Genomic DNA, 52428 nt, shown 5'->3' on the forward strand with positions numbered 1-52428 from the left:
GCCAAGGTGCGTTCGGCCAGCGAGATCGGCAATCCGGGCCGCCTGATCGGCGCCATCCTGCCGGACGGGCGCCAGATCAACCTGCGCCCGACCGCCACCGAGCGCGACGTCGAACTATCCTATTCCACCCTGTTCGGCAAGAGCGGACGGGTGGGCAAGGTGACTGGCGCCGTCATGTGGCGGGTCAACCCCGGCCACGACGCCAGCGCCCCGCCGGACTGGCTGATGGGTGTGCGCTATTCAAAAGGTTTTTAAGCTTAACCCTTGGCGCCCGGCCTGGTCATGTCCAGCGGTACGATCCACTGCCCGAACTGCTCGGCCGTCACATAGCCCAGCGCCAGCGCCGCTTCCTGCAGCGTGGTCCCTTCGTGCTGCGCCTTCTTGGCAATCTGCGCCGCCTTGTCGTAGCCGATGTGCGGCGCCAGCGCCGTTACCAGCATCAGCGAGCGCTGCATCAGTTCCGCGATGCGGCCGTGGTTGGGTTCTATGCCGCGCGCGCAGTGTTCTTCGAAGCTCAGCATGCCGTCCGCCAGCAGGCGCGCGCTTTGCAGGAAGTTGTGGGCGATCAGCGGCTTGAACACGTTCAGCTCGAAGTTGCCGGAAGCGCCCCCGATGTTGATGGCAACGTCGTTGCCCATCACCTGGGCGCCCAGCATGGTGACCGCTTCGCACTGGGTGGGATTGACCTTGCCCGGCATGATGGAACTGCCCGGCTCGTTTTCCGGGATGGTGATCTCGCCCAGGCCGGAACGCGGTCCGGACGCCATCCAGCGCACGTCGTTGGCGATCTTGACCAGCGCCGCCGCCAGGGTTTTCAGGGCGCCGTGGGCCGACAGCAGGGCGTCATGCCCGGCCAGGGCGGCGAACTTGTTGTCGGCGCTGCGGAACGGCAGGCCCAGGGCTTTTTCCAGCTCGGCGGCGATGCGGGTCGCGTATTCCGGATGGGCGTTGAGGCCGGTGCCGACGGCGGTGCCGCCAGCCGCCAGCTGCTGCACGCCGGGCAGGGCCGAGGTGATGGCGTGCTCGGCGAAGTCCAGGTGGGCCACATAACCCGAGAATTCCTGGCCCAGGGTCAGCGGGGTGGCGTCCTGCAGGTGGGTGCGGCCTATCTTGACGATGCCGGCAAAGGCCTCGGCCTTGGCCTGCAGGGTGGCGCGCAGCTGGCGCAGGGCCGGCAGCACGCGCCCGGACAGGGCCTGGGCCGCCGCCACGTGGATGGCGGTGGGGAAGATGTCGTTCGAGGACTGGCCCTTGTTGACGTCGTCATTGGGGTGCAGCAGGCGCGCTTCGCCGCGCACGCCGCCCATGAGCTCGGAGCCACGGTTGGCCAGCACCTCGTTCATGTTCATGTTGGACTGGGTGCCGGAGCCGGTCTGCCACACGGCCAGCGGGAATTCGTTGGGATGCTTGCCCGCCAGGACCTCGTCGGCGGCCTGGATGATGGCCACGGCCTTGGGGCCGTCCAGCAGGCCCAGGCTGAGGTTGACATGCGCTGCGGCGCGCTTGACGCTGGCCAGGGCGTAGATCAGTTCCGGCGGCATGCGTTCGGTCGAGATATGGAAGTGGTGCAGGGAACGCTGGGTCTGCGCGCCCCACAGCTGTTCGGCGGGCACCTCGATAGGACCAAAACTGTCTTGCTCGGTTCTGCTGCTCATTTGGTAATCCCTTCGTGAAGAATGGAAGAATAGTGTAGCGCAGCGGGGAAAAATTAACCGAGGGCTACAAAATCCCGGATTTCAGCCGTTATAGTATTCACCTTTCCAAACTGCATCATTCGGACATGCCGCTGCCACGCCTGATCATTTCCAGCACCGTTGCCAGCACTGCCGCGCTGGCCCTGCTGCTTGCCGCAGCCGGCCAGGCGGCCGAGCTGGGCGACGTGCAGCCGCGCTCCTACATCGGGCAGCCGCTGGCGGCCGATATCGAGCTGGTGCAGGTGGCGCCGGACGAGCTGGCCACGCTGCAGGCGCGGCTGGCCCAGCCGGATGTGTTCCGTGGCGCCAGCATCAGCATGCATCCGGCCCTGGCCGGGGCCCGCTTCACGGTGCAGCGGCGCGACCAGAAGCTGTTCCTGCACGTGAGCACCCAGCAGCCCATCAATGCCGAGTATGTGCACCTGTTCATCGAGCTGGGCGGACCGGCGCGGCATGAGGTGAGGGCGGCCACGGTGTGGCTGCAGAAGGATCCGAATCCGGCGCCGCCACCGGCGCCGCCAGCGCAGGTGGCGGCGGCTCCCGCAGCCGAAGCGCCCGCCGGACCATCCGAGGCCGCGCTGCTGGCGGCCAGGTTGCGGGCGGGACAGCCCGCGCCCGCCGCAGCACGCCAGGCCGCCGCGCCAGCATCGGCCCCGGCGCCCACGCCTGCTGCACCGGAACGGCCCAGCCGCGCTCCCGCGCCGCTGCCGGCGGATACAGAAACCGGGCGCGCCGTGCCCGGCCAGCAGACCTTGCTAGCCACGCGCCGGGCCGAGGCCGCCGCCGCCCGCGCCGCTGGCGGACATGCACCAACCGCGCCAACGGCAGCCGCGCAGGCGGGGGCTGGGCTAGCCACCGGCTCCAGCCTTGCCCAGCCTGCTGCCCGGGCTGGCGCGCCGGCTCCGACGCCTGCCGAGGTGCACGCGCATGGGGCGGGGGGCAACGCCGTGCCGCTGCCGGTGGCGCAGGCGCTGCTGCCGTTGTCGCCCTTGCCGTTGCCACCCGCCGCCAAGCGCCAGGCCGCGCCCGCCGCCTGCACGCCCAAGGCCGCCATGACGGCCAAGGAATGCCAGGCGCTGGACAGCCATGGACAGGTGCTGACCAGCAAACTCGCCGAACTGGAAGGAAAGCTGCAACGCCTGCAGTCGCAACTGGGGTCGAGCGGGGCGCCGCAAGCCGCCGCGGGCGCCGCAGCCTCAGCCGCCGCACCCACATCCGCTGCAGCGGCTGCGCCAGTGCATGCGGCTGGGACTGCTGCGTCCAAGGCTGCCACGGCGCCGGCCCACGCGCCCGCTCCGGCTGCGGCACACGGATCGGCCTCGGCATCGGCATCGACCAGCGAAGCCAAGGCGGCCGAGGTGGTTGCCGCCGGAGCGCCGCACGGGACTGGGCAGGAAACTCAGGATAAGGGCAAGGACGGCCACGAGACGCTATCGGCTGGCGCTGCCGCCCACGGCGCGGCAGCGGAAACAACGGAGGGCATCCATGGGGAGGCGCCAGCCACAGCAGCCGCCGGCGAGGCGGCGGCGTCGCCCAAACCGACCATGCGGGTATTACCAAAACTGAAATACAATAAGGAAAAGCACGAGAAGCCACCCGAAACCGGTCTGGGCGCAGCGGCCTGGACCGGGATCGCGGCGGGCGTGCTGGCGCTGGCGGGCGGCGGCTTCTATTTGTGGCGCAAGAAGCGCTCTGGCAAATCCAGCGATCCCTTGAAAATCTGGCAAGGCTGGCGCAAGAAAAAGCCCGTCGTGGTGGATCCTGGCGAAGATTTCCAGCCTGTGCTGCAGCCGGAAACACAGGGGTAAGGCCCAGGCATAAAAATGCAGACATAAAAAAAGCGCCTCACCGGAGGCGCTCTCATTTTGCGGCAGCGCAGCTTACTGCGCCAGGCCGGGCACCTGGTTCAGCCATGGTTCGGTCACGTCGCGGATGGCGCGGTCGTTGGCCAGGATTTGCTTGAGCAGGGCTATCTTGCGCTGGCGCGCTTCGCCGGCCAGGGCTGCCACGCCGCTGTCGGTGGCGCGTGCCGCCACGGCGCACTGGCCTTCCAGCCGGCCCAGGCGCTCGAAGTCGCCGCCGCGCGCGGCCGCAGCCATTTGCGTGCTCAGGCCGGCAATATTTTCGTACATGGCGAGGACTTCGGTGGCGTTCATGAGCGTACCTTGAAAAGTGGATGGATTACCGCTTGTCTGGATTTACGTCATGAACTCGGCAAACTTTAGGGCTGTCTTGAAAAAAATCCGATTTTTTTGGGCCCAGCCATAAAAAAAGCCGCTATTGCTAGCGGCTGGCCGGGGAACCTTGTATTTTTTACTTCACCAGCTCTTCCAGGCCGGCGCTCAGTTCATCGGGCGGCGGCATGTCGTCGGTCAGGGCGCCCTCGTCCAGGCCCAGTGCCTCGGCCAGGTCGGCCGGGTAGCAGGCCGCGATTTCTTCTTCGCTCAGCTTGTTCTGTTCGACGCGGGCGCGCCACGCGGCCAGGTGGACCACGGCGGCCAGGCGGTTCAGCTCGCCATTCTTGCGCGGTTCGGGGAAGGCGGCGATGGTGTCCTGGAAGGCCGTCGGGAATTTCCAGCGCTTGGCCAGCTCTGCGCCGACGTCGGCGTAGGTGAAGCCCAGCGAGGCCTGTTCGGCGTCCAGGCGGCGCGGGTCCAGCGGGCCGGTCACCTTGTCCAGTGCCATGGCCTGCTCGGCGGCGGCCGAGTGGATGACCAGCTGGCCGATGGCGTGCATCATGCCGATGGTGAAGGCCAGGTCGGTGTTTTCCCTGGTTTTCTTGGCGATCCATTTCGCGGACACGGCGGCGTGCAGGCTGTAGCGCCAGAATTGTTTCAGGTCCAGTCCGGGCACGGTCTTGAAGCCGCTCACCAGGCCCGAGCTGATCACCAGCGTGCGCACGGTGACAAAGCCCAGCATCAGCACGGCGTCTTCGACGGTGCCGATGCTGCGCGAGACATGGTAATAGGCCGAGTTGGCCAGGCGCAGCAGCTTGGCGCTCAGCACGGGATCGGTGGACAGTTTCTTGGCGATCTCCTCGGTGGAGACGCTGGCCTTGTCAAAACTGCTGATGAGTTCTTCAACAACTTTGGGCGCGGTCGGCAACGCAGTGGGATTCTGGAAGAGGGCTTCAAGCTTCATTGGGTTCTCCTTGTGGATGTGCGCGTTGCTATGGGCTAACTATATAGCGATTCCTCTCGGGGCAGAAGGGTTTTGATGCTCAAATGTATTTTTTCACGACAGAGATGTCACACTCCGCAAAGTCACGGATGTGTTTGGCGGCGCACAGATCAGCCGGCGAGGCAGGCCTATAGTGAAGTCCATGCACACAGCAATACCGCTGTTTGCCTTTCACCCCAAAAGGAGTTCATCATGAACAAGGATCAAGTCAAAGGTAAAGCCAAGGATATCGCCGGTAAAGTGCAAGAGGAAGCCGGCAAGCTGGTCGGCAGCTCGGAACAGCAAGCCAAGGGCCTGAACAAGCAGGCTGAAGGCAAGCTGCAAAAAGGCTTTGGCGACGCCAAGGAAGCCGTCAAGGATCTGGGCAACCGCAACTAAGCGCAACCAAGCTGCCTTGCCCTGAGTTCAAAACAGCCGCTCGCAGCGGCTGTTTTGCGTTATGCTCGGCGGAATGCATTTCCCCGACCTGGACCTCAACCTGCTGCCCATTTTCGACGCCGTCATGCGCGAGCAGAACCTGACGCGCGCCGCCGGACGGCTGTCCTTGCGCCAGCCCACCATCACGCTCGCGCTCAAGCGCCTGCGCGAGATGCTGGGCGATGAACTGCTGATACGCACCTCGCACGGCGTGCGTCCCACCGCCCGCGCCGAGGAGCTGTGGCCGGCCGTGCAGCTGGCGCTATCGAGCCTGGAATCGGTGATCGCGGCCGATTATCCGGAGGTGGAACCGGATCCCGACACGGTGCGCCTGATGGTGTCCGATTCCATGGCCTCCTTCCTGCTGCCCGACCTGATGGCGCAGATCCAGGAACACCAGCCCGGCTTGAAGCTGGTGGTCAGCCCCCTCATCACGCGCGACCCGCGCAAGCTGCTGCGCCAGAACCAGATCGATATCGCCATCGGCGTATTCCCCGAAGCCGTGGCCGATCTGGACGCGCCCGCTGCGCCCGCCACGCCGCTGCGTCACCAGTGCCTGTACCAGGGCGAGTTGATCTGCATGATGCGCAAGGACCATCCGCTGGCGCGCGGCGAGCTGACCCTGGACGATTATTGCGCCGCGCAGCATGTGCAAATCAGCCTGTCCGGCCGCACCTACTGGACACCTGACGATGTGCTGGAAAGCCTGGGCCGCACGCGCAAGGTGGCGCTGACGGTGAACCAGTTCGTGACGGCGCCGCGGGTGGTGGCCAAGTCGGATTTGCTGTCGCTGGTGCCGCGCGACCTGATCGCCCAGGCCGGCATGACGGAGGTATTGGTGGGCAAGGCGCCGCCGTTCCCCATGCCGGGGCTGCGGGCGGACATGCTGTGGCACGAGCGCGATGCGCGCGCGCCACGGCAGCAGTGGCTGCGCGGGACGCTGGCCGCGATGCAGCCAGCGTCATACGACTGAAGCTTACTGCTCAGGTTTCAAGTTCTTTTTAAAGAAGGCTTCGATATTCCCGTACACATGGCGCTGCGAGGTGCGGCCCGAGATGCCGTGCTTGGCGCCGGGGTAGGTCATCAGCTCGAAGTGCACATTGCGCTTGACCAGCGCGTCTATCATGCGCGTGGTGTTCGTGAACAGCACATTGTCGTCGGCCATGCCGTGCATCAGCAGCAGCGGCGAGGTCAGGCCGTCGATGTGGGCGTACACGCCGCTGTCCGTGTAGCCGGCCGCGTTTTCCTTCGGCGTGCCCATGAACTGCTCGGTGTAGTGGGTGTCGTACAGGGTCCAGTCGGTGACCGGCGCCACCGACACACCCATCGCGATCTTGTCGGACGCCGCCGCCAGCAGGCGCAGGGTCATGTAGCCGCCGTAGCTCCAGCCGAACACGCCGATGCGCCTGGCGTCCACGAAGCTTTGCTGGCCCAGCCACTCGATGCCGGTCAGCTGGTCCTCGATCTCCACCTTGCCCAGCTGGTGGTAATTGGCGTCGGTGAAGGCGCGCTCGCGGCGGAAGGAGCCGCGGTTATCCAGGCGGAATACGACAAAGCCCTGCTGCGCCATGTACTGGTCGAACAGGTTGCCCCATTTGCGCGACACGTGCTGCGAATGCGGGCCGCCGTAGGTGGACAGGTAGACCGGGTATTTTTTCGAGGCCACGAAGCCGCTGGGCTTGACGATGGAGTAGTACAGGGTCTGGCCATCCCTGGCCTTCAGGGTGCCGTATTCGGTGCGCAGGTGGGCGCCCTTGTAGGGCGCGTAGGGATGGTCCTGGTCCAGCGCATTGTGTTCCAGCCAGCTGATCATGGCGCCGTCCGGGCGGCGGATGCTGACCTGCGGCGGCGTATCGGGATCCGAATACGTATCGACGAACACTTCGCCGTTGCGGGCAAAGGCGGAATCGTGCCAGCCGTCCTCCCTGGTGATGCGCTGCGGCTTGTCGGCCGTGCCGCCGTCCAGTTTCAGGACGTAGGTCTGGCGGTCGATCACGGCGTCGCGGTTGGAGGCGACGAACACACGGCCGGCTTTTTCATCCACGGCCAGCAGGCTGTCTATGCCCCATTCGCCGCTGGAGATGGGGTGCAGCAGCTTGCCGTTCATGTCGTACAAGTACAAATGCTTGCGGCCGCTGCGCTCGGACGGCCAGATGAAGCCCTTGCCGTTGGCGAGGAAGCGCAGGTCGTCGAAGATGCTGACCCAGGTCGGCGAGGTTTCCGTGATCAGCACGCGCTGGGCCAGGGTGGCGGCATCGACCGACACCAGCTCCAGTTTTTTCTGGTCGCGGCTCTGGCGCTGGAACAGCAGGGCCTTGGCGTCGGCGCTCCAGTCGGCGCGCACCAGGTAGATATCCTTCTCGGCGCCCAGGTCGACGTCGCGGGTGGCGCCGGTGGCGGGCGAGACGATCTTCAGCTGCACCAGCACGTTGGGATCGCCGGCGGCCGGATAGCGCTGCTCGACCACGTCGGTGCGGTCGGCGAAGATCTCGAAGCGGCGAACCACCGGCACCGGCGCTTCGTCATAGCGCTTGTAGGCGATGGCGGAATCGTCGGGAGCCCAGTAGTAGCCGGTGGTCTGGCCCATTTCTTCCTGCGCCACGAATTCGGCTTCGCCGTTGTGGATGGTGCCGGCGCCGTCGCGGGTCAGCTGGATTTCCTTGCCGCTGGCCAGTTCGATCACGTACAGGTTCTGGTCGCGTACGAAGGACAGGTATTTGCCCTTGGGCGAAATCTTCGGGTCCAGCACATTGCCGCTGGCGACCTTGCGGGCCTGGTCGGGCGTGGCCACATCCACCAAATACAAATCGCCGGCGATGGGCACCAGCAGCTGTTTGCCGTCCGGCGACCAGCTGTAAGTCAGGATGCCTTTCAGGCTGGCCGTGCGTGCGCGTTCGCGGCGCGCCTGCTCGGCGGCCGACAACTGCTCATTGGGCGCCAGGCGCTGCGAATCGACCAGGCGGCGCGTGCTCTTGTCTTTCAGGTTGTATTCCCACAGGTCGAGCTGGAATTGGTTGTCGGGACGGCTGCGCAGGAAAGTCACGCGGGCGCCGTCCGGCGACACCTTGAGGTTGCGTACGCCCGGACCGCTCAGCGCCGGGTCGGCGTGGATGCGGTCCAGGGTCAATTTTGCCGCCGCTGCGGGCGCGCTCGCGGTAACGCCGGCCATCATGGCGAGGAAGCAGAAGATAAAACGCATGGGGTTTCTTCCAGGTTGGTGGTAAAAATCGCTGGGCAAGACGATACCAGAGTACGCCGGGGAAAACGAGACGGCCGCATATGGTTGTTGCGGCCGAATACCGTGTTTAGTTTGCCACGCCCGCCATCGCCTCGCGCACGCGGCGCAGCGACAGCCGGTGCAGGGCCCAGCTGAGCAGCACGGCCGCTATGGCCAGGCCCAGCACCAGGGCGATCCAGAAGCCGTCGGCCTGCATCGGTTGCGCCGGGCCGAACGGCAGCCAGTCCGGCGCCAGGCCCAGGATGCAGCCCAGCGGCAGGGCGCAGCCCCAGAACGCCAGCAGCTGGATCTGCATGGGCGCGCGCGTGACCTTGTAGCCGCGTATCGCACTGGAGGTGGCGACCTGGGTGGCGTCCGACAGCTGGAACACGGCGGCATACAGCAGCAGGTGGGCGCACAGCGCGCGCACTTCGGGATCGGTGGTGTAGGCGGCCGCGATCTGGTGGCGGAACACGGCGATCAGCACGGCCGACCCCACCGCGAACAGCAGCGACATGCCGACGCCGATCCAGGACGCGAAGCGCGCCCGCGCCGGCTGGCCCTCGCCCATGGCCTGGCCCACGCGCGTGATCAGCCCAATGCCAAAGCTGAGCGGCACCATGAACACCAGGGCCGAGAAATTCAGCGCGATCTGGTGCGCCGACACCTGCACCGCGCCGAAACGCGCGATCAGCAGGCTGACGGCGCCGAAGGCGCTCACTTCGGCGAAGTAGGTCACGCCGATCGGCAGTCCCAGGCGCAGCATGGGCTTGATCTCGGCCCAGCTAGGGCCTTCCCAGTGCCTGAACGGATAGGTCGCGCGGTAGGCCGGGGCCCAGCGTATCCAGGCGATCATGGCGAACAGCATCAGCCACATGCATAGCCCGGTGGCCACCGCGCAGCCCACCCCGCCCAGCGCCGGCAGGCCCCAGTGGCCGAAGATGAACAGCCAGTTGACCAGCACATTGAAGGCCAGTCCCAGCAGGGCGATCACCATCACCGGCTTGGTTTCGTTGATGCTGGTGCTGTAGCCGTACAGCGCGCGGTAGGCGGCGAACGGCGGCATGCCGATGCTGATGATGTGGACGAACAGCGCGGCCTGGGCGTGCACGTGCGGCGTCAGCGACAGGTAATCGAACAGCAGCACGCACAGGTTGGTGGCCAGCGCCGCCAGCAGGCCCACGCCCAGCGCCTTCCATAGCGACTGGCGCACCGCGTGCGGGATGCGTCCCAGCTCGCCGGCGCCGACGTCGTGCGCCACGATGCTGTTAATCGCCATCATGATGCCGTTGACCGTGACCAGGATGATGGACCACACCGAGGTGCCCAGCGCCACCGCCGCCAGCTCGTCGGCGCTGGCGTGGCCGGTCATGGCCACGTCGGCCACGCCCATGCCGATGGTGGCCAGCTGGCCGACCAGCACCGGCCAGGCCAGGCGCCACAGGGCGGCGGCTTCGATGCGGATGTGGGGCAGGGTGAAGGTGGTGCTCATGAGGGGCGCAAAGCGTCGATTTTACTGTGAACGGGCTTTATTCGTTGCAATTGGTTGCAATTATGTGTAGTCGGCGCTATAACGCTGAGCGTTAATGGTTCAATCGCAACTTTCTCCCGCAACCTTGCCCCTTGAATATCATGAAAAAAATCCTATCTACTGCCGTGTTCCTGGGCGCCGCCCTGATCGGCCTGGCGGCGCAGGCTGGTGAAATCGTGCTGTACACGCATGCCAATTTCGGCGGCCCGTCGGTGGTCATTCACGGCACCGAGCCGGATTTGAATCGCCTCGGTTTCAACGACCGCACCTCCAGCGTGATCGTGCAGTCGGGGACGTGGGAGGTATGCGAGCACGCCAATTTCGGCGGCCAGTGCCGCATCCTGCAGCGCGGCGAATACCCGGTGCTCGATGGCTTCAACGACGTGATGTCGTCAGTGCGCGAGGTGCAGGAGCGCGGGCCGGGGCGCGGACCTGGCGGCTATGACCGCGATGACAGGGACGGCCGCGGCGGGCGGGGTGGCTGGAACGGCGGCGGCCGCGACCGCGATGATATCGTGCTGTTTGCGCGCGCCGATTTCGGCGGGCGCCGGGTAGCGTTGGACCATGACGCCCGCACCCTGGACAATTATGATTTCAACGATGCGGCAGGCTCCATCGTCATCAACGAAGGCGTGTGGGAACTGTGCGAACATGCGGACTTCCGTGGCCGCTGCGTGACCCTGCGTCCGGGCCGCTACGACCACCTGGATTACTTGAACAACCGGATTTCGTCGCTGCGCCGGGTGCGCTGAGCGGCGTCCTCAAACGCGCGCAGACCTCCGCCGCTTTGGGGGTAGACTGGCGGAGGCGGCGACAGCGAGGATACTGACTGTGGAATACAAGGACTACTACGCAACCCTGGGCGTCAAGAAAACAGCCACCGACGACGAGATCAAGAAGGCGTACCGCAAGCTGGTGCGCAAATACCATCCCGACGTCAGCAAGGAACCGGACGCGCAAAAGAAAACCCAGGAGCTGAACGAGGCCTACGGCGTGTTGGGCGACGCCGAGAAACGCGCCGCCTACGACGACCTGGGACGGGGCGGCCAGCAGTTCCGCGCTGGCCAGGAGTTCCGCCCGCCGCCGGGCTGGGGCCAGGGCTTCGGGGCCGGTGGCGCTGGTGGTGCGGCCGGCGCCAACCCGTTCGGCGACATGGGCGGCAGCGACTTCTTCTCCGACCTGTTCGCCAACCTGGGCGGCGGACGCCGGCGCGGGCCCGCCAAGGGCGAGGACAGCCACGCCAGCATCACCATCGACGTGGCCGATACCTATGCCGGCGCGATCCGCAGCGTCAGCCTGCACGTGGCCGAGCGCGACGCCCAGGACCGCATCGTCACGCGTCCGCGCAACCTGAGCATCACCATACCGCGCGGCGTCACGGCCGGGCAGCAGCTGCGCCTGGCGGGACAGGGCCAGCCTGGGGCGGCGGGTCCCGGCGACCTGTACCTGGAAATCCAGTTCAAGCCTGATCCGCGCTATCGCGTCGACGGCCGCGATGTGTACCAGAACGTGCCGGTGGCGCCGTGGGAACTGGCGCTGGGCGGCGAGATCGAGGTGCAGACCCCGTCCGGCAAGGTGACGGTGACGGTGCCGCCCGGTTCGCAGAACGGCCGCAAGCTGCGCCTGCGCGGGCGCGGCATTCCGGCGGCCGGCTCGGCCACGGCCGGCGACCTGTATCTGCTGCTGGAGGTAGTGCTTCCGCCCGCCACCAGCGCCAAGGCACGCGAACTGTATCAAGCGATGGCGCGCGATCTGGCCTTCAATCCGCGCGCGGGAGGATAAGCAATGGTGGACACGCATTTGGTGGCCGTCCCGGTGGACGAGGCGGCGCTGACCCTGGAAGAACTTGCGCGCGCCTGCGCCGTGGAGCCGGACTGGGTGGTGCAGCGGGTGCGCACCGGCATCCTGCTGGACGGCGCGCCCGAGGACAGCGGCTATTGGCGCTTCACCAGCGTCGACCTGGTGCGGGCGCGCCGCCTGTGCCAGGTGGAGCGCGACTTCGAGGCCAATGACGACGTGGCCGCGCTGGTGGTGGACCTGTCGGAGGAAATCCGCCGCCTGCGCCGCAAGCTCAGCGCCGCTGGAGTGAAATAGGTGCAACCGGCGTAGGGGCAGCCGGCGCCGGGGCGGCGTGCTTGCGGGCAACCTGCGCAGGCGCGGCTGAAGCTGGAGCAGCCGACGCAGGCGTGGCCGACGCTGGCGCGCCGTGCGCGGCCTCGGACGCCGCTGCCTTCCTGCGGCGCGGCGCGGGGTCGGCCAGCATGCCGTAAGGATGTGCCGGTGCCTCCTCCGGCGGCGGGCGGCGCTCGACCGGCGGCGCGGCGTCCGCGTGCTGCTGGTGCAGCGCCAGGATCTGGCGCATCAGCCACTGTCCGGCCGGTCCCGGTTCATCGTCGCCGCGGTGGATCACGTACAGCGGGAAGCTGAACGACTGCCCCTCGTGGATATCGAGCTGCACCAGGCGGCCGGCCTCGATGTCGTCGCGCACCAGCTCGATCGGCATATTGCCCCATCCTATGCCGCTGCGCAGCAGGTTGTGCTTGGAACTCAGATCGCCCAGGCGCCAGTCGCGCAGGGCCAGCACGCCGAAGTCCTGGCCCCGGGTCAGCTTGCTGCGGTCGGTCAGCACGAGCTGGGTGTGCTCGCGCAGCACGGCGCTGGGTATCCTGCCTTCGATCTGCGCCAGCGCATGCTGGGGCGAGGCCACCGGCACCATGGTGACAAAGCCGCAGGCCTGGCGTTCTATGGTATCGGGCGTGCCCGGCATCCAGCCGCTGATGCCGATGTGGCACACGCCCTCCATCACCAGTTCCGTCACGGCGCCCAGCGCCTCCATGCGCAGCCGCATGGAGACGGTGGGGAACTCGCGCTGGAAGGCATGCAGGATACGCACCAGGGTGCAGGCCGGGAACATCACATCCACCACCAGCGACACTTCGGCCTCCAGCCCGGTCGACAGGGCCTTGGCGCGCGAGCGCATGCTGTCCACCTTGAGCGAGATGGCGCGGGCGTCGGCCAGCAGGGCCTTGCCGGCCTCGGTCAGCACCGGCTTGCGTTTGCTGCGGTCCAGCAGTTCGACGTTGAGCTGCTCCTCCAGGTTGGCGACGGTGTAGCTGATGACGGACTGGGTGCGGTGCAGGGCGCGCGCCGCGTGGGCGAAGCCGCCGTGGTCTATCACTGCGATGAAGACCCGCAGCTGGTCGATGGTGGGGAGGCCGGGATCGCGCATGGTGGTTCTGATATCTAAAAAATCGATGCAATCTATAGAAATTCTCTGGATTCCATCGATACTAAACCCGTTCTATCATGCCTGCAATCCCTCTCCACTCCGAAAGGAAACAAGATCATGGCAAACGTACTCCACATCGATAGCAGCGTCCGCACCACCGGTTCCCTGTCGCGCCAGCTGGGCGCCGAATTCATCGCCAAATGGAAGGCCGCCAACCCGGCCGACACCATCATCACCCGCGACCTGGCCGCCAACCCGGTGCCGCACCTGACGGAGCAAAGCCTGGGCGCCTTCTTCACCCCGGCCGAACAGCGCAACGCCGAGCAGGCCTTCATCGCCAAGGCCTCGGACATCCTGGTGGACGAACTGTTCGCCGCCGACGTGATCGTGATCGGCGCCCCGATGTACAACTTCTCCATTACCTCGGGCCTGAAAGCCTGGATCGACCAGATCGCGCGCGCCGGCCGCACCTTCCAGTACACGGCCAACGGCCCGGAAGGCCTGCTGAAAGGTAAAAAAGTCTACGTGATCGCGGCCACCGGCGGCGTCTACAGCGAAGGCCCGTTTGCTCCTTACGACCACCTGACCACTTACCTGCGCGCGGTGCTGGGCTTCATCGGCCTGACCGACGTCACCTTCATCCGTGCCGAAGGCGTGGCCCTGGGCGAGGAAGCCGTGGCCAGCGCCCTGGCCAAGAGCCGCAGCGAGATCGAGCAAGCAGTCGCCGCGTAATTCCGCTCCCGCTCCACAAGAACACCCGGCCGCTGCTGCGGACCGGGTTTTTTCATTTAACGCGCACCGCGTCGAAAAACGCGCCTTCCCAGTCGAGAACCAGGTGGTCATGATCGCGCACGTAAACGTAGGCGCAACTCAGCTCGACGACTGTAACAGGATCGGGAAGGTGGAGGCGCTTGGCACTCGCATGGGCTTTCTCTCGCAGGTCTTGTTCCGGATCGACGCGTTCAGCCTGAAACCCTGGACTTGAACAGGTCCGAGTGCCAAGTTTCAGCTTTTCCGCGCTGACGGTCATGACCTTCCCGACCAGCCGCTTGGCCTCTCTTTCGTCAATGCACGATATCTCCGCGAAATCAAGGACTGAAACCAGTCTCCATCGTCCGATGACGCTACGGTCTTGGTAATCCTCGGCATGCGCCGCAGGCAGGGCAGAGACAGCGGCCATCGTGGTCGCGATCAGTAAGGTGCGCATGGCGGATCCTCAACGGTTACCGGCGGGTCTTGCCGCCGCTTGAACGGCGTGCTTTCCTCTGCCCGGCGCCCCAAGTGCAGTTACCTTTGTTTTTGCCCATGTCGTTGTAATACCGTAGCACTACTTTTTCACGCGATTGCATCTGGCTGCGTGCCTGAGGGCTCATTTGCATGCTTGCGTTACACGCGCGCGTAGTCGTGGCTTTGGCTTTGGGCTCCATAAGGTTCTCCGCTGGGTGGTAGTAGAGTATTAATTTAGCCATGGCGCATGGCTTCGGATTGATGTGGTGCAAGCTGTGTGAGCGTTGCCAGCTTGCTTTATCATGCAGGGATACCCGCACCGGAGCCACCACCATGACACGCAAGCTGCACCTGCTGGCCATCGATCCGCAGAACGATTTCTGCGACCTGCCGGCCGACTACCTGCCCATCGATCCCGCCAGCGGCCAGCCGCATGCGCCCGCGCTGCCGGTGCCGGGCGCGCACCAGGACATGCTGCGCCTGGCCGACCTGATCGAGCGCGGCGGCGCCGGGCTGGCCGCCATCAGCATCACCCTCGATTCCCATCACCGCTACGACATCGCCCATCCCACCTTCTGGCAGGACGCCGATGGCGGCCCGGTGGCGCCATTCACCGAGATTGCGGCGGCGGACGTCAGGGCCGGGCGCTGGCAGCCGCGCCAGCCGTCGGCCTTGCCGCGCGCGCTGGCCTACCTGGATGCGCTGGAAGCCGCCGGCCGCTACCGCCTGATGGTGTGGCCGGTGCACTGTGAAATCGGCAGCTGGGGCGCCAGTGTCCACCCGGCCGTGCGCGCCGCCTACAACCGCTGGGAGGAGCGCGCGCTGGGCGTGGCCGCCAAGGTATTGAAAGGGTCCAATCCCTGGACCGAGCATTATTCCGCCGTGCAGGCCGAGGTGCCGGATGCGCAGGACCCGGACAGTCAGCTCAACCGCAAGCTGATCGCCAGCCTGGCCGCGTCCGACCAGGTCTATATCGCGGGCGAGGCCGGCAGCCACTGCGTCAAGGCCACCACCGAGCATATCGTCGAGCACATCGGCGCCGAACATGTGGGCAAGCTGGTGCTGCTGACCGATTGCATCAGCCCGGTAGCCGGCTTCGAGGCAGCCTACCGCGATTTCCTCGGTGCGATGCAGGCGCACGGCGTGCGCCTGGCCCAGTCCGCGCAAGTGCTGGCCGAGCTGCAGGCCAATACCTGAGGCGCCGGACTGGCGTAAGATGCGGGCTTGAAGCAATTTGGAGACGACATGAATTCGCCCGTGGTACGCAGCCTGCTGGAAACCGACCTGTATAAATTCTCCATGTGGCAGGCCCTGCTGCATGGACATCCGAACGCCGCCGCCGAATACGAATTCGTGTGCCGCAACACGCCGCAATTCCCGCTGGCCGAACTCAAGGTCCAGGTCGAACGCGAGATCGACCACTTGTGCACCATGTCGTTTGCCGAGGACGAGCTGGAATACCTGCGCTCGCTACGCTACATCAAGAGCGATTTCGTCGATTTCCTGGCCCTGTTCCGCTTCCAGCGCAAGTTCATCGAGGTGCGCGTGGCGGGCGACAGCCTGAGCATTCACGCCGCCGGGCCGCAGGTACATGTGATGGCCTTCGAAATCTTTGTGCTGTACATCGTCAACGAGCTGTATTTCCGCCGGTTCGACCAGGCCGCCGCCCTGGCCGAGGGACGGCGCCGGCTGGAAGCCAAGATTGCCGCCCTGCGAGAATTCGGCCGCGAGCCGCGCTTGCGCCACCCATTCGAGTTTTCCGACTTCGGCCTGCGTCGGCGCTTTTCCGGAGTCTGGCACGACGAAGTGGTGCAGCGCCTGGCGGCCGAGGTGCCGCAGTATTTCAAGGGCACCTCCAATGTTTACCAGGCGCGCCAGATCGGCATGGTCCCGATCGGCACCATGGCGCATGAATACATGCAATCGTTCCAGGCCTTCGGCGTGCGCCTGCGCGATTTCCAGAAGGCGGCCCTGGAGGACTGGGTGCAGGAATACCGGGGCGACCTGGGCGTGGCCCTGACCGACGTGGTCGGCATGGACGCCTTCCTGGACGATTTCGACCTGTATTTCGCCAAGCTGTTCGACGGCCTGCGCCACGACTCGGGCGATCCCATCATCTGGGGCGAAAAGGCGCTGGCCCACTACGCCGCCCTGCGCATCGACGCCAACACCAAACGCCTGGTGTTTTCGGACGGCTTGAACCTGGAAAAAGCCTTCGAGCTCTACCGCCATTTCGCCAACCGCATCATGACCGGCTTCGGCATCGGCACCCACCTGACCAACGACATGGGCCTGACGCCGCTCAACATCGTCATGAAACTGGTGTGCTGCAACGGCCAGTCGGTGGCCAAACTGTCTGACTCACCAGGAAAAACTGTTTGCAAAGACGAAACTTTCCTTGCCTACCTGCGCCAAGTATTTCACCATCCTGCGCGCTAAAGCGCCCCGCGCCCGGCGGAAATCGCTTAATATAGGAACAATAATTATCTGTTTGAAAACTACCAAGGGTTAAGGCGCCTTTGCCGGGGCGATGCGTGGGCCGATGTTTTTGTACCTGACCAATTTCTTCGTATTTGTCATCATGGGCGGCGCCTTGCTGATGGCGGCGCACCGCCATACCAGCCAGGCTTTTGCGCGCGACATGGGCTGGTCCACCATGTTTGCCAGCCTGGTAGCCATGGGCTACATGATCACCGTCCACGCCCGTCCGGAAGACAAGCCGGCCGGCCTGCTGCTGGTGGCGCTGGGCGCCGTGCCCAGCGTGCTGTTCCTGATCTCCGGCGTGGTGCGGCTGGCCGGCCGGCGCCTGCCGCGCCCGCTGGCGGCCTGCATCGCCCTGCTGCTGCTGGCCGTGATGCTGGCGCCGGCGGACGGCACCCGCCTGTTCTACTGGGCCCTGATCAACATGGCCGTGCTGTGCACGGTGGGCGCCCTGGCCACGCATTGGCTGTGGCGCAGCAAGCTGGTGGAATGGCTGGTCGGCCCGCTGCTGATCCTGCTGGGCCTGAACCAGATCGTGCTGCTGACCCAGGGCGCGGACGGGGTGCCGCTCAACCTGTTCGGCGCCATCGTGCTGCGGGTGGCGGTGGCTTGCGTGTTCCTGTTTGCCGCGCTGGACCGTTCGATTGGCCAGCTGGGCCGCCTGTACACCCGTTTCCAGCTGCTGACCGAGCACTCGCTGCAGGGGGTGGTGGTGACCGACGGCCAGCGCATCCTCTATGCCAACCCGGCCGCCCTGGCCATCTACGGCCTGCCGCGCAATGCCGGCATCGAGGCCCTGGCGCACCTGCCCCAGGCCAGCTTCAATACCGACATCCTGCACATGCAGCACAGCCAGCTGCACCAGCACGCGGTGGATGTGGCGCGCTGGGAAGGCAAGCGCATGATGGCTGACGGCCGCGAGCGCGATCTGCGCTTCCAGGCCTGGCGCATCGACTGGGAGGGCACGCCGGCCTCGCAGCTGCTGATCACCGACGATACCGAGCGCAACACCGCCGCGCGCGAGCTGCAGCACCAGGCCACCCACGACGAGCTGACCGGCCTGCCCAACCGCAGCATGCTGGTGCCGCTGCTGAAACAGTATTGCGTGCCGGACGGCTCGCCCTGCACCCTGGTGGTGCTGAACATCGACCGCTTCAAGCTGTTCAACCAGAGCCAGGGCCACGTGGCCGGCGACCACGTGCTGCAAGCCTTCGCCGCCAAGCTGCACGAGGTGCTGGGGCCGCACGCTTCGCTGCTGCGCCTGGGTGGCGACGAGTTCGGCATCATCGAGCCGGATGCGCTGGGCGCGCGCGACCTGTCATGGCGCCTGCACAACGCCTGTTTGCAGCCGCTGGAAGTGCCGGACGGCGAATACTTCATCGACGCGTCCATGGGCATGGCGGTGTTCCCCACCCATGCGCGCAAGCCGGAAGGATTGCTGCGCGCGGCCAACGCCGCCATGTACCAGGCCAAGCGCACGCCCGGCACCTCGATGGTGGTGGCCGAACAGCGCTTCGAGCAGATGTCGGTGCAGGCCCTGGAGCACGAGCAGGCGCTGCGCCGCAGCTTCAAGAGCAGCGAGGTCTATCTCGACTATCAGCCCAAGATCGATGCCACCAGCGGCGAACTGCTGGGCTTTGAAGCGCTGGCGCGCTGGCAGCGTCCCGGCTACGGCTCGGTGAGCCCGGTGGAGTTCATCCAGATCGCCGAGCACACCGGCCTGATCACGGAACTGGGCGGCATGCTGCTGCGCGAAGCCTGCCGCCAGATTGCCGAATGGCTGGCCGCCTATGGCGATTGCCTGCCGGTGGCGGTCAATGTCTCGCCGGTGCAGCTGCTCAATGCCGGCTTCCTGCAGATGGTGGAGGATGCGCTGCAGCGCTACGCCGTGCCGGCGCGCTACCTGACGCTGGAAATCACGGAAAGCGCAGCCGTCAATAACCTGGAGGAAACGCGCTTGCAGCTGCAGCAGCTGCGCGAACTGGGAGTGGTGGTGGCGATGGACGATTTCGGTACCGGTTTCTCGTCGCTCAGCATGCTGCGCCGCCTGCCGCTCAGCATACTCAAGATAGACCGTGGCCTGGTCGAGCCGCTGCCGGCGCCGGACGCGGTGGCGGTGGTGACCGCCATCTGCCAGCTGGCCGATGCGCTCAAGCTGCGCGTGGTGGCGGAAGGTGTGGAGACGGAAGAGCAGGCGGCCGCCGCGCGCGCGGCCGGTTGCCAGGAATTCCAGGGCTTCCTGTATGCGCCGCCGCTGAGCGCGGCCCAGGCCGGCGAACGGCTGCGCCGCACGGTGCGGGCGCGCGGCCCGCTGACCATCGTGCGCAGCGCTTAATTATCCGATTAAGCGTCCACTGCGCCAAAGCGGCGCAGGATGGCGTCGGCCTGTTCGCGCTGTTCGTCATCGTCCACATCGACACTGAGCAGGGCGCCGGCCGCCAGGCGCTCGCGCGTGGCCGCCGCCGCTGCCGGACCGCCCGGCGTGAGCGCATCCATCACATTGCTGACGGCCTGGGTGGCGGCATCCGTGCCGGGGCGGGAGTGCGGATTGACGGTGACGCTGGCGGCCGGAAAGCCGTCCGCCAGCAGGGCGTTGCGGGCGCTTTCGGCGTCGCTGGTTTGCTTGAAATTGCGATGGATGGTATGGGCCATAATCATTCTCCTGTTATAGCCCTATTGTGCACAAGAACGCCGGCCGGCGGCGCACACCTTACTCGGTAAAGCCGGTCACCACGGTGTCGAAGTGCTCGACCTTGGGCGGCTGCGCGAAATACTGGCCGACCAGGGCGCGCCACGCCTGGAAGTCGTCGCTGCCACGGAAGTCCACGGTATGGTTTTCCAGCGTGGCCCAGCCGATCACCAGGTGATAGGTATCGGGCGATTCGATGCCGCGGTCCAGGCGCACCGACAAGCAGCCCTTGGCGCGCTGGAACAGCGGTATGGCCTGGGCCACGCCGGCCTGGAAGGCGTCGTGCGCGTCGGGTTTGATGTACAGCTCGGCGATTTCATAGATCATGGGGAGTCCTCGGGTGACGGATGGGGTGCGGCTATTGTGCCTCAAGCGGCGCTGTTTTGCTGGCGCGGGCCTGGCCCGCTGTCAGGCGCCGCAGCGGCCGTCCCGGCCCGGCGTGCGCAGCATGAACTGCATGGCCTGGCGCGCCAGCTCGCTGACATCGGCGCCGCTGCCGGGCTTGTACCACTGCACCGTCCAGTTCAGCGCGCCGAAGATCAGCAGGCGGTCGAACTGCGAGGGCATGGCCCATTCGCCGGACTGGTGCAGGGCCACGATGGCCTGGTCCCAGACCGCCTCGTAGCGGTCCTTGAGGGCGGCGATGCGCTCGCGCGCCTCGTTTTCCAGCGAGCGCCATTCGTACAGCAGCACGGCGATGAAATGGTGGTCCGGCGCCAGCAGCGCCTGCAAGTGGGTTTCCACCATGCGGTGCAGGCGTTCGCGCGGCGCCAGGCCGAGGGTGGCGATGGCCTCCATCTGCGCCAGGGCGCGCTCCATGCCCTGTTCCATGATGGCGGCCAGGATATCCTGCTTGGTCTTGAAGTGATAGAACCAGCTGCCGGCCTGGATGCCGGTGGCGGCGGCGATGTCGCGCACGGTGGTATTGTCGTAGCCCTTTTCGCGGAACAGCTGGGCCGACTTCTCGATCAGTTCCGCGCGCAGGCCGCCGCCTTCGCCTTTTTGCGGGCGGCCGCGCTTCTTGCTGCGGACAGGCTCGGAGACAGTGGCGGTCATGTTCGTGTCACGGACGGAGTCGATGCGAATCATTTTAATGCAGAGCAGGGCGCACGCGGCAACTGAGCTGAAATTGCAACAGTTATCGCTGACTGTTGATGAGTGGCATGGCCGCACAGGGCGGCGGGTTGGCGCATCACGGCTTGGCGGGGCGGGTCCTCCTGCGGGTTGCGGGCACAGGTTTGATACAGATCAGGCGCCTGAGGCGGCGGGCGCTTAATCTGGTCTGGCCGGCATATGCCGGCGCCTGCTGAGGTTGACAACGCCATGTGGAGCCACGAGGATGAAGCCATGGAACCGCCCGAACAAGCCCGCGGCGGCGTGCTGGTGCGCGCCGTCCACACCCTGGATAGCCTGGCCCTCCGCCTGGACGAGAGCGCGAAGGAAACGCGCGCGCTGCTGCAGGAGGCGCGGCGCGAGACCAGGGACAACTTCAGGGAGGTCCATGCGCGCATCGATGCGCTGGGGACTGAACTGAACCAACGTACCGACGCGGTCAGGAAAGAGGTCACGGCGCGCATCGACGTGATGTCCAGCGAGTTGCGGACCCGTCTCGATACGATGAATAGCGAGCTCACGGCCCGCATCGATGCCGTGAACATGCAGCTCACGGCCCGCATCGATGCACTGAACAGGGAGTTGACGGTCCGTCTCGACGAGCATCGAAAGGAAACCGGAAAGAACTTTGCGGAAGTAAATGCTCGCATCGAAACGATGAACAGGGAAGTGACGTTCCGTCTCGACGAGCATCGGAAGGAAACGGCGAAGAACTTTGCCGAAGTAAATGCCCGTATCGAAGCGGTAAATAGAGAGCTGGTGGTTCGGCTCGATGGGCATAGGATGGAAACGGCGAAGAACATTGCTGAAGTAAATGTCCGCATCGATACGATGAACACTGAACTGGTGGTCCGCCTCGATGAGCATCGCAAGGAAATGGCGAAGAACTTTGCCGAAGTAAATGCCCGTATCGAAGGGGTAAATAGAGAGCTGGTGGTTCGGCTCGATGGGCATAGGATGGAATCGGCGAAGAACATTGCTGAAGTAAATGTCCGCATCGATACGATGAACAGTGAACTGGTGGTCCGCCTCGATGAGCATCGCAAGGAAATGGCGAAGAACTTTGCCGAATCACATGCCCGTATCGAAGCGGTGAACAAGGAAGTGGTGGTCCGCACCGATGCCGTGAGAACGGAGTTGACAGTTCGCACGGAAGCGGTGAGGACCGAGCTGGCGGCCAACTGCGCCGAGATCAACGCCCGCATCGAAGCATTGCGCCGCGAGAGCGAAACGCGGGTCGAGCTCGCGCGCGGCGAACAGCGTTCCGGCTTTCAGGAATTGCGCCAGGAATTTGCAACCCACCGGCGCTGGCTGGCGGGCCTCATGGTCACCAATGCGATCGCGGTGGCGGGCCTGCTGGTGCGTCTGTTTCCCCTTGGCTGAGCACCCGGATTTCCGCATATTCAAGCGCGATTTTATTCTTTTGCCGGCGATCCGCTTTCTCCTATGCTGATGGGGGTTGTTTGAACGATAACCAGGAGAATGCAATGAAACCCGAAACCATCGCCGTGCACGGCGGCTACCGTCCCGATCCCACCACGCGCGCCGTTGCCGTGCCCATCTACCAGACGGCGGCCTATGCCTTCGACGACACCCAGCATGGCGCCGACCTGTTCGATCTCAAGGTCCAGGGCAACATCTACAGCCGTATCATGAATCCCACCAACGACGTGCTGGAGCAGCGCCTGGCCGCGCTGGAGGGCGGCGTAGGTGCGCTGGCGCTGGCGTCCGGCCAGGCGGCCGTGACCTACGCCGTCCTGACCATCGCCGAGGCCGGCGACAACATCGTGTCGGCCTCCACGCTGTACGGCGGCACCTACAACCTGTTCGCCCACACCTTGCCGCAATATGGCATAGGCACACGCTTTGCGGACCCGCGCACACCGGAAGCGTTCGCCGCCCTGATCGACGAGCGCACCAAGGCCGTGTTCATCGAATCGATAGGCAACCCGCTGGGAAATGTGACCGATATCGAGCGCATCGCCGCCATCGCCCACCAGCACGGCGTGCCGCTGATCGTCGACAACACGGTGGCCACGCCCTATCTGCTGCGCCCCTTCGACTACGGGGCCGACATCGTGGTGCACTCGCTGACCAAGTACCTGGGCGGACATGGCAATTCCATCGGCGGCGCGATTGTCGACTCCGGGCGGTTCCCGTGGGCGCAGCACAAGGAGCGCTTCAAGCGCCTGAACGAGCCGGACGTGTCGTACCACGGCGTGGTGTACACGGATGCGCTGGGGCCGGCGGCCTATATCGGCCGGGCGCGCGTGGTGCCGCTGCGCAATACGGGCGCTGCGCTGTCGCCATTCAACGCCTTCCTGATTCTGCAAGGCATAGAAACGCTGGCGCTGCGCCTGGACCGCATCACCGCCAATGCCCGCAAAGTGGCGGAATACCTGAGCGGGCATGCCAAGGTCAAGTGGGTCAACTATGCCGGGCTGGAAGGGCACAGCGACTACGAGCTGGCGCAGAAATACCTGGGCGGGCGTCCCTCGGGTGTGCTGACCTTCGGCGTGCAAGGCGGCGTCGAGGGCGGGGCGCGCTTCCAGGATGCGCTGCAGCTGTTCACGCGGCTGGTGAACATCGGCGACGCCAAGTCGCTGGCCTGCCATCCGGCCTCCACCACGCACCGCCAGCTCAATCCCGAGGAATTGGACAAGGCCGGGGTGACGGTGGACACGGTGCGGCTGTCGATAGGCATAGAACATATCGACGACCTGGTGGCCGACCTGGAGCAGGCGCTGGCCGCCGTGTAGTCGTCGATCAAGGAATATGGTGCCGGTATATTTCCCGACCGCCGGCGCCGGTAGAGCCGTCCCGGAGGACGCTGGAGGGTCGTTCTATGTGAGAACTGGACGCCATCATAGCGGGCAAATGTGACGGGCGTTTGACGTGTTTCCGTGCCAGTGCAAGGCGCGGCGATTTGCGGTAGAATGGAGCTTCCTTCTGCAAGATGGTCAAGTTTCCGGGGTCGACCTGGTTTCGACGTGGGTTGCAAAGCAGAACAGGGCATACCGAGGACTGGTTACCTCGTAAATACATCCAGAACGTAATAACTGCAAACGATAACTCGTACGCACTGGCTGCTTAATTGCAGCTGCCTCCTCACCGCTTCTTCCCTGGGGCGGGCCGTAAAAAGCTGAGGAGTCATTTACAGGGAATCGCGCTACAACGGGTCACTTGAAGTAGCGTTAAATCTAAGGTGAATCGCCTGTCCAAAACGTGCATATCCGTGTTGTACAGGCTAAATTAAATGATAATGCTAAGTATGTAGAACTGTCTGTAGAGTGCTTGCGGACGCGGGTTCGATTCCCGCCGACTCCACCAGTATTTAGTTTAAAATCAAGTACTTGTAAGGTATAGGCTGTCATTAATTGGGTTGTTTTGGGGTTGGTTTGGCTCCTGAATGACAACAAAATGACAGCCTTTTTTACGCCTGTTTTTCCCCTGGTTTTGCCGTCCCGTACAGTTGCTCGGCCCGGCTACCAGCCAGCGTATCCGCGTCAGGCATCCAGCGCCCATATCGACGAGCAATCATCGTCCAATCGCGGTGCCCCATCTGCTTCGCTACCCACATCGGGTGTTCGCCAGCGGAGAGCATCATGCTGGCATACGTGTGCCTGGTCTGGTACGGATATCGGTAACGCACTCCGGCCTTTTTGATAGCCCACTGCCATAGTGTCTTCCTGATCGGCTGATCGCCAGTCCACCGCTCACCAGTCTGAGGGTTCTGGAATATCTCAACCCCCTTCAGGTAGGTATGCTCCTTCTGCGCGAGCAACGCCTCCAGCGCGCCGCCCAGCAATTTGATCTCGCGCCGCCCCGCCGCAGTCTTTGTGGTTTCCGCCTGAGCCGCCTTTTGCGTCATCGCCCTTGAGACCTTCACTACCCCGCGAATGAAGTCCACATCCTTCCAGTCCAGTGCGGTGAGCTCCGAGGTGCGCATGCCCGTCCAGAGAGCGAACTGGATGAGGTTGCGCCCCTGGCCGGTAGATGCAGCGAGGATAGCGGCCTGCTCCTCCCTGGTGAACGGGTCGATCTCATCTTCCTCCTTCGGCGCCTCCGCCCTGGAATAGCACCAGCCCGCCAGAGGATTTATCTCCAGCAACTCATCGACCTCGACTGCTTCTTCCAGCGCCGCGCGCAGCACGCTCTGGATGTTGGCCAGCGTCTTGTTGCTGGCCTTGATTCCCTCCAGTTTGTCACGCACATGCTTTTTCTGCAGCGACCCCAATTTCATTTCGCCGAACCAGGGTATCAGCTTTCCATCGACGATTTTACGGTACCCATCGTACGTACTTGCCTTTAGCTGCAGCTTCTGGCGCGCCAGCCACGCATCGAGGTAGCTCTCGACGCTTTTGACATCGCCAGGCTGGCTGGCGAATTTAGCTGCATTTGATGAGTTAGGGAACGTGGACACATAGTCGAAGCTGTTAGTGGCGATTGCATGCAAAATCGCGGCCCGGTGCTGCTCCGCCCGCCTCAGATTAGCGGCGGTGGGCTTGAGAGGGATGCGCTCCCGGCAGCGGATGCCCCGATACATAAAACTGATTTCGATGCTGCTTTCCGATGCACCTTTAACCCCGCGCCCGTCTCGACCCATTTTTCATATCCTTGTGCGTCTATCAAATTCCGCCCGTCCGGCGCCTTTATCCATACTTTTCCCTCTGGCCAGATCCCGTCACGGATCTTGGTCCGGATGGCGTCCTCGGTGTAGCCGGACTCGGCGGAGAACTTCGCGATAGTGAGGTAGCGTAGCATAGTTGTATTTAATGTATCTATTAGTGATCACGTGATCTGTGGTGCCAGCGTCAATTCGCATGCTGGCACTGCAACCGGGGAGCCTCGCAGGTAGACCATGGTCACAACCTCGGTGCTCGACGCGTCCACATAAAAGCTGTGTATGAAGCAGAATTTCTCCCGATAAACAACTTGCAGGGCCTTATGGGCAGCTCGCAATAGCGCTTGGTCATGCTTGAAGGCTTCGGCGCGCTCAAGCAAATACGGAGAAACATGCTGCTCACTGGCGCCCATGGCGGCTCTCCTTGAAGGTCTTGGTCAGCGCACCGTTGACGGCGCGCCCACGGCGCAGCACGGCGCGCGCCAGCCGGGCCTGGTCAGTGTGGCTGCTGCTGGCTTGGCCGATCAGGCCGAAGTAGCTGTTGGCCACGCACTGCAGGCTGGTGCCGTCGGCGTCAAGAACTCGCTGGATGGCACCCTTGACGACCCGCACCCGGGTGCGCGTGCTCCACGGCCTGATCACCTGGCCCACGAAGTCGATGCCGCGCTCGACGGGCTGCAGTATGGTCTTGCTGTCGTTCAAGCGGGCGTTCAGCCGTGTGGGCAGGAAGGCCTTGATCCGGGCGTGGGCGTTGTTCAGCCAGTCGGCGGACTCGTGCAGCAGCACGAAGTCATCGACGTAGCGGACGTACCGCCGCGCCTGCAGCCGGTGTTTAGCGAACTGGTCCAGCTGGTCCAGGTACACGTTGGCGAAGAACTGGCTGCTCAGGTTCCCGATCGGCAGGCCCAGATGAGGCGGCTGGTTGCTCAGGCGCTTGTGGGGCGGCACGCACTCCAGCAGCACCGGCGCGCCGCGATACTCGACATCCTGGCGCGGATCGTGGAACAGGATCGTTTCCATCAGCGCGCGCCACCACGGCTCAGCGATGCGCGGCGCCAGCAGTTCGTGCAGCACGCGCTTGTCGATGCTGACGAAGAAGTTGGCCAGGTCGCACTTCAGGTAGTAGGCCGGCCGGGACCAGTTCTCCGTGGTGCTGCGCACCTGGCGCTCCAGACGACGCACCGCGTAGAGCGTGCCGCGCCCAGGGATGCAGGCGCAGCTGTCGGCGGTGAACGAGGCGTGGAAGCGCGCGGCGATGCGGTTGTACAGCAGGTGGTGCACGATGCGATCGCGGAACGCCGCGGCCCACACCTCGCGTGCCTTGGGCCGGGTGACCACGAAGCATATGCTGCGCCCGGGCCGGTACTCGCCGCTGACCAAGTCCTCGTGCAGCTGGGTGAGGTTGCGCTCCAGCTGCTCCTCGAAGGCGAGGGCGCTGGGGCTGTTGCGTTTCGTCTCGCGGCAATCCAGGTAGGCGCGCACCAGCTCCAGGAAGGTCGCTGGTGCGGCCACCGCCGACTGATCTGCGGACCGCGCGGACGCGGCCGGCGTACGACTTGTGATCGTTGTTCTGGTTGCCGTTGTTGAAGTTCTGGTTCCAGGCATGGTCAGGGTAGGCCTCGTGCTGCGGTCGTGCGCGCTATCTACGTCGCCGCGCCGAAGGCCTGGGCCGATCAGCGTGGAAACTGCGCAGGACCAGTCCCGGCGCGCGCCGGCGGTATCCTTGATGCGCTTGGCGGTGCCCAGTTCGGGCAGCGGCGCGACCAGATTAGAAAATCGCTCAGGCATGATGGCCTTGACCCTCATGCTGCAGGCGAGCGGCGGGGTGTTTCTTCCATCCATTGGCCTGCTTGCCGATCTGGCTGCACAGCTCCACCGCGCCCGCGTACTGCGGGACGGAGATGAAGCGCTTATCGCGCGCCAGCCGGATCAGGATCTCCGCGACCTGCAGGCGCTCCAGCAGCTCGCCCAGGTGCGGCGCCTTATCGCGGGCGGCATTGGCGCGGGCGATCAGCACGAGGATCTCGATGCACTCCTCGTTGATCTTGCGGCCGAACGATCCCTTGAAGTCGCGCGGCATGTTCTTGACCAGGTCGGCGGCAAGGCCGAGCAGGTCGTAGGCAACTTTGTAGATCGGCAGTTGGGTATGGATGGTCATGGTGCTACCAAATGGTCAGGCGGCTGATCTGCGGACCGCGCGGGCGCGGGCGATGGAATACACGTGATCTCCTCCCTGAAGGCCGTTGAGGAAGTTATGGCCCCAGGCGTGCTCTGGAAAGGTCTCGTGTTGTTCACCGGACCAATACCAGGCCGGTTGGAACGCCTCCTGCAGATTGGCGAACAGCAGGCTCTGCTCGCGGCGCGTCGGCAGCTCGCCGCCGGCCTTCGCCGCCCATTCCTTCGCTTCGTGCCAGGTCAGTTTCTTTCCAGCAGAGCCGGGCAGCAGGAAAATATGCTGGTTCGGCTGGGTGCCCATGCCCAGCAGCAGGCCGGCATACAGCTCGCCGGGCCGCAGGCTTTCGCTCATGAATTGCGTGTCGCTCATGCCAGTCGCTTTCGAATGATCAAATGGTCAAATGGCCAATCTGCGGACCGCGCGGACGCGGCCGGCGTACGACTTGTGATCGTAGAGCTGGTTGCCGAGGCTGAAGTACTGGAGCCAGGCATGGGCAGGGTAGGCCACGTGCTGCTCTCCAGACCAATACCAGCCGGCCTGGAACTCGGACTTCAGGTTGGCGAACAGCAGGCTCTGCTCGCGCCGCGTCGGCAGCTCGCCGCCGGCCTTTGCCGCCCATTCCTTCGCCTGATCCCAGGTCAGCTTTTCGGCCGCGCCGGGGAGCAGGAAAATGTGCTGGTCCGGCTGGCCATCGGCGCCAAGCAGCAGGCCGGCATACAGCTCACCAGGCCGCAGGTTTTCGCTCATGAATTGCGCTTTACTCATGGCAGTCGCTTTCAAATGATCAAATGGTTAAAGGGGCAATCTGCGGACCGCGCGGACGCGGCCGGCGTACGACTTGTGACCGGTGACCTGGAGGCCGTTGCCGAAGTCCTGGCCCCAGGCACGGCCAGGGTAGGCCTCGCGCTGCGTGCTGGACCAGTACCAGGCTGGGATCAGCGCGTCAGGCTCATCCTCGCGCAGCACCTCCACGGTGGTCTGGGCGGGCAGCTCGCCGGTGTAGTGGGCGCCGGCCGGGATGCTGCTGGGGTTTTCGCCCTCGCCGGCCCAGTTGCCGGTGGTGGACGGTTTGAACGCGCGGTACAGGATTTCCAGCTCATCGCGGGCCGGGATATACCAGCCGCTGACGCCGCCGATCTCCAGAGCCTGCACGCGCTGCGCAAGCTTGCTGCCGGCGGCGGCCATGGCCGCGGTGTTGGCCAAGCCGTCAGCACGGCTGGTGGTGCCGGCCACGGAGTCGTTGCTGGCGTTCCAGCGGCCGCTCAGCTCGCCAGCGGCGCCGGCCATGATCAGGGCGTAGGGCTTGCCATCGACCAGGATCTGGCCGGCGTAGTAGCCGCCTTCGAACAGCGCGCCGACGGTAGCCGGGATGGTGCGGGTGTCTTGGTTCATTTTTCGCTTTCAGGGTGGTTGTAATCCGGCCTGAGCCGGGCTGGGGAAATTGCGTGGGCTACCACCAGTTCCAGATCAGGGCCGCCAGAAGCGAGCCTTCGATCAGGATGATGGACAGCCAGGCCTTGCGCGTCGCGGCGGGGTCCTTCTTGACGTCCGCCTCGTAGTCCGGAAACTCAGTCATGGTGGCCGCCCTCCGAGTCGGCCTGGTCGGCCGTCAGCTCGCGGTAGCGCTGCAGGAAGGCTGCGCGAGCGGTGGCGGGCGGCATCGGCCGAATGGTCTGCTGCAGCGGCTGCACTCCCGCCAAGCAACCCCACAGGCCGGCGCCGGGCGGCATCAGGTCGCGCTTCTCGGTGGCCAGCAGCACCATGTCCGCCGCCTTCACGCAGGCAGGCAGCTTGGGCGCCAGGCCGAAGCGCGCCAGCACGGCATGCTCAACCACGCGCTCGATGGCTTTGTAGTCCGGCAGCAGTGCCTTCAGCGGGCTGGCGACGTCGCCAATGAACGCCTCGGCCGCATCGTGCAGCAGGCCGGCCAGCGCATGCTCAGGCGGCACGATCTGGCTGACCAGCACCGAGTGCTGGGCCACCGAGTAGAACTCGCGCACGTGGCCGGAAAAGCGGCACACGTGGGACAGGGCGTGCGCGATATCCTCGATGTGGAACTGCGAGCGCTCCGGTGTCAGGAAATTGAAGTAATGGCCCGAGTGAGTGAAGATGTCGGGACGCATGGTCGCGGTGCTCATGCCTTTGCCTCCCCGCCCATGGCATCAACCACATCGGCCAGCAGCTGCGCCAGCTCGGCCGTCATCAGCATGAAGTCGCCGTCGAAGCGCTCGTCGTCGTTGCGGTTGGTGCCGCGCTCCTGCTCGTTCAGCACATCCAGCGGCTTGACGTTCTTGATCGCCAGGGCATCGGTCAGCACGAACGAGATCTTGCCGTTCCAGGTGAGCGCGAGGCGCTTACACTGCTTGCCGGCCTTGATGTGGCGGCGTACCTCGTCCGGCTCCAGCGAGTGCTTGACGTAGCGCACGGCAGCCTTGCTCTCGCCGGTGGCGCGCAGCTCGGTGTCCATGTCCACGGTAAAGCCGTCGGGCGCATCGTCGTCCTCCAGCCAGTTGGTCATCACCGCCACTGGGGAGCGCTGCACGCGCAGCGATTCCAGCGGCATGCGGTCGACCGCTTTCAGCAGCAGCTTGATGACCTCGTCTGCCTTTGCCGGGCTGCCCGCGTCGACTACCAGCCAACCGTTGACCGGGTCGATCCAGATCGGCGTGTGGTCGATCACCGGGAAGGCGCGCGGCATCAGCTCGTCGGCGACGCGCTCCTTCAGCTCCTTCATCGCCTTTTTTCCGGGCGTGAAGCCCTGGGTGGCTTCCAGCGCAATGGCGCGCTGCTTGGCGACTTGGTTGATCACCTTGGCCGGCAGCAGCTTGCGCTCGCTGGACAGGCGCAGCAGGTACTGGCGGTTGACGACGTGCACGAGGGCGCCGTTCGGGCGCGGCCTGCCCCAGCCCTGGCGCAGCAGCTCATTGCTGCCGGCCGGAGTAATTTCGTGCGGCGCCAGCGCGGCGGCCAGCTGCTCGGCGGTCATCGCCCACGGGGCGGGCAGGCGGTAGACCTGCAAATGGCGGAACCAGGACATTGTGTCTCCTATGGGGTAGTGGTGTTGAGCGCAGCTTCCATGCGCTGCGCTGCAGCTTCCTCGGCAGCCAGGGCCTGGCGCAGGTCGCGCTCGATGGCGCGCTTCTGGTACTGCAGCTGGATCGTGCGCGAAACCGCGTGGCGGAACGTGTAGCGGGCGTGGTGGTAGCGCACGGCGCGCACCAGGGTGCTGAGCGGGGCGATCACGGCAGCACCATCGCGGTGATGCCCATGGCGCCGGCGTCGTACGCGGCGTCGATCAGCAGGCCGAGATCGCCAATGGCGGAGTAGACGCGCATGCCATCGGCGGTGCGGGCGGTGATGAGGTATTTCATGCAGCCTCCGGCGCTGGCGAGGTTGCGGGCGCCATCGGCGGCTGCACGATGCTGTAGATGGCATCGCCCAGCTGGCGGTCGTAGATCGCGACCATGCCCGACAGGGCGGCCACGAAGATTTGGGCGCGGGCGCCGGCGTTTTCCTGGGTGGCGGGCTGGCTACCGAAACCGGCTACCGTCAACTCCAGGGCCTGGCGCAGGGCGGTAAGGGTGAGGGGAGGTGCTTCTGCTGCTGCGTTGGACGTGCTCATGGCGCTCTCCATGGCGTGAGCTGATCACACCCGCGCCAGCGCGGCGCGGGACCGAATTACCGAAGGATTAAATGGGCAATCTGCGGACCGCGCGGACGCGGCCGGCGTACGACTTGCGACCGTAGTTCTGGTGGCCGAAGTCGAAGTCCTGGTCCCAGGCACGGCCAGGGGAGGCCTCGTGCTGCGTGCTGGACCAGTACCAGGATTCGCTGAATGCCTCTGCGCCACCGTCGCGGAAGGCTTCCACGGTGGTCTGCGCAGGCGAGTCGTCGGTGTATTCGGCGCCGGGCGGGATGCTGTTGGCGTTGACGCCATCGCCTTCCCAGTTCTCTTCGTCGGTCGGCTTCAGGTTGCGGTACAGGACTTCCAGCTCGTCGCGGGCCGGGATGTACCAGTCGCTGAAGCCGTTGATGGTGCTGGCCAGGATGCCGGCGGCAATGTCGCTGCCGGCGGCGGCCATGGCGCGGGTGTTGGCCAGGCCGTCAGCCAGGTCCAGGGCGCCGTCGACGCGGGTGAGGCTGCTGTTCCAGGGGGCGCGCTGCTCGCTGGCGCGCGGGGCGACGATCAGGGCGTAGGGTTGGCCGTCGATCTGGATGCGGCCGGCGAAGAAGCCGCCTTCGAAGGCGGTGCCGATCTCGGGCGGGGTGACGGTGGGCGCTGCGGGCGCGACTGCTGCGGGGGTGGCGGGGGCGTTCATTGGTCAGCTCCATCGGTGGTTGATGGAACTGACTATAGCAATTTGCTTTTATGATTGCAATAGCAATTTGCGTTTATGTTTGCGCGCCTTGTGGTGTAAGAGCAACCTCCGCCGGCATCTCGTACTCATCCCACACTGCAGCCAGCCCGTGCGAGAACGGCCCTGTGGCTTCGCCGGTTATGCGTGCGGCAACGTGGTAGCCATTGAAGTAGGCTTTAAGAATTTTTGTTTTGATGTCGCTGGAGGCCTTGAGGTAGGCGGAGCCGAGGCCTTCGGCCGAGATGAACACAGCTACCGGGTCATTTGGAGCTGCGTAGTGGTGTGCTGATCTGGGACGAAGCCCGAGGATTGCTCCGAAGGGAAGCTTTACCGGGACGGGAGTACGCAATGCACAAGGAATGGTCAACAGAGTGGGTTTATATGGCGCCAGAAGTTTATTGATTTTTATAATTCTAAGATTATTTTCAGCTATCTCAAGTTTTCCTTGTGTAGATTCGCTTACTACTCTTGCGTCCGCTACTGCCTTTAACGCTTCAGCTTCAGATATTCGCTTAAATTCTATTTTGAATTTTAAATCGCTTTCTTTTTTTATTTCAGCATAAATACAGTGTCCAAGTAATAATTGATCGCATAGCCATTTGTTTTCGTCTTTTTTTAAAGTTGCTATCTTTCCCTTCCCTAGATCAAACCCTTCCAGATAAATATTGATAAAACCGTAATCTGGCCTTGTCCATAGCTGAGCGCGCGCTCCATCTTCGCAGGCTCGAAGCAAAACGGTATCGATTTCGAAAAATTTGCATTGGTCCGGGCTCATGTGCATCAAATTCTATCTGTTTCCCGTCGCACTACTCGGCCTATGATGAGGCATTCGCCGGCCCGGCAGCCTTTCGGCCGGTGCCTTGTCTGGTCAGCGTTGTCCGAAAATAACCACCACTCACCGCGCTCTTTTACAAGGCGTTTTATTACTGCTTCACCGTCATAGTTAAAAACAAAAACTTCGCCATCTTTCATTTTTGTATCAGCTGTATTTACTATGACTATGTCGCCATCGTAAAGATTTGGTTCCATACTATCCCCTGTGACGCTTAGGGCAACCAACTTTGATGGGTGCAAACCTTTTCTATCAACCCAGTTTTTATTTAAGCTCAGTACACTGCCATCGTATATTTCTGGAACGGTTTCAAAACCAGCAAATCCTGCGCGGACAATTAATTGCACTTTTGGAATGTGATAAAAGTTGGGGTCTGATGGGTCGGCGACCACAACGCGGAGAGCCCCTGGGATTGACTCCGGCACATCATGACTAACATCCATCCATCCCGGCGGCTTTTCGCAGCCGGTCTCTAGCTTTAGGGCCAAAGAGTCGCCTACCCCTCGCTCTCTGCCTGTTGAGGATTTCGCGCCGTTAAGTATCTGGCTTAGGTACATAGGAGCAGTGCCAGCCCGACGCGCCACCTCCTCAGCGGTCTTGAACTCGCTGATCAGTTTCCGAAGGTTCTCCAGGCGAATTTGTTTGTTTGTAGACATGACCATATTAGATAGCAATCTGCTTTTGTGCGGAATGCGCAATTTGCTATTGACCCTCCAAAAGCAAATTGCTATAGTCAATGCATGAAACTTATCGACTACGTTAAGCATCGCGGTGCCCAGCGTGCCCTGGCCGAGCAATTGGAGATCACTCCCGTGCTCATCAGCCAGTGGGCGAATGGAGTTCGGCCGATACCGCCTGAGCGCTGTGTTGAGATAGAGCTGGCTACAGGACGTCAGGTTACGAGGATCGACATGAGGCCTACCGACTGGGAAAAGATCTGGCCTGAGCTTGCCGCTTCGACTGCAGTTCAATCCCTCGCACAATTGGGAAAGGAGCCGCAATGACCACAACCCTGATCTGCATCGCCTTGCTCGCCCTTCTTTGCGGCGCCCTGGTCTGCCGGCTCGTGTCGCCACGCCAGCACGACGTGGCCGACCATCCCGCATTCCGCAAACTGCAGCGCGAGGTGCTGCAGCTGCGGAGTGAGCTGAAGCGCGTCACGTCCACAGCGGCAGCGGAGCGCCGCGCCGCCCTGCTCGTGACGATAAACGACCAGACCGCTTGTACGGCTGACCGCGTCCTCGCGGCGAAGTCGCTCCTGGCCGAGTCCACCTTTTCCCATTCCGCCACCAAAGGAACAGCATGAGCAACCAAGAGCCCGGCACCGCCACGCCCGACAACACCGTGACCCTCACCATCAACATCGAAGTCGAAACTGCCGGCCTGGAGCGCGCCGTCGAGTTGGCTGAGCGCCTGAAGTCCGCGCAGGCTGCCGTTGGAACGGCGGCGTCAGCCTCGGACACCGAGCGGCTCATCCAGTCGATGGAGCGACTGATTGCAAAGCTCGATGCCGAGCAAGAGCGCAGGGCCGCCGCTGCTCGCCCGTTCTTCGCGGCGCTGGCGAAGGTGACGTCTAACGGGGCGGAAGCTGCTGCTCCACATTTGCAAAAAACTTGATCGCATCTTGGTGGACAGCTTCCAGCACCCGGTAGGCGACGGGGTCCGGCCCTGCGTTCTGCGCGTCCCTCTTCAAGATGTTGATCAGGGCGCCAGGGATTTTGTCCCTCGCCTCTTGGTCGTGAAAGAACTTTTCCCAGTACAGCTGGGTTACGAGAAACCGAACAAGGATGGCTGAGGCAGCGATCTGGATGTCGTTGTCGTTCATGAGTTTTCCTCCCATTAATTAACGTTTTGGAAATGGAATAGTAACTCATTTGGCAACCTCATCCGTATTTGATGTTTTCAGTATCGCATTCTTTTTTTGAAACTTCCTCATTTGTTTAGGTCTTACCAAATGAACATCCTCGACGCTATCCAGAACACCGCCCGGTCCGCGCCCGGTGGCATTGAAACCCTCGCCGTCCGCATGGGCCTGGGCGCGCAACTCCTGCGCAACAAGGTGAATGCCAACGTCTCCACCAACTACCTCAACCCGCTGGAGCTGCAGGCCCTGCTGCAGCTGACTGGCGACATGAGCGTCCTGCACGCGCTGGCCCGCGAGGTCGGGCATGTTTGCATCCCCATCCAGGCCGAGGCTGCCGCGTCCGACGTCGCCATCCTGGAGCTGGTGACGCAGGTCTGGTCCGCCAGCGGCGAGGTCGGCACCGAGGTGCACGCCACCCTGGCCGACGGCATCGTCGAGCAGCACGAGATCGAGCGCGTGAAGGCCGCCGTGTACCGCGTCAACCGCGCTCTGGCCGACATGGTGTCCCGCCTGGAAGGCATGGCCGAGAAATGATTTCCAACCCCGCAAAGGAGAAGTGCATGCAGCACCAAGAAGTCGCCGCGCCGGCGCCGCTGGTCGCGAACCAGAACCGGCTGCTGGACCACCTGATCAAGACCCACCAGTTGAAAAACGACGCCGAGCTTGCGCGCAAGCTGGACGTTATGCCGCCGGTGATCAGCAAGATCCGCCACCACCGCCTGCCGGTGGGCGCCACGCTGATCATCCGCATGATGGATGAGTTTGATATCTCGCTGCGCGAGATCCGCGAGTTGCTGCTGCCGACCGTGGTGGTGGAAGCGTGACGGTGGCGGCGGAGCAGGACGTGTCGGCGCCGCAGGATGCCGACCAGGTAGAGCCCGGCCACGTCATGACCCGGGAACAGTACGAGCAGCTGCGCCAGCAACTGGCTGGCCAGAAATAGGAAAGGCCCGCATGCAGGCGGGCCTTAGGTACAACCAAAACTGAAGGGATTATATATGAAATTGCCTCCCAAAGGATCACGCGGCCGCCTGATCCTCGAAACGCTCCTGCAGGAGCCTGCCACCGTCTACCAAGGCATGGAGCGCCACGGCGACCTCGGGCGCTCCGAGTTCGATATCCGCAAGCTGTATGCCGAGCTGGAAGCATCGGGCTGCTGCACGCGCTCCGGTGTCGTGTACACCATCACCATCGCCGCAAAGGATGCGCTGCGCCCGCCGCCGGCCGAGGAGGCCGAGCAGGCGCCCGTTGTAGCTCCGGCGTACGTCGGCGACTGGCGCGCCCCGGCGCTGAGTGCCCAGTCCGCGCGCCGTTTCGGCGCCGCGTTCGGCGGCCAAGGTCATCGGGTGTGATCATGGGCGCTTTCTGTGTTTTCGGCATCAGCCGTGCAGCCTGCCTGGTCCAGGCATCGAAGCTTCAGCCGACCTTTATCCCTGGTGCGGGTGGTCGGCATTACACCGTGGCCGAGTGGGCCCAGCTCCGCAACCAACTGGCCGAGGAGCTGTTTCAGACCTCGACCAAAATCGAGCGCATCAGCCCCGAGCTGGACGCGCCTCAGTTATGCCAGGACTGGATTGACGTCAATCCGGACGAGGTGCGTAACGCCAAGATCATGGTGAGGGGGGGGCAAGGTAGACAAGCATGGCGAGCCGGTGCTGCGCAATGGCCAGCAGGTGATGACCTGGCTGGAGTACACCGGGCAGGAGGATGTGCATGAAGCGTGATGCTAACTTGTATGCCATTCAGGCCGCCTCAGCGACACTGGACTTATTCCCGGCCGAAGTACCTGCGGAGCGCTCCTGCCGTCCACCCATCGTCGATCACATGTGGGAGCGCGCGCAGTCCGAAGAGGTGCGACGCGACATCCTGGCCGTCTTTGCCGCAAAGCCCGCGCAGTGGCTTTCGTGGTCGGACTTCCGCTGCGTCATCAAGGCGCACCAGATCGGCGCCTGTCTCGGCCATGTGCTGTTCGGCATGGTTCGTGAGGGCAAGATCATCGAAAAGATAATCTACTTCGGCACGGAGCGGCCTGGCCCTGGCTATGCCGGCTTCACCAGCAACTGGGGGACAACGGATACCGCTGGCCCACGAGTAGAAGTTGGGGGCGCCGGCCCGATGGACTTGCTGAAGGAGGCCGTGTAGATGGCTCGCGCGCGCAATATCAAACCTGGTCTGTACAAAAACGAAGACCTGTCTGAATGCTCGATCTGGGCTCGCTTCATCTTCCCCGGCCTTTGGATGCTGGCGGACCGTGAAGGGCGCCTGGAGGATCGTCCGAAGCGCATCAAGGGCGAGTTGCTCGCATACGACAGCGTCGAAGTGGACCCGCTGCTGGAAGAGCTTGCTCGGTTCGGTTTCATCGATCGCTATGAGGTGGACGGGCAGCGCTACATCCAGATCCTGAAATTCTCCGAACACCAGGCGCCGCACTCGACCGAAAGGGACAGCCTGCTGCCGGATAGGGATGGCTTCCTTACCGTACATGAGCGCACCAAAAACGGTGGAATAACAGGCAGTGTCAGGAGGATTAGGTTTGACGAGCCTGTGGATAACGTTAATCCACGGCGTGAGCCTGTTAATCCACCAAACCATAACGCCCTGATTCCTGATTCACTGATTCCTGATTCAAATACTACTACCCCTGACGGGGTAGTTGCCGCCAGCGTTGCTGGTGGCGAGAAGGTTGTCCGGATCAAGTCCAGCAAGCCTGACTGCCCGCACCAGCAGATCATCGCGCTGTATCACGAGGTGCTCCCGCAATGCCCGCAGATCCGCGACTGGACACCGGCCCGGGCAAACCAGCTACGAGCGCGCTGGAACGAGGACAAGCGCCGCCAGGACCTCGACTACTGGCGCAAGTTTTTCGAGTACGTCGGCACGTGTGACTTTCTGGTCGGCCGCAGCAAGCAGCCGTTCTTTGCCGACCTGGAATGGATGACCAAGCCGGGCAACTTCGCCAAGATCCGCGAGGGTCGTTACGAGAACCGGGGTGCCGCATGAGCGAACACGAGACCGTTCCTCAGGCCATCGAGGCCGAGCAGTCCGTTATCGGCGCCCTGCTGCGCGACAACGGGGCAGTGGACTGGATGGGCGACCTGAAGCCGGCGCACTTCTTCCGCCACGACCACCGCCTGATCTTCACGGAGATCCTGCGCCAGATCGCCGCCGGCGAGGCCTGCGACGTCATCTCGGCCGGCGCCGCCTTGGCCGCCAAGGTGCAGGACTGCATGCCGTACCTGAACAGCCTGCAGCAGAGCATCCCCAGCGCCGCCAACATCGGGCGGTACGCCGACCTGGTGCGCGATCGCGCGCTGCGCCGGGGTCTACTGGCCGCCACGTCTGAGATGAACGAGCTGGCATTCAACCCTGGGAGCCGCACGGCGGCCGAGGTGTTGGACATTGCCCAGGGACGGCTCAGCGCGCTCGCCGAGACGCGCTCGGTAGCCGACCCGGAACACGCCTCCCACGCCATGATCGCGCACATCGCCGTGATCGACAGCCGCGTGGATCGCAAGTACACGGGCATCGCCACCGGCTTCCCCGACATTGACGAGCTGCTGACTGGTGGTCCGAACCGTGGCGCGCTGGTGATCCTTGGCGCCCGGCCTTCCATGGGCAAGACAGCCCTGTCGCTCAACATCGCCACCGCCGTGGCGCGCGAGCACAGCGTGCTGTTCCTGTCCCAGGAGATGCAGAAGGGGGAGTTACTGGACCGGTGTATTGCGTCGCTGGGTACCGTTCCCCTCACGGCCGTCATTCGCGGCGACCTTAGCCCTCAACAGTGGGACGGTTTCTCGGCGGCCAATGCGAAGCTGCAGGAAATGAACCTGTACCTGGATGACCAGCCGGCGCTCACCCTGCTGGACGTGCGCGGCAAAGCGCGCGCGGTGAAGCGCAAGCATGGCCTGGATATGCTGGTGGTGGACTACCTGCAGCTGATGAGCGGCGCCAACCCGTCCGACAGTCGCAACCAGCAGATCGAGGAGATCAGCCGGGGCCTGAAGGCGCTGGCCAAGGAGCTGAATATCGTGGTCATCGCGCTGTCCCAGCTGTCCCGCAACGCGGCGAACAAAAGCCGCCCGCAGCTGTCCGACCTGCGCGACTCGGGCGCCATCGAGCAGGACGCCGACATCGTCATGTTCGTGCACCGGGAGGAAGTCGACAACCCACAGACTCACATGCGCGGCGTTGCCGATGTGTTCATCGCGAAGAACCGGCAGGGCCGCATCGACGATGTGATGCTGGAGTACGAGGGCGCCTACACCAGGTTTGTGCATACCCGGCGCGAGCGGCCCTCAGCGCCCGCGCCGCATTCCCGGCGCGGTCTGGCTGCCGCGCTTTAATTCCTACATACCAACATCCTGAAAGGACAAGCATGGGCATCGACAAGGACCAGGTCTACGCGCTGATCGCAAAGCGCCCCAAGATCCGCACGGTGGAGATCGCTGACATCATCGACTGCGAGCCCGACCAGGTGGAGCCGGCGCTGGCGCAGGAGATCCAACGCGGCGACATCGTTGTGCATAAGGTAACCGCTCCGAACGGCAGGCCGGCGAACGGCTTCGAGTTCAGCGGCCAATTCAAACAGACGGAAGCGTACAAAGCTATCGGTGGCATGGCTGGGGTCGAGTCGGAGCCGCTGGTGGTCAGCTCCGCCGCCGTCCCGCCGCCGCCCGGCGCCGAGGTGAAGGAGGAAGTCGCCGTCCTTATGACAAACAAGCGCGAACAAACTGGCTTGACGCATGCCGAAACCGCTATAGCCTTCATCCGTAGCGCGCCGGGTCAGCTGGTCAACACGAACCAGCTGCGCAAGGCAATGGGCCTGGATCAGGGCCGCTATCCTGCAACCTACCTCATGGCCGCGTTGCGCGATGGTCGCCTGGCGCGCGACGGCGCCATGTGGACGCTCGGCCCAGCCGTAGATGCGGGAAAAGAGGCGGTCGCCCCGCCTCTGCCGATACCATTGTTCCGCAACGCCACGCCGCCTGCCATCCCGGCGGCCGCGGTGTCCCAGCAGGCATCCGGCGATCCGAGACGGCCGGCATTCCGGTGTGCGCGCTGGTCCGACGGCATCCTTGAGCTGCAGCGCGACGGCAAAACCATCGCTGAACTGACGCCGGACGAGCAGACCATCTTGGCCGCATCGCAAGCGAGCGCAGTTTGAGCGTCGACGTCTTCAAGGTGGGCGCGATCTGGCACTACCGGTTCCAGGTCCGCCCGTTCCCACGCATCCAGCGCAGCACCAGGCTGCGCAACAAGCGCGCTGCCGAGGCCGTGGCAACAGCGGCATACCTGCACGCCGTCGAGCGGGCCAACGGCGGCCAGCCTATCCCCACGCTGGCCCAGCTGCTGGCCGACTGGATGAAGCTGCACGCCCCTCACTGCAGCGACCACCACGTGCGCAGCGTCGAGATCTTCGGCCGCCTGCACATGCACGGCCTGGCCGACACCCTGATCAGCGAGCTGGACACCACCACGGTGGAGCGCGCCCGCATCGAACACCTCCAGACCCACAACCACGCCAGCACCAATCACTGGCTGCGCGTGCTCAAGCTACTGGTGAGCTGGGCGGTGCGCCGCAAGATCCTGGCGCGTCTGCCGTGGGATGTCGCCATGCTCAAGGTGCAAAAGCGTCCGCGCGTGATGCTGCCGGTAAGCGCCGCCAGCACCTGGTTCGCCGCGGTTGATCGTGCTGCTGGCCGGGCCACCGGAATCGGCGTCGCCGCGCGCCTGCTGCTGCTCCTGGGCCTGCGCGAGAGCGAGGCGATCAGCGCCCGCTGGGAGTGGATCGACTGGGAGCGCCGCACCTACACGCCCGGCAAGACCAAGGGCAAGGAGGCCGACCCGCTTCCGATGCTGGACTGGCTGGTCGACTACCTGCGCCCGCTGCGCCAGGCCGAGGGCCTGATCGTATGCCGCGCCGATGGCAGTGCGTTCGGCAGTGGCTTCATGCGCGCGGCCATCCGGGCCGCCAATGCTGCCTGCGCCACCAAGGGCATCACACCGCACCGCCTACGCGGCACCATCGCCACCTGGCTCAGCGAGAACGGCGTGCCGGTGCAGGACGTGCAGGCCTTCCTGCGCCACAAGGACGTGCGCACCACCATGGCCTACCTGGAGAAGAGCATGGGACGCGTCGTGAAGTCGCAGCGCGAAATCGCCATCAACATCGGTTTAACAGGGCGAGAAAACGGCGAACACCACCCAGCAAACCCGCATGAATCATAGGTTTGCTGATTATTGAGGATCATCAGATTTTTACCGCACCACCAGCCGCCTTGGCGGCACATCACAGAGGGGAAACTATGCTGCGTCGAGTGAAGAAGGAAGAAGTCCAAACCGAAACATGGGCCCAGCCCGACCCTCTCGACTACTGCCTGGACGCATGGAAGACCTGGATGTACGCCGGTGGCCGGCGCAACCTGGATGTCAAGATAATGGGCGGTTTGGTCGGAGACGGCGACGGCCATGGCGGTGACCTCCATGAGGCGCAGCACAGCCATGATATGCGGCTCGGCGCCGCCACCGATGCCATGATCGAGAGCCTGTCGCGGCTGCACGCATGGGCGATCTATCGTAGCTGTGGCATCGCCACCGCATGGCGCTTCCCGAATGCCGACCTGATGACGACTGCCGCCGAGGCCAAGGTCGAGTTGGTGCAGAAGCTGCGCAAAAACAGTTGCACTGGCAGCCTGTTCTGATTTATAGTTCGGTCACCGGGGCATTCGTTCGCCCTGAGAAAAGCAAGCCCGCCTCGAAAGACGCGGGCTTTTTCTTTTTCCGCTTCCGGGAACGCCATGAAACCACTGCACCACCGTGACGAGATAGTCAGGGCTGTCGTGACGTTCAACTGGCCCAGGCTCAACCAGCTGGCGAACCAGCTAGCCGACGCTGAGCGTGGACGCGAGATACTTCAGGCAAAGGGGTATGGTGCTCACGGCATGTCAGGCAGCGAGGTAGCCGCATTGGTTCCTGCATCAAACCCTCACAAGGAATGACGATGCGCATCAATGCCAATCCCAATCACCCCGACTATCGTTCCGATTACGTAGGGTGTCACGTCTACCTCGGAGATCGCCTGATGGAGCGCGTGATAGCTGCTGACGATGGGGCTGGTGAGGTGGAGGTGGCGATCATCGATGAGCAGGGCTTGATCGCAGTTGACGGTGCCGGCAAACCCCTCACCGAAGTACATCATGGCGCAGTTCAGATCGTGAAGTTTGGCAGTTGGCGCAGTGCGCACCGCATAGGCTACGAGGCCTGGATGTCGCGCCGCATAGAGGCGGCACATCAACGTTTCATGAAAGCTTCCAGCTCGCTCCCAGCCTGATTCATGACCAAGCTCACCGCCCTCAAGCCACGCCTGCAGGTGGCCAGTACCAGCCGCATCCAGCCGCTGGCTGCCACCGTGCAGCGCAAGCGCGGCAGCGCCGGCGTTCGTGACCGCCAGTCCATCCGCGAGCGGGACGAGGGCATGTGCCAAGAATGCAAGCGCCAGGGCAGGACCAGGCTGGGCTCTGCGGTGGATCACATCGTGCCACTGTGGCAAGGCGGGTCCGACGAGGACGACAACAAGGAACTGCTCTGCACCCCCTGCCACGACGCGAAGACGGCCCAGGAGGCCGCTCAGCGCGGCGGCAGGGCCTTCTGAGCGCGGTCTGACCCTGACCCCAGGGGGGTATCGAAAGTCTAGGGCCGGGCGCCGCCGGACACCGCGGGTACCTCACGCGCAGAAAATTTCCCCCGTGGAGGATTTTGTTAATGGGTTTAACAGGGAGGAAGCGGGCCTTCGCCGATGCCAAGTTGGCCGGTCTCTCGAATAAGGACGCGGCAATTGCGGCTGGTTACAGCGCAGCGACGGCATCGGCCGCCGGATCGCGACTTGTTAAAAATGCCGAGGTGTCGCAGTACCTGGCCGAGCAGGCAAAAGAACTGCGCAAGCGGGGCGCCGGCAAGGCCGCGCCGGCCACCGGCAAAGCAGCGGCGAAGGCACCGGCGACTAAGCCTGAGCGCCCGCCGTTCGACCTCGCCGCACTGCTTCACCATTCCGACCCGAAAGCGTTTCTCAAGGCGGTCATGAACGAGCCGACGGTCGACATCAAGCACCGCGTCGACGCGGCCAAGAGCCTGATGCCATTCGAGCACAAGAAGCTCGGCGAGGGCGGCAAGAAGGACCAGCAGCAGCAGGACGCCGAGAAGGTCGGAGGTCGAAGCCGGTTCGCTGCCGCTCAGGCGCCGCGCCTGGCCGCCGCCGGCGGGAAGAAGGTCTAAGCCATGGAGTGGAGCACAGCCTGCCAGGATTGGTGGCAGCGCCTGGTCGCGCGCCAGTCGATCATCCCGCCGCCGATTTTTCCGGACCAGGCCGAGCAGGCGCTGGCGGTCTTCAAGGAGCTGCGCGTTGTCGACCTTCCTGGCCAGCCCACGTTCGGCGAGTGCAGTGAGCAATGGGTGTTTGACTTCGTCGCAGCGATCTTCGGCGCATACGACTCGGAGACCGGCAACCAGCTGATCCGCGAGTTCTACCTGCTGATCAGCAAGAAAAACACGAAGTCCACGATCGCGGCCGGCATCATGCTGACGGCCGTAATCCTCTGCTGGCGTAATGAGGAAGAACACCTGATCCTGGCGCCGACCAAGGAGGTGGCGGACAACTCGTTCAAGCCGGCCGCTGCGATGGTGCGCGCCGACCCCGACTTGATGGCGCTGTTTCACGTGCAGGACCACATCAGGACGATCACGCACCGGGTGTCGCGGGCATCGCTGAAGGTGGTGGCGGCCGACACCGACACCGTCTCGGGCAAGAAATCCGGCAAGGTACTGATCGATGAGCACTGGGTCTTCGGTACCCGGGCGAATGCAAGCGCCATGTTCCAGGAGGCCACCGGCGGCCAGGTGTCGCGCAACGAGGGATGGGTTATCTATCTGACCACGCAGAGCCAGGAGCCACCGGCCGGCGTGTTCAAGGAAAAGCTGCAGTATTACCGCGATATCCGCGACGGGAAGATCGAGGACCGCAAGAAGCTAGGGGTGCTCTACGAGTTCCCCGAGCACATGATCAAGTCGAAAGCCTACCTCGACTCGGCCAACTTCTACATCACCAACCCGAACCTGGGGCGGTCGGTGAGCGCGGAGTGGCTGGCCGACCAGTTGCGGGAGCTGCAGCACAAGACGGATGGTTCGCTCCAGACCTTCCTGGCCAAGCACCTGAACGTCGAGATCGGGCTGAACCTGCGCTCTGACCGCTGGGCCGGCGCCGACTTCTGGGAGGCCGCAGCCGAACCAGGGCTGACGCTAGATGCGCTGCTGACGCGCTGCGAGGTGGCCGTGGTAGGCATCGATGGCGGCGGCCTGGACGACCTGCTGGGACTTGCTGTTGTGGGGCGCGAGCGAGACACACGCCGCTGGTTGCTTTGGACGCACGCTTGGGCGCACAAGATCGCACTGGAGCGGCGAAAGGAAATTGCGCCGCGGCTGCTGGACTTCGCGGCGGCCGGCGAGCTTACCTTGGTCGAACGCCCGGGCGATGATGTGGAGGCGGTAGCGGACATTGTCTGCCGCGTCCGCGACGCAGGGCGACTGCCGGAAAAGCAAGGAGTTGGCGTCGACGGCGCCGGTATCACCGATGTGGTTGATGAACTAGTCGTGCGCGAGTTCACCACGGATGACATCGTGGCGATCTCGCAGGGATGGCGCCTGAACGGCGCGATCAAGACTTCGGAGCGAAAGGTCGCGGGCGGTGAGTTGCTGCATGCCGGTCAAGGCTTGATGGCCTGGTGCGTCGGTAACGCGCGAACCGTGCAGCAGGGAAACGCCACCTCCATCACCAAACAGGCCAGCGGCACCGCGAAGATCGATCCGCTAATGGCGACGTTCGATGCTGTCTCACTGATGGCGCTCAATCCGGTGGCCTCGGGCGGCCGGTCATTCTGGGATTGCTAAATGAGTATTTGGGGTAAGTGGTTCGGACGCAAAGCGGCCGCGTTCACGTACGACCAGGTCGCCGACCTGATCGACGGCTTCGGCGCCGGCCGGGTGGCCGGACTGCCGGTCAACGATAAGACCGCCCTGCAGGTCGCTACTGTGCTGGCCTGCGTCAAGGTGATCGCTGACGGCTGCTCGACGCCGAAACTGCACGTGTACCGCGAGGACAGCGAGGGCCGACGTCAAAAGGCCACCAACATCCCGGAATATCGCTTGCTGGCGCGCCGGCCGAACGAATGGCAAACCTCCTTCGAGTGGCGGCGCCAGATGACGATCCATGCGGCGCTGACTGGAACAGGGCTCTCCATCAAAGTGCGAGGTGACAACCGCCGCGTGCGCGAGCTACTGCCAGTTCAGCCAGGGCACTGGACGGTGTCCAGGCTGTCGCGCTACGAGCTGCGCTACCGCTGCTGGGATGAGTTCGGCCTCATCGGAGAATTTTCCCCTGACGAGGTGTTCCTGCTCAACGGCATCCAGTGGGATTGGGTTGAGAGCATGAACGCCGTGAAACTGGCCCGGTCAGCCATCGGGCTGGCCATGGCCAGCGAACAGAGTCAGGTGGCGATGCACGAAAACGGACTGCGCGCATCCGGCGTGTACTCCGTGGAGGGCACGCTCAATCCCGAACAGCACGAGCGACTGACGGCTTGGCTGCGCGACAAAAGCGGGGTGCGGAATACCGGCGCCCCCTTGGTGCTGGACCGCGCCGCCAAGTGGTTGAGCACCGCTATGACCGGCGTGGATGCGCAGCATGTGGAGACGCGCCGACTGCAGATCGAGGAGATTTGCCGCAGCTACGGCGTGTTCCCGATCATGGTCGGCCACTCCGACAAGGCGGCCACCTTCGCCAGCACCGAGTCGTTCTTCGGCGCGCACGTCAAGCACACCCTGGCGCCGTGGCACGAGGCCTGGAACCAGCGCCTGGACGAAACGCTGCTGGACGGTTCCGGCCCGCTGTTCACCGAGTTCGATCTGCGCTACCTGTTGGCCGGCTCGATGGCCGACCGTGCGCAATGGGCGCGGACCATGGTGGAGACGGGCGTCTACACCCGCAACGAAATCCGCGATATGGACGGCAAGGACCCGCTGCCAGGCCTGGACGAACCGCTCACCCCAATGAATATGAATACGAACACCCCGAAGAAAGGAACCGGCAATGACTCGACCACGCCTTGAGCGCCGCAACGCGGCCGGTGGCCGCCAGGTGCGCGCATTCTCGCTGCAGATCAGGGCGACTGGCGACGACGGCAGCGTCGAGGGCTATGGCTCTGTCTTCGGCGTGCGCGATGACTACGACGACGTCATTACCGCTGGCGCGTTCCAGGCATCGCTGGCGGCGCACAAGGCCGCCGGCACCATGCCCGCCATGCTTTGGCAGCACGACCAGACCGAGCCGATCGGCGTGTGGACCGAGATCGTGGAGGACGCGAAAGGCCTGCGCATCAAGGGCCAGTTGGCACTCGACACGGCGCGCGGCAAGGAAGCCTATGCGCTGCTGAAGATGGGTGCGCTGAACGGCCTGTCCATCGGCTTCATGGCGGTGAAGTGGTCCTATGACGCTGAGCTGCGCGTGCTGTCCGCCGTCGACCTGTGGGAGGTGTCCCTGGTTACCTTCCCCGCCAACCGCGAAGCTCGCATCACTGGTATCAAGGCGACCGACGTCGCCGGCATCAAAACTATTCGTCAGGCCGAGCAGGCCCTGCGGGATGCAGGGTTCTCGGCTGACTCGGCCAAGGCGTTTCTCGCCGGGGTCAAACGCATCGCTTTGGATGAGCGGGACGCTCATGAGGCGGCTGCGGCAATAGAGGCTGCCGCGAATCGGCTGCTCCATTCCCTCACCACCTGAAAGATACCCAACATGAAGAAATCCATCCTGCTGGCCACCATGGCCGCCCACTTCGCCGCCTTCCAGGCCAAGGCTGCCGTTTTGCCCTACGAGAAGCGCGACGAGCCGAGCCTGGGCAAGGTCGCCGAGGCGATCGACAAGATCGGCACCGCCTTCGAAGAATACAAAAAGACCAACGACGCCAGAATCGAGGCGATCAAGGCCGGCAAGTCGACCGCTGACATGGACGCCAAGCTGGCGCGCATGGACGAGGCGATGGACTCGCTCAACGAGCAGAAGAGCCGCCTGGAAAAAATGGAAACCAAACTGGCCCGTCCCGGCGCCTTCAATGGCGGCGACCGCGAGCAGCGCGAGAGCGCCGAGGAAATCGAGTACAAAAGTGCCTTCTTCGACTGGATCCGTGCGCCCCTGGACCGCGACCGCGAGCAGCGCATGACCCAGGCGCACAAGGCGCTGGAAGCCAAGGCAGCGGCTGGCGGCCGCGAGCAGCGCGCCACCCAGACCGTCGTCGGTACCAACGCGGCCGGCGGCTATGCTCTGCCCAAGTTCGTCGAGCAGACCATCGCGCGCCTGTCCACCGACATTTCGCCGATCCGCCAGATCGCCACGGTGCGCCAAGTCGGTACCACCGACTATCACGAGATGTTCGATGTGAACGGCGCCGGCTTCGAGTGGCTGGGCGAGGGGGACACCCGCAACCAGACCAATACCCCTGACCTGGTGGAAATCATCCCGACCTTCGGCATGGCCTCGGCCAAGCCGCAGGCATCCGAGGAATCGCTGGACGACCTGTTCTTCAACGTCGAGAGCTGGCTGGTGGATTCCGCGTCCGAGGCCATGGCCGCTGGTGAAGGCGCCTCCTTTGTCTCTGGCAATGGCGTGAAGAAGCCGACCGGCATCTTGGCCGGCCCGACCCCGGTTGCCACCGCCGATGCCTCCCGCGCCTTCGGCACCTTGCAGTATTTCGCTTCCGGCCAGGCGGCCGCGCTGCCTTCCAGCGCCGACGTGTTCTTGGACATGATCTACGGCGTGCGCGCCCGCTACCGCAACAACGCTCAGTGGCTGACCTCCAAAGCCGTGCTGGCCGGCCTGCGCAAATACAAAGACAGCACCGGCCAGTACCTGTGGCAGCCCGCGCTGACCGCTGGCCAGCCGGCCACCTTCCTGGGCTACGGCATCACCGAGGCCGAGGACATGCCCGCCGTCGCCGCCAACTCGTTCCCGCTGGCCTTCGGCGACTTCAAGGAGGGCTACCTGATCTGCGACCGCGTGGGCATGCGCATCACCCGCGACGAGATCACCACCCCGGGCTTCGTGAAGTTCTATGTGCGCCGCCGCGTGGGCGGCAAGCTGCGCAACACCCAGGCCATCAAGCTGCTCAAGATCGCCACCTCGTAACACCCCACTGCAAGACAGGAGGCCCGCCGAGAGCGGGCCATTTTCATTTCAAGGGAGTGTGTATGAAGCTGATCGCGAAGCAGGATTTCAAATGGGCGCATCGCGGCGTCCAGGTCGAGGAGTTTTCGGCCGGCCAGGAGATCGAGACTGAAGACGAAGACTTGATCAAAGTGGCGCGCGAAGAAGGCTGGGCCGAAGAAGTTGGCGCCAAGGGCGCCAAGGCGAAGAAGCTTGCCAATGACGGCGAGCACGAATAATTCCAAGGATCGACATGTCGAAGACGATCAAATACATCGGCAGCCAAGACGGCTGGCCCGAGATCTCGATCACTGGGAAGCAGTCCGTGTGGCGAATCGGCCAGCAGGAAGCCCGCGGTGACTCCGAGGCTGATACGCTGCTGCTGACCGGGCTTTTCTCGCTACTGTCGCAAACCCCGCAGTACCCTGCCACCGCGCTGCCGGGCGCGCCTCGCCTCATTACCATCCCCGAAGGCCAAGCCCTCACCATCACCGGCGCCGCTGGCGCCTCGGGTACCGCCGCGCTGCAGGGTTCCAGCCAGACCTGGGCGATTGGCGCCGGCACGCTGCCCCAGATCGGCCCCTACAGCGGCACCCGTCAGGTGCTCATCACCTGCTCCGCAGGCAGTATTGATGCGACGGTAGGGGATGCGGTGCTGGCTGTGCAGGATAACGGCGACCGCACCGCATTCGTTGTTGGCGATTCCTTGGCGAATTTCTCCTACTCGGAAGTTGTTGCTGGGGCCTTGACCACTAAATTCATTAGCTCGAATGGCGCTGTTGGCATTGCCATGCGTCAAATGGGGCAGCGCCTGAAAATCATCGGCCGCGCCGCAAAGGGAGGCTCTGGAGCCATTGTCACCGGCGGCACCCCGTTCGCAGATCAGATCACCGCAGCGATAGCATCCGGCGCACGTAACCTGATCATCGGTTCGCTTGGCGTCAATGATATCGGCCCCGGCAATACTGGTGCTGCCGTGTTTGCTGCCATGAAAGTGCAGGTCCAGCGCGCCCGCGATGCCAAGATGCGTGTTTTTTGGTTTGACATTGCGACCGTTCAATCTGGCGGTACGTGGTATAGCGCCACTACCAACGGTGAAATTCAACAGCTCAACTCCCTGATCAAGGGATACTGCGACAGCACGCCAAACTGCTACTTCATCCGTTGCGGCTCGTCCATCACTGATCCTGTCAGCACCACCGGCAATTTCCGTGGTAATGCCGTCATACCTGATGGAGGGGCGTTGCACCCGACGAACTACAGCGCGTATTTCGGCGGGAAACAGGCTGGCATCGACATGGCGGCCATCGTGCCACCCGTCGATATCCTGCTGAAATCAGCCATCGATCAGGTCGGCTATTCCAGCAAGAGCCGCAACATTCTGGATAACGGCCTTATGCTGGCGTCAAGCGGCGGCCTGGCTACGGGTTTTACATCCAACCCTGGCGGCGGCCTAAATGCAACGCCAAGCATCGTGGCACGTGCTGATGGCTACGGAAACAACCAGCGTTTCACCTATAGCTCCACTACTGGGGGATCGCACAATTTTCAGATAACAGGGATTCAGTCGCGTATCGCTGACGGGGATATCGTGGTATTTCAATTCGAGGCGACGCTGACGAATCCTGTGGGTATTCGCAACGTCCGCGCTGAGGTTTATCTGAATGGCGTGACCGCACAAATGCAGGCGTTCGATAATTTTATCGACGCATCGAACGACACGGCATACCCAGAAGGATGGACTTGGACATTCCAGACGCCGCCATTGACCTACAACGCGGCAACCATGGGTGCACTGGGTGCATCGACCGCCACTGTCTATACCAGCACGACTGGCGGCACGGTTAGCGGCACGTTGGACGTTGGCCGCATGAGCATCGTCAAGCAATGACCCTCACCACCGAAACCGGCACCGGCCTGCCGAATGCCGACAGCTACGCCAGCGTGGCGCCTGCAGGAGCTGCATCGTGAGCGCCATCTGCACCGCGCCTGCCACCGCACTCGCTGTCGATCTGGCTGCCGCGCGCGAGGCGATCCGCATGACCGAGACCGACCTGGATGGCCAGCTCACCCTGTCTATCCAGGGCCTTGCCGCCGAGGTTGAGAGCATGACGGGGCAGTGCCTGATGGAGCAGGGCTGGCGCGTGACGCTGGACCAGTTCCCGGCGCCGTGCGCGGGCGAGGCCGTGATCGAGTTACCGCACCCGGCGCTGGCCGTCCAGTCGGTGACCTATGTAGATTTGGCCGGCGCCAACCAGACGCTGGCTCCGGCAGCCTATGAGCTGGTCGTGGAGCGCTACCGGTCCTACCTGTCGCCTGCGACCGGCAGCTGGCCAGCGGCCGCCGCGCGCCCGCGCGCCGTCAAGATCAGCTGCACCGCAGGCTATGGCAGCGACGCAACCAAGACCCCGCCGGTGGCGCGCCAGTACATCCTGGCCCGCCTGGAGCTGGAATACTGTCCGCCGCTCAATCCGCCCAGCCGCGAGATCCTGGACCGCATGCTGGACTCCCTGAACTGCTACGCCTGATCATGCCGAAGAACCGGAAGGTACAGCTGCAGCACCGTGGTGGCGTCGATGGGACCGGTCAGCCGCTCGACGACACCTGGAACACGTTCGCCCATCCGTGGGCCGAGGTGCGGGACGTCAGCGGCCGCGAGTTCATCGCGGGCGACGGCATGCAGTCGGCGGTGACGACGCGGATCCGCATCTGGCGCCGCACCGATGTCACGGCTGCCATGCGCGTGCTCGCTGGCGCCGTGGCCTACGAGATCCTGGCGGTGCTGGAGGAGGGCGCGGATACCACCCTGCTCATGTGCAAAAGGATAAACCAATGAGCTTCACCGTCGACCTCTCCGGCTTGGACCAGGTGCAGGCCAAGCTGCGCCAGTTCGGCCATGCCATCCAGAGCGAGGTGGCCATCGAGGGCGCGGCAGCCATGGCCAAGGTGATGCAGACGGAAGCGCAGCACCTGGCGCCAAGCTCCACGAAGGAGCACTGGTTCTACGGCACCCAGTTCAAGAAGACCGGCAAGAAGTACCTGTTCCAGCCGGGGAACCTGCGCCGCGCGATCTACCGTGTCTACTCGCGCGAGAAGTCGAGCCTGACCGTGCAGACCTACCGAGTGAGCTGGAACCACACCAAGGCGCCATACGGCTACATGGTGGAGTTCGGTACGGCCCGCGCCGCCGCCCACCCGTTCATGCGGCCGGCCGTGGCGCGTATGCCCGATGCGATCGCCGCCGGAAAAGCGGCCATCACCGAGAAACTGTCCCTGGTCATGGGTGAGCTATGAGCGTTGAAGAACTGGTGTACGGCGCGCTGGCGGGCCTGGCCAGCGGCCGCGTCTATCCGGATGAGGCACCAGACAATGTCGTTGCGCCGTACATCGTCTACCAGCAGGTGGGTGGTGACGCGATCAACTACGTGGAGCCGGCCATGCCGGACCTGCAGAACGCGCGCATTCAGATCGCCGTGTGGGCGAGCCGCCGCGCCGACGCATCCGCCCTGGCATTGCAGGTCGAGCAGGCCATGCGCCTGGCCGCGCAGCTGCAGACCACCGTGCTCGGCGCGCGCCGCAGCGTCAGCGACCCCATCGCCAAGCTGCGCGGCAGCCAGCAGGACTATTCCATCTGGGTGCCGAACGAGTAGCGCCCCAAGAAATTCGCCCTTCATGGGCAACAACCCAGCCGCCGCGAGCGGCTTTTTTTACGTCCATCGAAAGGAAACACCATGGCACAAGTACCTACCGGTACCACGTTCCACATCGCAACCAGCTACGCAGCCCCCAAGACCGTGACGGGCATCAGCAATGCCGCCGAGGCAGTAGTCTCCTGCACGGCGCACGGCTATGCAAACGGCGACGTCGTCGAGATCAGCTCTGGCTGGGGCCGCATCAATCGCCGCGTATTTCGCGTGAAGGCGGCAGCCGCCGACGTATTCACGCTGGAGGGCGTGGATACCACCAACCAGACCTTCTTCCCGGCCGCCAGCAGCCCCGGCACCGTGCGCAAGATTACTGCTTTCACCCAGATTCTGAAAGTGGTAGGCACCAATACCAGCGGCGGGGAATCGAAGGACGTGGAGTACAAGTACACCGAGTCCGACGTGGCCTACAAGATCAACGACGGCTTCTCGGCAACCAGCTACACGCTGGACCTGGATGCCGACGCGATCTCCGACCCTGGCTACCAGGCCTGCAAAACCCTGACCCAGGTGCAAACCGACACTTGCCTGCGCATGAATACGCGGAACGGGGGCGTGTTGTACCAGCCCTGCACCGTGGCGCTGAACGAGGCCGTGAAGCTGGCGGACGGCCAGATCAACAAGGTCAGCTGCGCCTTCAATGGCAACAACACCCTGACTCGCTACTGATCGTAACCGAGTGTCTCCTGGCCCGCCGCGCGCGGGCCTTTTTACGCCCGCTCGGTCGCACCTTGCGGGTCTTTTTACCTTTCCCGAGAGCATAAAAAATGACGCAAAAATTCAAGCTGGGCGCTACCCCGAAGAACTTCCAGAAAAACGTCGAAGTGGTGCTGCACGACGGCAGCGTCG

The 52428-nt window shown here is 64.0% G+C and carries 69 protein-coding genes and 1 other RNA gene (2 of these 70 cut by a window edge); 43 read left to right on the forward strand and 27 right to left on the reverse strand.

The annotated features are described in order from the left end of the window. Positions 1-255: the end of a hypothetical protein gene (locus tag ACLB1G_RS21610; protein ID WP_491629308.1), read on the forward strand. It extends 624 nt beyond the left edge of the window; 255 of the gene's 879 nt are visible here — the last part of the coding sequence; the start codon falls outside the window, past its left edge; its stop codon occupies positions 253-255. A gap of 2 nt (positions 256-257) precedes the next feature. On the opposite strand, the gene fumC is transcribed toward ACLB1G_RS21610, so the two are convergent. Further along, positions 258-1655, reverse strand: coding sequence for a class II fumarate hydratase (gene fumC, locus ACLB1G_RS21615; protein WP_491629309.1), 1398 nt, complete (start codon positions 1653-1655; stop codon positions 258-260). A gap of 125 nt (positions 1656-1780) precedes the next feature. On the opposite strand from fumC, the gene ACLB1G_RS21620 reads away from it, so the two are divergent. After that, positions 1781-3502 (forward strand): FimV/HubP-related protein, encoded by a 1722-nt coding sequence (locus ACLB1G_RS21620; protein WP_491629310.1) that lies wholly within the window; start codon positions 1781-1783, stop codon positions 3500-3502. Positions 3503-3574: 72 nt separating this feature from the next. Here ACLB1G_RS21620 and ACLB1G_RS21625 read toward each other — a convergent pair whose 3' ends face one another. Next, positions 3575-3850, reverse strand: coding sequence for a flagellar protein FliT (locus ACLB1G_RS21625; RefSeq protein ID WP_491629311.1), 276 nt, complete (start codon positions 3848-3850; stop codon positions 3575-3577). Positions 3851-4007: 157 nt separating this feature from the next. Then, a complete protein-coding gene (locus tag ACLB1G_RS21630; protein ID WP_491629312.1) occupies positions 4008-4835 on the reverse strand; it encodes an HDOD domain-containing protein in 828 nt (275 codons plus the stop codon). 231 nt (positions 4836-5066) lie between these two features. On the opposite strand from ACLB1G_RS21630, the gene ACLB1G_RS21635 reads away from it, so the two are divergent. Further along, positions 5067-5252 (forward strand): CsbD family protein, encoded by a 186-nt coding sequence (locus ACLB1G_RS21635; RefSeq protein WP_491629313.1) that lies wholly within the window; start codon positions 5067-5069, stop codon positions 5250-5252. Positions 5253-5325: 73 nt separating this feature from the next. After that, positions 5326-6264 (forward strand): LysR family transcriptional regulator, encoded by a 939-nt coding sequence (locus ACLB1G_RS21640; RefSeq protein WP_491629314.1) that lies wholly within the window; start codon positions 5326-5328, stop codon positions 6262-6264. A gap of 3 nt (positions 6265-6267) precedes the next feature. Here ACLB1G_RS21640 and ACLB1G_RS21645 read toward each other — a convergent pair whose 3' ends face one another. Together ACLB1G_RS21645 and ACLB1G_RS21650 are read right to left on the reverse strand one after the other, a co-directional pair. Continuing rightward, positions 6268-8490 carry a S9 family peptidase gene (locus tag ACLB1G_RS21645; RefSeq protein ID WP_491629315.1) on the reverse strand — a complete coding sequence of 741 codons (2223 nt, stop codon included), beginning with the start codon at positions 8488-8490 and terminating at the stop codon, positions 6268-6270. Positions 8491-8596: 106 nt separating this feature from the next. Continuing rightward, positions 8597-10000 (reverse strand): MATE family efflux transporter, encoded by a 1404-nt coding sequence (locus ACLB1G_RS21650; RefSeq protein ID WP_491629316.1) that lies wholly within the window; start codon positions 9998-10000, stop codon positions 8597-8599. A gap of 140 nt (positions 10001-10140) precedes the next feature. Between ACLB1G_RS21650 and ACLB1G_RS21655 the strand changes: the two genes are divergently transcribed. The 3 genes from ACLB1G_RS21655 (at position 10141) to ACLB1G_RS21665 (ending at position 12133) form a co-directional block, all read left to right on the forward strand. Beyond that, a complete protein-coding gene (locus tag ACLB1G_RS21655) occupies positions 10141-10791 on the forward strand; it encodes a beta/gamma crystallin family protein (protein WP_491629317.1) in 651 nt (216 codons plus the stop codon). Between the two features lie 79 nt (positions 10792-10870). Next, the gene (locus ACLB1G_RS21660) at positions 10871-11821 is read left to right on the forward strand and encodes a DnaJ C-terminal domain-containing protein (RefSeq protein WP_491629318.1); all 951 of its coding nucleotides are present in this window, start codon (positions 10871-10873) and stop codon (positions 11819-11821) included. A 3-nt stretch (positions 11822-11824) separates the two neighbouring features. Then, positions 11825-12133 carry a chaperone modulator CbpM gene (locus ACLB1G_RS21665; RefSeq protein ID WP_491629319.1) on the forward strand — a complete coding sequence of 103 codons (309 nt, stop codon included), beginning with the start codon at positions 11825-11827 and terminating at the stop codon, positions 12131-12133. Here ACLB1G_RS21665 and ACLB1G_RS21670 read toward each other — a convergent pair. Continuing rightward, a complete protein-coding gene (locus tag ACLB1G_RS21670; RefSeq protein WP_491629320.1) occupies positions 12111-13268 on the reverse strand; it encodes a LysR family transcriptional regulator in 1158 nt (385 codons plus the stop codon). The genes ACLB1G_RS21665 and ACLB1G_RS21670 overlap by 23 nt on opposite strands. A gap of 117 nt (positions 13269-13385) precedes the next feature. Between ACLB1G_RS21670 and ACLB1G_RS21675 the strand changes: the two genes are divergently transcribed. Then, a complete protein-coding gene (locus tag ACLB1G_RS21675; RefSeq protein WP_491629321.1) occupies positions 13386-14000 on the forward strand; it encodes an FMN-dependent NADH-azoreductase in 615 nt (204 codons plus the stop codon). A 52-nt stretch (positions 14001-14052) separates the two neighbouring features. Here the strand turns inward: ACLB1G_RS21675 and ACLB1G_RS21680 are convergent, their stop codons facing one another. Next, positions 14053-14475: a hypothetical protein gene (locus ACLB1G_RS21680; RefSeq protein WP_491629322.1), complete on the reverse strand. Its 423-nt coding sequence runs from the start codon at positions 14473-14475 to the stop codon at positions 14053-14055. 353 nt (positions 14476-14828) lie between these two features. On the opposite strand from ACLB1G_RS21680, the gene ACLB1G_RS21685 reads away from it, so the two are divergent. The 3 genes from ACLB1G_RS21685 (at position 14829) to ACLB1G_RS21695 (ending at position 19311) form a co-directional block, all read left to right on the forward strand. After that, positions 14829-15692, forward strand: a complete 864-nt coding sequence (locus tag ACLB1G_RS21685; protein ID WP_491629323.1) for a cysteine hydrolase family protein — start codon at positions 14829-14831, stop codon at positions 15690-15692. Between the two features lie 48 nt (positions 15693-15740). Next, positions 15741-16934, forward strand: coding sequence for a nicotinate phosphoribosyltransferase (pncB, locus tag ACLB1G_RS21690; protein ID WP_491629324.1), 1194 nt, complete (start codon positions 15741-15743; stop codon positions 16932-16934). Positions 16935-17025: 91 nt separating this feature from the next. Continuing rightward, entirely contained in the window at positions 17026-19311 is a 2286-nt protein-coding gene (locus ACLB1G_RS21695; protein WP_491629325.1) for a putative bifunctional diguanylate cyclase/phosphodiesterase, read from the forward strand. An 8-nt stretch (positions 19312-19319) separates the two neighbouring features. On the opposite strand, the gene ACLB1G_RS21700 is transcribed toward ACLB1G_RS21695, so the two are convergent. From ACLB1G_RS21700 to ACLB1G_RS21710, 3 genes are all read right to left on the reverse strand, one after another. Continuing rightward, on the reverse strand, positions 19320-19628 hold the full coding sequence (locus ACLB1G_RS21700; RefSeq protein ID WP_491629326.1) for a hypothetical protein: 309 nt from the start codon (positions 19626-19628) through the stop codon (positions 19320-19322). Positions 19629-19686: 58 nt separating this feature from the next. Then, positions 19687-19992 (reverse strand): antibiotic biosynthesis monooxygenase family protein, encoded by a 306-nt coding sequence (locus tag ACLB1G_RS21705; protein ID WP_491629327.1) that lies wholly within the window; start codon positions 19990-19992, stop codon positions 19687-19689. A gap of 81 nt (positions 19993-20073) precedes the next feature. Then, entirely contained in the window at positions 20074-20721 is a 648-nt protein-coding gene (locus tag ACLB1G_RS21710) for a TetR/AcrR family transcriptional regulator (protein ID WP_491629328.1), read from the reverse strand. 291 nt (positions 20722-21012) lie between these two features. On the opposite strand from ACLB1G_RS21710, the gene ACLB1G_RS21715 reads away from it, so the two are divergent. From ACLB1G_RS21715 to ssrA, 3 genes are all read left to right on the forward strand, one after another. After that, entirely contained in the window at positions 21013-22161 is a 1149-nt protein-coding gene (locus tag ACLB1G_RS21715; protein ID WP_491629329.1) for a hypothetical protein, read from the forward strand. Between the two features lie 104 nt (positions 22162-22265). Then, complete coding sequence (locus ACLB1G_RS21720; protein WP_491629330.1) at positions 22266-23537, forward strand: O-acetylhomoserine aminocarboxypropyltransferase/cysteine synthase family protein; 1272 nt, start codon at positions 22266-22268, stop codon at positions 23535-23537. A gap of 211 nt (positions 23538-23748) precedes the next feature. Continuing rightward, positions 23749-24108: a transfer-messenger RNA gene (gene ssrA, locus ACLB1G_RS21725) on the forward strand. 103 nt (positions 24109-24211) lie between these two features. Here ssrA and ACLB1G_RS21730 read toward each other — a convergent pair. The 16 genes from ACLB1G_RS21730 to ACLB1G_RS21805 all read right to left on the reverse strand — a co-directional run bounded on the left by ACLB1G_RS21730 (position 24212) and on the right by ACLB1G_RS21805 (position 33424). Further along, complete coding sequence (locus ACLB1G_RS21730) at positions 24212-25384, reverse strand: Arm DNA-binding domain-containing protein (RefSeq protein WP_491629331.1); 1173 nt, start codon at positions 25382-25384, stop codon at positions 24212-24214. A gap of 185 nt (positions 25385-25569) precedes the next feature. Continuing rightward, a complete protein-coding gene (locus tag ACLB1G_RS21735; protein WP_491629332.1) occupies positions 25570-25815 on the reverse strand; it encodes a hypothetical protein in 246 nt (81 codons plus the stop codon). After that, positions 25802-26914 (reverse strand): RNA-directed DNA polymerase, encoded by a 1113-nt coding sequence (locus ACLB1G_RS21740; protein WP_491629333.1) that lies wholly within the window; start codon positions 26912-26914, stop codon positions 25802-25804. Before ACLB1G_RS21740 ends, ACLB1G_RS21735 begins: the two co-directional genes overlap by 14 nt. Positions 26915-27182: 268 nt before the next feature. Continuing rightward, entirely contained in the window at positions 27183-27560 is a 378-nt protein-coding gene (locus ACLB1G_RS21745) for a four helix bundle protein (protein WP_491629334.1), read from the reverse strand. 15 nt (positions 27561-27575) lie between these two features. After that, positions 27576-27947 (reverse strand): Lcl C-terminal domain-containing protein, encoded by a 372-nt coding sequence (locus tag ACLB1G_RS21750; protein WP_491629335.1) that lies wholly within the window; start codon positions 27945-27947, stop codon positions 27576-27578. 27 nt (positions 27948-27974) lie between these two features. Beyond that, on the reverse strand, positions 27975-28325 hold the full coding sequence (locus tag ACLB1G_RS21755) for an Lcl C-terminal domain-containing protein (protein WP_491629336.1): 351 nt from the start codon (positions 28323-28325) through the stop codon (positions 27975-27977). A gap of 45 nt (positions 28326-28370) precedes the next feature. After that, a complete protein-coding gene (locus ACLB1G_RS21760; protein WP_491629337.1) occupies positions 28371-28970 on the reverse strand; it encodes an Lcl domain-containing protein in 600 nt (199 codons plus the stop codon). A gap of 58 nt (positions 28971-29028) precedes the next feature. Next, complete coding sequence (locus ACLB1G_RS21765) at positions 29029-29154, reverse strand: hypothetical protein (protein WP_491629338.1); 126 nt, start codon at positions 29152-29154, stop codon at positions 29029-29031. Then, entirely contained in the window at positions 29147-29716 is a 570-nt protein-coding gene (locus ACLB1G_RS21770; RefSeq protein WP_491629339.1) for an HD domain-containing protein, read from the reverse strand. The genes ACLB1G_RS21765 and ACLB1G_RS21770 overlap by 8 nt, the downstream gene beginning before the upstream one ends. Then, positions 29713-30615, reverse strand: a complete 903-nt coding sequence (locus tag ACLB1G_RS21775; RefSeq protein WP_491629340.1) for a recombination-associated protein RdgC — start codon at positions 30613-30615, stop codon at positions 29713-29715. Before ACLB1G_RS21775 ends, ACLB1G_RS21770 begins: the two co-directional genes overlap by 4 nt. Before the next feature lie 8 nt (positions 30616-30623). Beyond that, positions 30624-30821, reverse strand: coding sequence for a hypothetical protein (locus ACLB1G_RS21780; protein ID WP_491629341.1), 198 nt, complete (start codon positions 30819-30821; stop codon positions 30624-30626). Beyond that, the gene (locus ACLB1G_RS21785) at positions 30818-30949 is read right to left on the reverse strand and encodes a hypothetical protein (protein ID WP_491629342.1); all 132 of its coding nucleotides are present in this window, start codon (positions 30947-30949) and stop codon (positions 30818-30820) included. Before ACLB1G_RS21785 ends, ACLB1G_RS21780 begins: the two co-directional genes overlap by 4 nt. Continuing rightward, on the reverse strand, positions 30946-31200 hold the full coding sequence (locus tag ACLB1G_RS21790; protein WP_491629343.1) for a hypothetical protein: 255 nt from the start codon (positions 31198-31200) through the stop codon (positions 30946-30948). Before ACLB1G_RS21790 ends, ACLB1G_RS21785 begins: the two co-directional genes overlap by 4 nt. A gap of 67 nt (positions 31201-31267) precedes the next feature. Further along, positions 31268-31897, reverse strand: coding sequence for an Lcl C-terminal domain-containing protein (locus ACLB1G_RS21795; RefSeq protein ID WP_491629344.1), 630 nt, complete (start codon positions 31895-31897; stop codon positions 31268-31270). 73 nt (positions 31898-31970) lie between these two features. Continuing rightward, positions 31971-32711, reverse strand: a complete 741-nt coding sequence (locus ACLB1G_RS21800; RefSeq protein ID WP_491629345.1) for a hypothetical protein — start codon at positions 32709-32711, stop codon at positions 31971-31973. A gap of 5 nt (positions 32712-32716) precedes the next feature. After that, on the reverse strand, positions 32717-33424 hold the full coding sequence (locus ACLB1G_RS21805) for a LexA family transcriptional regulator (protein WP_491629346.1): 708 nt from the start codon (positions 33422-33424) through the stop codon (positions 32717-32719). Positions 33425-33508: 84 nt separating this feature from the next. On the opposite strand from ACLB1G_RS21805, the gene ACLB1G_RS21810 reads away from it, so the two are divergent. The 3 genes from ACLB1G_RS21810 to ACLB1G_RS21820 are packed head-to-tail and all read left to right on the forward strand — an operon-like array spanning position 33509 to position 34385. Then, positions 33509-33772 (forward strand): transcriptional regulator, encoded by a 264-nt coding sequence (locus tag ACLB1G_RS21810; protein WP_491629347.1) that lies wholly within the window; start codon positions 33509-33511, stop codon positions 33770-33772. After that, positions 33769-34074 carry a hypothetical protein gene (locus tag ACLB1G_RS21815; RefSeq protein ID WP_491629348.1) on the forward strand — a complete coding sequence of 102 codons (306 nt, stop codon included), beginning with the start codon at positions 33769-33771 and terminating at the stop codon, positions 34072-34074. The genes ACLB1G_RS21810 and ACLB1G_RS21815 overlap by 4 nt, the downstream gene beginning before the upstream one ends. Beyond that, positions 34071-34385 (forward strand): hypothetical protein, encoded by a 315-nt coding sequence (locus ACLB1G_RS21820; RefSeq protein ID WP_491629349.1) that lies wholly within the window; start codon positions 34071-34073, stop codon positions 34383-34385. The genes ACLB1G_RS21815 and ACLB1G_RS21820 overlap by 4 nt, the downstream gene beginning before the upstream one ends. On the opposite strand, the gene ACLB1G_RS21825 is transcribed toward ACLB1G_RS21820, so the two are convergent. Beyond that, entirely contained in the window at positions 34342-34593 is a 252-nt protein-coding gene (locus ACLB1G_RS21825; protein WP_491629350.1) for a hypothetical protein, read from the reverse strand. The two genes, ACLB1G_RS21820 and ACLB1G_RS21825, sit on opposite strands and share 44 nt — an antisense overlap. Positions 34594-34722: 129 nt before the next feature. Here ACLB1G_RS21825 and ACLB1G_RS21830 point away from each other — a divergent pair, with 129 nt between their 5' ends. From ACLB1G_RS21830 to ACLB1G_RS21955, 26 genes are all read left to right on the forward strand, one after another. Further along, the gene (locus ACLB1G_RS21830; protein ID WP_491629351.1) at positions 34723-35166 is read left to right on the forward strand and encodes a phage regulatory CII family protein; all 444 of its coding nucleotides are present in this window, start codon (positions 34723-34725) and stop codon (positions 35164-35166) included. Between the two features lie 26 nt (positions 35167-35192). After that, the gene (locus tag ACLB1G_RS21835) at positions 35193-35456 is read left to right on the forward strand and encodes a hypothetical protein (protein WP_491629352.1); all 264 of its coding nucleotides are present in this window, start codon (positions 35193-35195) and stop codon (positions 35454-35456) included. Next, positions 35453-35575: a hypothetical protein gene (locus ACLB1G_RS21840; RefSeq protein WP_491629353.1), complete on the forward strand. Its 123-nt coding sequence runs from the start codon at positions 35453-35455 to the stop codon at positions 35573-35575. The genes ACLB1G_RS21835 and ACLB1G_RS21840 overlap by 4 nt, the downstream gene beginning before the upstream one ends. A gap of 55 nt (positions 35576-35630) precedes the next feature. Continuing rightward, entirely contained in the window at positions 35631-35984 is a 354-nt protein-coding gene (locus ACLB1G_RS21845) for a hypothetical protein (protein WP_491629354.1), read from the forward strand. A gap of 2 nt (positions 35985-35986) precedes the next feature. Beyond that, positions 35987-36349 (forward strand): hypothetical protein, encoded by a 363-nt coding sequence (locus ACLB1G_RS21850; RefSeq protein WP_491629355.1) that lies wholly within the window; start codon positions 35987-35989, stop codon positions 36347-36349. Then, positions 36346-36774, forward strand: coding sequence for a hypothetical protein (locus ACLB1G_RS21855; protein WP_491629356.1), 429 nt, complete (start codon positions 36346-36348; stop codon positions 36772-36774). The genes ACLB1G_RS21850 and ACLB1G_RS21855 overlap by 4 nt, the downstream gene beginning before the upstream one ends. Next, positions 36775-37632 carry a hypothetical protein gene (locus ACLB1G_RS21860; protein ID WP_491629357.1) on the forward strand — a complete coding sequence of 286 codons (858 nt, stop codon included), beginning with the start codon at positions 36775-36777 and terminating at the stop codon, positions 37630-37632. Further along, the gene (gene dnaB, locus ACLB1G_RS21865; RefSeq protein WP_491629358.1) at positions 37629-38975 is read left to right on the forward strand and encodes a replicative DNA helicase; all 1347 of its coding nucleotides are present in this window, start codon (positions 37629-37631) and stop codon (positions 38973-38975) included. The genes ACLB1G_RS21860 and dnaB overlap by 4 nt, the downstream gene beginning before the upstream one ends. Before the next feature lie 32 nt (positions 38976-39007). Then, positions 39008-39796 carry a hypothetical protein gene (locus ACLB1G_RS21870; RefSeq protein WP_491629359.1) on the forward strand — a complete coding sequence of 263 codons (789 nt, stop codon included), beginning with the start codon at positions 39008-39010 and terminating at the stop codon, positions 39794-39796. Next, positions 39793-40860 (forward strand): tyrosine-type recombinase/integrase, encoded by a 1068-nt coding sequence (locus ACLB1G_RS21875; RefSeq protein ID WP_491629360.1) that lies wholly within the window; start codon positions 39793-39795, stop codon positions 40858-40860. Before ACLB1G_RS21870 ends, ACLB1G_RS21875 begins: the two co-directional genes overlap by 4 nt. A gap of 77 nt (positions 40861-40937) precedes the next feature. Next, on the forward strand, positions 40938-41333 hold the full coding sequence (locus tag ACLB1G_RS21880) for a hypothetical protein (RefSeq protein WP_491629361.1): 396 nt from the start codon (positions 40938-40940) through the stop codon (positions 41331-41333). Between the two features lie 299 nt (positions 41334-41632). Beyond that, the gene (locus tag ACLB1G_RS21885; protein WP_491629362.1) at positions 41633-41962 is read left to right on the forward strand and encodes a hypothetical protein; all 330 of its coding nucleotides are present in this window, start codon (positions 41633-41635) and stop codon (positions 41960-41962) included. A gap of 3 nt (positions 41963-41965) precedes the next feature. Then, positions 41966-42283, forward strand: coding sequence for an HNH endonuclease (locus ACLB1G_RS21890; RefSeq protein WP_491629363.1), 318 nt, complete (start codon positions 41966-41968; stop codon positions 42281-42283). A 110-nt stretch (positions 42284-42393) separates the two neighbouring features. Continuing rightward, on the forward strand, positions 42394-42903 hold the full coding sequence (locus ACLB1G_RS21895) for a terminase small subunit (protein ID WP_491629364.1): 510 nt from the start codon (positions 42394-42396) through the stop codon (positions 42901-42903). A 3-nt stretch (positions 42904-42906) separates the two neighbouring features. Next, positions 42907-44571: a terminase large subunit gene (locus tag ACLB1G_RS21900; protein WP_491629365.1), complete on the forward strand. Its 1665-nt coding sequence runs from the start codon at positions 42907-42909 to the stop codon at positions 44569-44571. After that, on the forward strand, positions 44572-45789 hold the full coding sequence (locus tag ACLB1G_RS21905; RefSeq protein ID WP_491629366.1) for a phage portal protein: 1218 nt from the start codon (positions 44572-44574) through the stop codon (positions 45787-45789). It abuts the gene before it with no gap. Then, a complete protein-coding gene (locus ACLB1G_RS21910) occupies positions 45770-46459 on the forward strand; it encodes an HK97 family phage prohead protease (RefSeq protein WP_491629367.1) in 690 nt (229 codons plus the stop codon). Before ACLB1G_RS21905 ends, ACLB1G_RS21910 begins: the two co-directional genes overlap by 20 nt. 12 nt (positions 46460-46471) lie before the next feature. Beyond that, complete coding sequence (locus tag ACLB1G_RS21915) at positions 46472-47857, forward strand: phage major capsid protein (RefSeq protein ID WP_491629368.1); 1386 nt, start codon at positions 46472-46474, stop codon at positions 47855-47857. A 62-nt stretch (positions 47858-47919) separates the two neighbouring features. Next, positions 47920-48114 (forward strand): hypothetical protein, encoded by a 195-nt coding sequence (locus ACLB1G_RS21920; protein WP_491629369.1) that lies wholly within the window; start codon positions 47920-47922, stop codon positions 48112-48114. Between the two features lie 14 nt (positions 48115-48128). Beyond that, entirely contained in the window at positions 48129-49766 is a 1638-nt protein-coding gene (locus tag ACLB1G_RS21925; protein ID WP_491629370.1) for an SGNH/GDSL hydrolase family protein, read from the forward strand. 76 nt (positions 49767-49842) lie between these two features. Next, a complete protein-coding gene (locus ACLB1G_RS21930) occupies positions 49843-50403 on the forward strand; it encodes a head-tail connector protein (RefSeq protein ID WP_491629371.1) in 561 nt (186 codons plus the stop codon). A gap of 2 nt (positions 50404-50405) precedes the next feature. After that, entirely contained in the window at positions 50406-50711 is a 306-nt protein-coding gene (locus ACLB1G_RS21935; RefSeq protein WP_491629372.1) for a phage head closure protein, read from the forward strand. Then, positions 50708-51169 carry an HK97-gp10 family putative phage morphogenesis protein gene (locus tag ACLB1G_RS21940; RefSeq protein ID WP_491629373.1) on the forward strand — a complete coding sequence of 154 codons (462 nt, stop codon included), beginning with the start codon at positions 50708-50710 and terminating at the stop codon, positions 51167-51169. Before ACLB1G_RS21935 ends, ACLB1G_RS21940 begins: the two co-directional genes overlap by 4 nt. Beyond that, positions 51166-51525, forward strand: a complete 360-nt coding sequence (locus ACLB1G_RS21945) for a DUF3168 domain-containing protein (protein WP_491629374.1) — start codon at positions 51166-51168, stop codon at positions 51523-51525. Before ACLB1G_RS21940 ends, ACLB1G_RS21945 begins: the two co-directional genes overlap by 4 nt. 81 nt (positions 51526-51606) lie before the next feature. Continuing rightward, positions 51607-52248, forward strand: a complete 642-nt coding sequence (locus tag ACLB1G_RS21950) for a phage tail tube protein (protein ID WP_491629375.1) — start codon at positions 51607-51609, stop codon at positions 52246-52248. A 98-nt stretch (positions 52249-52346) separates the two neighbouring features. Continuing rightward, positions 52347-52428, forward strand: the 5' end (the start) of a protein-coding gene (locus ACLB1G_RS21955; protein WP_491629376.1) for a phage tail assembly chaperone. Its footprint extends 371 nt past the window's final position; 82 of the gene's 453 nt are visible here — the first part of the coding sequence; it begins with the start codon at positions 52347-52349; the stop codon falls past the right edge of the window.

The organism is Duganella kummerowiae (assembly GCF_053572355.1).

Excerpts from the sequence above, each read along its gene's own strand:
- ACLB1G_RS21850 (WP_491629355.1), top strand. The coding sequence starts at position 35,987 with ATGGGCGCTTTCTGTGTTTTCGGCATCAGCCGTGCAGCCTGCCTGGTC.
- ACLB1G_RS21685 (WP_491629323.1), top strand. The coding sequence starts at position 14,829 with ATGACACGCAAGCTGCACCTGCTGGCCATCGATCCGCAGAACGATTTC.
- ACLB1G_RS21845 (WP_491629354.1), top strand. The coding sequence starts at position 35,631 with ATGAAATTGCCTCCCAAAGGATCACGCGGCCGCCTGATCCTCGAAACG.
- ACLB1G_RS21730 (WP_491629331.1), bottom strand. The coding sequence starts at position 25,384 with ATGGGTCGAGACGGGCGCGGGGTTAAAGGTGCATCGGAAAGCAGCATC.
- ACLB1G_RS21625 (WP_491629311.1), bottom strand. The coding sequence starts at position 3,850 with ATGAACGCCACCGAAGTCCTCGCCATGTACGAAAATATTGCCGGCCTG.
- ACLB1G_RS21645 (WP_491629315.1), bottom strand. The coding sequence starts at position 8,490 with ATGCGTTTTATCTTCTGCTTCCTCGCCATGATGGCCGGCGTTACCGCG.
- ACLB1G_RS21655 (WP_491629317.1), top strand. The coding sequence starts at position 10,141 with ATGAAAAAAATCCTATCTACTGCCGTGTTCCTGGGCGCCGCCCTGATC.
- ACLB1G_RS21890 (WP_491629363.1), top strand. The coding sequence starts at position 41,966 with ATGACCAAGCTCACCGCCCTCAAGCCACGCCTGCAGGTGGCCAGTACC.
- ACLB1G_RS21825 (WP_491629350.1), bottom strand. The coding sequence starts at position 34,593 with ATGAACGACAACGACATCCAGATCGCTGCCTCAGCCATCCTTGTTCGG.
- ACLB1G_RS21775 (WP_491629340.1), bottom strand. The coding sequence starts at position 30,615 with ATGTCCTGGTTCCGCCATTTGCAGGTCTACCGCCTGCCCGCCCCGTGG.
- ACLB1G_RS21700 (WP_491629326.1), bottom strand. The coding sequence starts at position 19,628 with ATGGCCCATACCATCCATCGCAATTTCAAGCAAACCAGCGACGCCGAA.
- ACLB1G_RS21790 (WP_491629343.1), bottom strand. The coding sequence starts at position 31,200 with ATGAGCACGTCCAACGCAGCAGCAGAAGCACCTCCCCTCACCCTTACC.
- dnaB (WP_491629358.1), top strand. The coding sequence starts at position 37,629 with ATGAGCGAACACGAGACCGTTCCTCAGGCCATCGAGGCCGAGCAGTCC.
- pncB (WP_491629324.1), top strand. The coding sequence starts at position 15,741 with ATGAATTCGCCCGTGGTACGCAGCCTGCTGGAAACCGACCTGTATAAA.
- ACLB1G_RS21830 (WP_491629351.1), top strand. The coding sequence starts at position 34,723 with ATGAACATCCTCGACGCTATCCAGAACACCGCCCGGTCCGCGCCCGGT.
- ACLB1G_RS21745 (WP_491629334.1), bottom strand. The coding sequence starts at position 27,560 with ATGACCATCCATACCCAACTGCCGATCTACAAAGTTGCCTACGACCTG.
- ACLB1G_RS21710 (WP_491629328.1), bottom strand. The coding sequence starts at position 20,721 with ATGACCGCCACTGTCTCCGAGCCTGTCCGCAGCAAGAAGCGCGGCCGC.
- ACLB1G_RS21935 (WP_491629372.1), top strand. The coding sequence starts at position 50,406 with ATGCCGAAGAACCGGAAGGTACAGCTGCAGCACCGTGGTGGCGTCGAT.
- ACLB1G_RS21800 (WP_491629345.1), bottom strand. The coding sequence starts at position 32,711 with ATGAGCCCGGACCAATGCAAATTTTTCGAAATCGATACCGTTTTGCTT.
- fumC (WP_491629309.1), bottom strand. The coding sequence starts at position 1,655 with ATGAGCAGCAGAACCGAGCAAGACAGTTTTGGTCCTATCGAGGTGCCC.
- ACLB1G_RS21670 (WP_491629320.1), bottom strand. The coding sequence starts at position 13,268 with ATGCGCGATCCCGGCCTCCCCACCATCGACCAGCTGCGGGTCTTCATC.
- ACLB1G_RS21705 (WP_491629327.1), bottom strand. The coding sequence starts at position 19,992 with ATGATCTATGAAATCGCCGAGCTGTACATCAAACCCGACGCGCACGAC.
- ACLB1G_RS21650 (WP_491629316.1), bottom strand. The coding sequence starts at position 10,000 with ATGAGCACCACCTTCACCCTGCCCCACATCCGCATCGAAGCCGCCGCC.
- ACLB1G_RS21905 (WP_491629366.1), top strand. The coding sequence starts at position 44,572 with ATGAGTATTTGGGGTAAGTGGTTCGGACGCAAAGCGGCCGCGTTCACG.
- ACLB1G_RS21915 (WP_491629368.1), top strand. The coding sequence starts at position 46,472 with ATGAAGAAATCCATCCTGCTGGCCACCATGGCCGCCCACTTCGCCGCC.
- ACLB1G_RS21770 (WP_491629339.1), bottom strand. The coding sequence starts at position 29,716 with ATGAGCACCGCGACCATGCGTCCCGACATCTTCACTCACTCGGGCCAT.
- ACLB1G_RS21855 (WP_491629356.1), top strand. The coding sequence starts at position 36,346 with ATGAAGCGTGATGCTAACTTGTATGCCATTCAGGCCGCCTCAGCGACA.
- ACLB1G_RS21920 (WP_491629369.1), top strand. The coding sequence starts at position 47,920 with ATGAAGCTGATCGCGAAGCAGGATTTCAAATGGGCGCATCGCGGCGTC.
- ACLB1G_RS21925 (WP_491629370.1), top strand. The coding sequence starts at position 48,129 with ATGTCGAAGACGATCAAATACATCGGCAGCCAAGACGGCTGGCCCGAG.
- ACLB1G_RS21940 (WP_491629373.1), top strand. The coding sequence starts at position 50,708 with ATGAGCTTCACCGTCGACCTCTCCGGCTTGGACCAGGTGCAGGCCAAG.
- ACLB1G_RS21885 (WP_491629362.1), top strand. The coding sequence starts at position 41,633 with ATGCGCATCAATGCCAATCCCAATCACCCCGACTATCGTTCCGATTAC.
- ACLB1G_RS21795 (WP_491629344.1), bottom strand. The coding sequence starts at position 31,897 with ATGAACGCCCCCGCCACCCCCGCAGCAGTCGCGCCCGCAGCGCCCACC.
- ACLB1G_RS21810 (WP_491629347.1), top strand. The coding sequence starts at position 33,509 with ATGAAACTTATCGACTACGTTAAGCATCGCGGTGCCCAGCGTGCCCTG.
- ACLB1G_RS21750 (WP_491629335.1), bottom strand. The coding sequence starts at position 27,947 with ATGAGCGACACGCAATTCATGAGCGAAAGCCTGCGGCCCGGCGAGCTG.
- ACLB1G_RS21675 (WP_491629321.1), top strand. The coding sequence starts at position 13,386 with ATGGCAAACGTACTCCACATCGATAGCAGCGTCCGCACCACCGGTTCC.
- ACLB1G_RS21895 (WP_491629364.1), top strand. The coding sequence starts at position 42,394 with ATGGGTTTAACAGGGAGGAAGCGGGCCTTCGCCGATGCCAAGTTGGCC.
- ACLB1G_RS21665 (WP_491629319.1), top strand. The coding sequence starts at position 11,825 with ATGGTGGACACGCATTTGGTGGCCGTCCCGGTGGACGAGGCGGCGCTG.
- ACLB1G_RS21900 (WP_491629365.1), top strand. The coding sequence starts at position 42,907 with ATGGAGTGGAGCACAGCCTGCCAGGATTGGTGGCAGCGCCTGGTCGCG.
- ACLB1G_RS21860 (WP_491629357.1), top strand. The coding sequence starts at position 36,775 with ATGGCTCGCGCGCGCAATATCAAACCTGGTCTGTACAAAAACGAAGAC.
- ACLB1G_RS21715 (WP_491629329.1), top strand. The coding sequence starts at position 21,013 with ATGGAACCGCCCGAACAAGCCCGCGGCGGCGTGCTGGTGCGCGCCGTC.
- ACLB1G_RS21630 (WP_491629312.1), bottom strand. The coding sequence starts at position 4,835 with ATGAAGCTTGAAGCCCTCTTCCAGAATCCCACTGCGTTGCCGACCGCG.
- ACLB1G_RS21635 (WP_491629313.1), top strand. The coding sequence starts at position 5,067 with ATGAACAAGGATCAAGTCAAAGGTAAAGCCAAGGATATCGCCGGTAAA.
- ACLB1G_RS21765 (WP_491629338.1), bottom strand. The coding sequence starts at position 29,154 with ATGACTGAGTTTCCGGACTACGAGGCGGACGTCAAGAAGGACCCCGCC.
- ACLB1G_RS21910 (WP_491629367.1), top strand. The coding sequence starts at position 45,770 with ATGACTCGACCACGCCTTGAGCGCCGCAACGCGGCCGGTGGCCGCCAG.
- ACLB1G_RS21870 (WP_491629359.1), top strand. The coding sequence starts at position 39,008 with ATGGGCATCGACAAGGACCAGGTCTACGCGCTGATCGCAAAGCGCCCC.
- ACLB1G_RS21755 (WP_491629336.1), bottom strand. The coding sequence starts at position 28,325 with ATGAGCGAAAACCTGCGGCCTGGTGAGCTGTATGCCGGCCTGCTGCTT.
- ACLB1G_RS21950 (WP_491629375.1), top strand. The coding sequence starts at position 51,607 with ATGGCACAAGTACCTACCGGTACCACGTTCCACATCGCAACCAGCTAC.
- ACLB1G_RS21760 (WP_491629337.1), bottom strand. The coding sequence starts at position 28,970 with ATGAACCAAGACACCCGCACCATCCCGGCTACCGTCGGCGCGCTGTTC.
- ACLB1G_RS21835 (WP_491629352.1), top strand. The coding sequence starts at position 35,193 with ATGCAGCACCAAGAAGTCGCCGCGCCGGCGCCGCTGGTCGCGAACCAG.
- ACLB1G_RS21785 (WP_491629342.1), bottom strand. The coding sequence starts at position 30,949 with ATGAAATACCTCATCACCGCCCGCACCGCCGATGGCATGCGCGTCTAC.
- ACLB1G_RS21815 (WP_491629348.1), top strand. The coding sequence starts at position 33,769 with ATGACCACAACCCTGATCTGCATCGCCTTGCTCGCCCTTCTTTGCGGC.
- ACLB1G_RS21820 (WP_491629349.1), top strand. The coding sequence starts at position 34,071 with ATGAGCAACCAAGAGCCCGGCACCGCCACGCCCGACAACACCGTGACC.
- ACLB1G_RS21680 (WP_491629322.1), bottom strand. The coding sequence starts at position 14,475 with ATGCGCACCTTACTGATCGCGACCACGATGGCCGCTGTCTCTGCCCTG.
- ACLB1G_RS21735 (WP_491629332.1), bottom strand. The coding sequence starts at position 25,815 with ATGGGCGCCAGTGAGCAGCATGTTTCTCCGTATTTGCTTGAGCGCGCC.
- ACLB1G_RS21640 (WP_491629314.1), top strand. The coding sequence starts at position 5,326 with ATGCATTTCCCCGACCTGGACCTCAACCTGCTGCCCATTTTCGACGCC.
- ACLB1G_RS21695 (WP_491629325.1), top strand. The coding sequence starts at position 17,026 with ATGCGTGGGCCGATGTTTTTGTACCTGACCAATTTCTTCGTATTTGTC.
- ACLB1G_RS21720 (WP_491629330.1), top strand. The coding sequence starts at position 22,266 with ATGAAACCCGAAACCATCGCCGTGCACGGCGGCTACCGTCCCGATCCC.
- ACLB1G_RS21880 (WP_491629361.1), top strand. The coding sequence starts at position 40,938 with ATGCTGCGTCGAGTGAAGAAGGAAGAAGTCCAAACCGAAACATGGGCC.
- ACLB1G_RS21805 (WP_491629346.1), bottom strand. The coding sequence starts at position 33,424 with ATGTCTACAAACAAACAAATTCGCCTGGAGAACCTTCGGAAACTGATC.
- ACLB1G_RS21620 (WP_491629310.1), top strand. The coding sequence starts at position 1,781 with ATGCCGCTGCCACGCCTGATCATTTCCAGCACCGTTGCCAGCACTGCC.
- ACLB1G_RS21945 (WP_491629374.1), top strand. The coding sequence starts at position 51,166 with ATGAGCGTTGAAGAACTGGTGTACGGCGCGCTGGCGGGCCTGGCCAGC.